A 54,615-nucleotide genomic window follows, 5' to 3' on the forward strand; every position below is an offset into this window, starting at 1 on the left:
GACCGTGAAACGACTCTACGCCGATGATAGTGCGGATTCCCGTGTGAAAGTAGGTAATCGTCAGGCTCCCTAAGCCAGAAACCCCCGCCCGAAAGGCGGGGGTTTTTGCATTTGAGCGACGGAAATGTGCGATGCCGGCCACGCGAAATGCGCCCGGTGCTGCGGCGCCGACGGGAGTCGATTCGGACCGAGGCGCATCCACTCAATCGGCGCAAATTTACTCCGACGACCTGGGTTGGCCGAGCTCCAGCAATTGGTGTTGTCGAGGCTGACATCCTCCCGCCGACTGTTCGAAGTGGTGCCGCTCTCGGTCGGCAGCCGGTCTGGTGGAGCGCTCGACCGCCTATCCGCTGCAATTTCCCGCCAGGGATTTACGCAATGCCGTGCGCGGCCCGGCGTTGTGCGTTTTACCGCCGGAAATTAACTATCTCTTCTCATCTGCACGCGTACTGAACGTTTCTTCTGTGAAAATTGCCGCTTCCATCCCGTCGCAGCTAGGCGTGCTTCGCGTATCTCGCAACGAGGTTCGCTGCCCGCGTGACGCGCATGCTGCGTTTGGTTTGTCTGAGCTTCGACGTCTGCCGTCGAAGGCGCCGAATGACCGCGGCGCAATGAAACCGCGCGTCAGAATTGCGTCGGATCGAGCGAAGTGGTGCTATTAAGCGCCGTTCGTCTCGTAATCTACGAGATATCACCCCCAACCGATTCATCCGAGGCGTAGGGCGCCAGGCCAGGTTCGCCGCAAAGGCAAAGGATACGACCGCGGTGCAAGTTGCAACGTGTGTGCGCGTCGCTGGGCGGGCGCCTTCAGAAGTCCGCGCTGTTCTTTTTGACGAGCATGGGTTGGCCGGCTCGTAGCGCATAGATTTCCTCGATGAGCGAATAGGCCGTGCCGCCGAAGCAATCCCTTCCTTCGCCGATCAGAGCAAAGCGCGCGCCGCTTGCGTCGATGCGGATCGATCGCACCGCGCACGCCGTGCTTGAATCGCTCAGTGCGGAATCCTTGGTTGGCGGAAACCGCCGCGTCGTGTTTCGGCCTCGATCCCGGGTCAGCACGAGCATCGCAGGGCAGCGCATGTCGGACGTCGACGCCGCGGCGTCACAGGCCAGCTTTCCAGCGTCTTCGGAGGGGTGCGGCGCAGCGAAAGCGCCCGCATCGAACCCCACGCAGATATTCGCGTTCAACTGAACGAGGCGGGCATCGTACGGGCATGCAGGATGCCGCGTGTACGCAGCGGATTCGCTGCGATAAGCCGACCAGATGCTGACATTGGCCGGTTTGCACGAAGGGGCGAGGCAATGGGCGCTGCACTGCAGGACGTTCGCCGAGATCGCGGCGCCGAGCTTGTGAGGCAAGCCTGCGCGTGGACGCATATCGTCGCCGAGCAAGGGCTGTAACACGTCCAGGCAGGCCGCGCTGCCGGATATGGTTGGCGGGGCGCCGTCGCCGGCGGCGATGAGGTAGGCGGACGCGTCGTTGAGCAGCCACGCGTAGGCGATCGCGTCCTGATTCATCGGCCGTGCTGCAGGCGAGCTGCTATGTGCCGAGCTCAGGCAGCCGGCATCGAGCGCCGGCTTCAACCTGTCATAAGCAGCGAGCGCTGCAGCTGTCCTTGGACGTCCCGCGGTGCGGCTGTCCTCCAGGGCCTGCTGACGCACTTTCGTAATCGTGCTCGAGCGACACGGGGTGTCTGTCGGTTCGGCCGCATGTGCGGTCAGCGCCGTCAAGGTCGTGAAGGTGATCGCAAGAGCAAGCAGGCGCATGAGGGTTCGTGCGGGAAGATGATGGAAGGCTAGGGATGGTATCGCGACGCCTGCGGAAGTCAGCAGGGGGACACGCTATCGGCACTTCTTCGTGCCTGAGCGGCGGCTCCATTGTCGGGTCCAGCCGCCGGGAGGATCGGAAAAGCCCGCTGCGTACGGCCGGTAGCTCGCGTCAGGCCGGCGCGTCATGGGTAGCGAGAAGCCCCGCTTTCCCGCGAGCAGCGCGAGCCTGAAGCCGCCAAGAACACCGCGGCCGGGGCCGACGAAGTCGTCCGGCACGAAATTTGCGGAATTTTTGCATCTCCCGCTTGGCATAGTGCGAAAGAGGTCGTATGATGGCGGTCTTTCGTTTTTAGCGCAGATGCAGATCGGCGCTAAGGGCGGAGTCTGACGAAGATGTGGCGCCGGTCGGCAACATCTCGCGCTTGCCTTAGCCGGGCAGGGGCGGGGGATCGGTGGTAAAGCAGGAGTCGGGAAGAAAGTGAAAATAATCTTCCGGATGTGCTTGACACGAGTGCGATGCACCCCCATAATCGTCAGTTCTCTACGGAGGGGTGCCCGAGTGGCTAAAGGGGGCAGACTGTAAATCTGTTGGCTTACGCCTACGTTGGTTCGAATCCAACCTCCTCCACCAAGATATCAGCGCAGTGAGCGGTAAGGAATCGTTAGTGGCCCGTGCGGGTGTAGCTCAATGGTAGAGCAGAAGCCTTCCAAGCTTACGACGAGGGTTCGATTCCCTTCACCCGCTCCAGACCGCTAAGTTGAAGCTTAAAGCGCCCATGTGGCTCAGTGGTAGAGCACTCCCTTGGTAAGGGAGAGGTCGGCAGTTCGATCCTGCCCATGGGCACCAGCAGTAAAAAGTCAGTGTCTTGTTTGCGCGCGGCGCAACCTGTGAAATTCCTTTTGGGAGTCGAAAATGGCCAAGGGTAAATTCGAGCGGACCAAGCCGCACGTGAACGTTGGTACGATTGGTCACGTTGACCACGGCAAGACGACGCTGACGGCAGCGATCACGACGGTTCTGACGAAGAAGTTCGGCGGCGAAGCGAAGGCGTACGACCAGATCGACGCGGCACCGGAAGAAAAGGCGCGCGGCATCACGATCAACACGGCACACGTCGAGTACGAAACGGCTAACCGCCACTACGCACACGTCGACTGCCCGGGCCACGCTGACTATGTGAAGAACATGATCACGGGCGCAGCGCAGATGGACGGCGCGATCCTGGTTTGCTCGGCAGCTGACGGCCCGATGCCGCAGACGCGTGAGCACATCCTGCTGGCCCGTCAGGTTGGCGTTCCGTACATCATCGTGTTCCTGAACAAGTGCGACATGGTGGACGACGCTGAACTGCTCGAGCTGGTCGAGATGGAAGTTCGCGAACTCCTGTCGAAGTACGACTTCCCGGGCGACGACACGCCGATCGTGAAGGGTTCGGCGAAGCTGGCGCTGGAAGGCGACACGGGCGAGCTGGGCGAAGTGGCGATCATGAGCCTGGCCGACGCGCTGGACACGTACATCCCGACGCCGGAGCGTGCAGTTGACGGCGCGTTCCTGATGCCGGTGGAAGACGTGTTCTCGATCTCGGGCCGTGGTACGGTTGTGACGGGTCGTGTCGAGCGCGGCATCGTGAAGGTCGGCGAAGAAATCGAAATCGTCGGTATCAAGCCGACGGTGAAGACGACCTGCACGGGCGTTGAAATGTTCCGCAAGCTGCTGGACCAAGGTCAGGCAGGCGACAACGTGGGTATCCTGCTGCGCGGCACGAAGCGTGAAGACGTGGAGCGTGGCCAGGTTCTGGCGAAGCCGGGTTCGATCACGCCGCACACGCACTTCACGGCTGAAGTGTACGTGCTGAGCAAGGACGAAGGCGGCCGTCACACGCCGTTCTTCAACAACTACCGTCCGCAGTTCTACTTCCGTACGACGGACGTGACGGGCTCGATCGAGCTGCCGAAGGACAAGGAAATGGTGATGCCGGGCGACAACGTGTCGATCACGGTGAAGCTGATCGCTCCGATCGCGATGGAAGAAGGTCTGCGCTTCGCAATCCGCGAAGGCGGCCGTACGGTCGGCGCCGGCGTCGTCGCCAAGATCATCGAGTAAGCCAGTTATTCGTTGATCGACAGTTTTGGGGCTGGCAACAGCCGGCCCCAACATGGTTTAGGGGTATAGCTCAACTGGCAGAGCGTCGGTCTCCAAAACCGAAGGTTGGGGGTTCGATTCCCTCTGCCCCTGCCAAAAAATAGCCACGTGTCCTACGTGGCATTTGTTTTAAGGTGTTATGGCGAATCCATCCGTCGAAACTGTAAATACCTCCGGCGATAAGCTGATGCTGGCCCTGGGCGTATTGTTGGTCTTGGCCGGATTCGTGGGCTTCTTCTGGCTGGCCAATCAGCAGTGGTATGTCCGCGGTGCCGCGTTGGCGGTAGGTATCATCGCCGGCGTGGCCGTCGGGCTGATGTCCGCCCCTGGCAAGAGCCTCATCGCCTTTGCCAAGGATTCGTACAAGGAAGTCCGTAAGGTCGTTTGGCCCACCCGCAAGGAAGCAACGCAAACCACACTCGTCGTGTTCGGTTTCGTGCTCGTGATGGCGATTTTCCTCTGGTTGAGTGACAAATCGATCGAATGGGTGATTTTCTCGGCGATTCTGGGTTGGAAATGATATGAGCGATACTCCGGCATCCCCGAGCGGAAAACGTTGGTACGTCGTGCACGCCTACTCCGGTATGGAGAAGAGCGTGCAACGTGCGCTTCAGGAGCGCATCGAACGTGCTGGCATGCAGGACAAATTCGGTCAGATCCTGGTCCCGACCGAAGAAGTGGTCGAAGTCAAAGGCGGCCACAAGGCTGTGACCGAGCGTCGTTTCTTCCCCGGCTACGTGCTGGTGGAAATGGAAATGACGGACGAAACGTGGCACCTCGTGAAGAACACTGCGAAGGTCACCGGTTTCGTCGGCGGTGCGCGTAACCGCCCGACCCCGATTTCCCCGAAGGAAGTCGAAAAGATCATGTCGCAGATGCAGGAAGGCGTCGAAAAGCCGCGCCCGAAGACCCTGTTCGAAGTCGGCGAGATGGTGCGTGTCAAGGAAGGCCCGTTCACGGACTTCAACGGCACCGTCGAGGAAGTCAACTACGAAAAATCGCGCGTGCGTGTGTCGGTCACCATCTTTGGCCGATCCACCCCGGTCGAACTCGAATTCGGCCAGGTCGAAAAAGTTTGATCCCGATTCGGTGGGCAGCCTCGGCTGCCCACCTTCGCGCTTACGGCCCGCGTCATGGCCGTTGAGGAGCGTCAGTAGCCAGCGGCGAACGCGCGTTATTACTCACCGAACGCCTTCTCTGGCGTTCCAATGAGGTTCACAAATGGCAAAGAAGATTATCGGCTTTATCAAGCTGCAGATCCCTGCAGGTAAAGCCAACCCGTCGCCGCCGGTCGGTCCGGCACTGGGCCAGCGCGGCCTGAACATCATGGAGTTCTGCAAGGCGTTCAACGCGCAGACTCAAGGCATGGAGCCGGGTCTGCCGGTGCCGGTGGTCATCACGGCATTCGCTGACAAGAGCTTCACGTTCGTGATGAAGACGCCGCCGGCAACCGTCCTGATCAAGAAGGCGGCGAAGGTGGACAAGGGCTCGAGCAAGCCGCACACCGACAAGGTCGGTTCGATCACGCGCGCTCAAGCCGAAGAAATCGCAAAGACCAAGATGCCGGACCTTACGGCAGCTGATCTGGACGCAGCCGTTCGCACCATCGCTGGTAGCGCACGCTCGATGGGCATCACTGTGGAGGGCGTGTAAATGGCTAAGATCTCCAAGCGCCGTCAGGCATTTGCCGCCAAGGTTGATCGTCAGAAGCTGTACGCGATCGAAGACGCACTGAGCCTCGTGAAGGAATGCGCGAGCGCGAAGTTCGACGAATCGATCGACGTCGCAGTCCAGCTCGGCATCGATGCAAAGAAGTCGGACCAGGTCGTTCGTGGTTCGGTCGTTCTGCCGGCCGGTACGGGCAAGTCGGTTCGCGTTGCTGTGTTCGCGCAAGGCGAGAAGGCTGAGCAAGCACGTGCGGCAGGTGCGGAAATCGTCGGTATGGAAGACCTGGCTGAGCAGATCAAGGCTGGCCAGATGGACTTCGACATCGTGATCGCTTCGCCGGACACGATGCGTATCGTCGGTACGCTCGGCCAGATCCTCGGCCCGCGCGGCCTGATGCCGAACCCGAAGGTCGGTACGGTCACGCCGGACGTCGCAACCGCCGTCAAGAACGCGAAGGCCGGTCAGGTGCAATTCCGTGTCGACAAGGCCGGTATCATCCACGCGACCATCGGCCGTGCATCGTTCGAGCCGACCGCGCTGCGTTCGAACCTGTCGGCGCTGATCGAAGCGCTGCAGAAGGCGAAGCCGGCAACGAGCAAGGGCGTCTACCTGCGCAAGATCGCACTGTCGAGCACGATGGGCGTCGGCGTGCGTGTCGACCAGGCTACGCTGGCAGCACAGTAAGCAAGTATTCGGGCCGCTTCGTTCGCGAAGCGGCCTACATGGGCTTTGGGCGGTTGTTCGTGCAGCAAGGCGAACAACCGGTTATCAAAGACCGTTGGTGGGGCGCAGCAGTCAGGTGATCCCTTAATTCAAGCCAACGCAGATGGCGAACCCGAAAAAGTTTTGCAGTGGTGAAGCCGCAGGCCGTGAAGCGATTCGCGGCGTGAGGTGGAAATACTCCTAACGAGGTCGGACGCCGTTGTTGAACGAGGTACGCGAGGTTTCGTGCCGAACGTATCGTTTCTGGAGGCTAACCGTGCCGCTTAATAGAGAAGACAAGCAAGCCGTCGTCGCTGAGGTTTCCGCGCAAGTCGCGAAGGCCCAGACCGTTGTGCTGGCTGAGTATCGTGGAATTGCGGTTGGCGATCTGACCAAGCTGCGCGCGCAAGCGCGTGAGCAAAAGGTTTACCTGCGCGTGTTGAAGAACACGCTGGCGCGTCGCGCTGTTGAAGGTACGCCGTTTGCTCCGCTGGCAGAGCAGATGACTGGTCCGCTGATCTACGGCATCTCGGAAGATGCAATTGCTGCTGCTAAGGTCGTCAACGACTTCGGCAAGAGCAATGACAAGTTGATCATCAAGGCTGGTTCGTTCGATGGCAAGGTGATGGACAAGGCTGGCGTGCAAGCGCTGGCAAGCATCCCGAGCCGCGAAGAACTGCTCTCGAAGCTGCTGTTCGTTATGCAATCGCCTGTTTCTGGCTTCGCGCGTGCTCTCGCCGCGCTGGCCGAGAAGAAGCAAGCGGAAGCTGCGTAAGCGAACGTGCATCAGCGTTACTGATCGCTGGCTGTATCCGAATTCAATTTAGGAGTATTTCAAATGGCAATCGCAAAAGAAGACATCCTGGCAGCAGTCGAAGGGATGACCGTTCTGGAACTGAACGAACTGGTCAAGGCGTTCGAAGAGAAGTTTGGCGTGTCGGCAGCTGCAGTGGCAGTCGCTGGCCCGGCAGGCGGCGGCGCTGCTGCTGCTGCAGAAGAGAAGACCGAATTCACGGTCGTCCTGGCTGAAGCCGGCGCCAACAAGGTTTCGGTCATCAAGGCCGTTCGCGAACTGACGGGCCTGGGCCTGAAGGAAGCGAAGGACCTGGTTGACGGTGCACCGAAGCCGGTCAAGGAAGGCGTCGACAAGGCTGCTGCTGAAGAAGCCAAGAAGAAGCTGGAAGAAGCAGGCGCGAAGGTCGAAGTCAAGTAAGTTTCGACGCGCTGTGCGAGGGCTGGCGGTATTTTCACCGCCAGCCTTTTTGTGCTTTGTGGGGACGTTATTCTGGCACTCATTCGGGAGCCCGAATAATCGGCCCCAGAAGCCAAAGAAAACCGCCTGATCGTTGCGAACGGTCACTCGCGATTGGCGGTTCTCTTTGTCTTCTGAAGCGACTGCAGAAGGCAAGTTTGGTCGGGTAGCGGGCAACACAGGCATCCGCTGCCGTCAGCCAGCGGTTGGTAGCGGCCAACCACCAAGCTTCTCGGCTCGTTCAAGCCGTCGAACGGCCATCGGGTCTCAGTCGGTGAACACTCGGGTTTGAAACGTCCAGGTATTCCGCCTCGATAGCACCCGCCGTGATTCGGAGATCGTATGCAATATTCCTTCACCGAGAAGAAGCGCATTCGCAAGAGTTTCGCGAAGCGCCCCATCGTTCACCAAGTTCCCTTCTTGCTGGCTACCCAGCTTGAATCATTCAGCACGTTTCTGCAAGCCGATGTGCCGGCGACACAACGCAAGCCTGAAGGTTTGCAGGCCGCGTTCACATCGGTATTTCCCATTGTTTCGCACAACGGTTTCGCGCGCCTCGAGTTCGTGAGCTATGCGCTGTCCTCGCCGGCATTCAACATCAAGGAATGCCAGCAGCGAGGCCTGACGTACTGCTCCGCGCTGCGCGCGAAGGTCCGCCTTGTCATCCTCGACAAGGAATCGCCGAACAAGCCGGTCGTCAAGGAAGTGAAAGAGCAGGAAGTGTACATGGGCGAAATGCCGCTCATGACGCCGACGGGCTCGTTCGTCATCAACGGCACCGAGCGTGTCATCGTCTCGCAGCTGCATCGTTCGCCGGGCGTGTTCTTCGAACACGACAAGGGCAAGACGCACAGCTCGGGCAAGCTGCTGTTCTCGGCACGGATCATTCCGTACCGCGGCTCGTGGCTCGACTTCGAATTCGATCCGAAGGACATCCTGTACTTCCGCGTCGACCGTCGCCGCAAGATGCCGGTCACGATCCTGCTGAAGGCCATCGGCCTGACGCCGGAACAGATCCTCGCGAACTTCTTCGTGTTCGACAACTTCACGCTGATGGACGAAGGCGCGCAACTCGAGTTCGTGCCCGAGCGCCTGCGTGGTGAAGTCGCGCGTTTCGACATCACGGATCGTGATGGCAAGGTCATTGTCCAGAAGGACAAGCGGATCAACGCGAAGCACATTCGCGACCTCGAAGCCGCGAAGACCAAGTTCATCTCGGTGCCGGAAGACTATCTGCTCGGCCGCGTGCTGGCGAAGAACGTCGTCGACGGCGACACCGGCGAAGTGATCGCGAGCGCGAACGACGAAGTCACGGAAAGCGTGCTCGAGAAGCTGCGCGAAGCGGGCATCAAGGACATCCAGACGCTCTACACGAACGACCTGGACCAGGGCCCGTACATCTCGTCGACGCTGCGTGTCGACGAAACGACCGATCGCACGGCCGCGCGCATCGCGATCTACCGCATGATGCGTCCGGGCGAGCCGCCGACCGAGGAAGCGGTCGAGGCACTGTTCAACCGTCTGTTCTACAGCGAAGAAGCGTACGACCTGTCGAAGGTCGGCCGTATGAAGTTCAACCGCCGCGTCAGCCGCGATGAAATCACCGGCCCGATGACGCTGCAGGACGACGACATCCTCGCGACGATCAAGATCCTCGTCGAGCTGCGCAACGGCAAGGGCGAAGTGGACGACATCGACCACCTCGGCAACCGTCGTGTGCGTTGCGTCGGCGAACTGGCGGAAAACCAGTTCCGCGCGGGTCTCGTGCGTGTCGAGCGCGCGGTCAAGGAACGCCTCGGCCAGGCCGAAAGCGAAAACCTGATGCCGCACGACCTGATCAACTCGAAGCCGATTTCGTCGGCAATCCGCGAGTTCTTCGGTTCGTCGCAGTTGTCGCAGTTCATGGACCAGACCAACCCGCTGTCGGAAATCACGCACAAGCGCCGTGTTTCCGCCCTGGGCCCGGGCGGTCTGACGCGCGAACGCGCAGGCTTCGAAGTTCGCGACGTGCACCCGACCCACTATGGCCGCGTGTGCCCGATCGAAACGCCGGAAGGTCCGAACATCGGCCTGATCAACTCGCTCGCACTGTACGCGCACCTGAACGAGTACGGCTTCCTCGAGACGCCGTACCGCAAGGTTGTGGACAGCAAGGTGACCGACCAGATCGACTACCTGTCGGCGATCGAAGAAGGCCGCTACATGATCGCGCAGGCAAACGCCGCGATCGACGAGAACGGCCAGCTGATCGACGAACTCGTGTCGTCGCGTGAAGCCGGCGAAACGATGATGGTCACGCCGGACCGTATCCAGTACATGGACGTGGCGCCGTCGCAGATCGTGTCGGTTGCAGCCTCGCTGATTCCGTTCCTCGAGCACGATGACGCGAACCGTGCACTGATGGGTTCGAACATGCAGCGTCAGGCCGTGCCGTGTCTGCGTCCGGAAAAGCCGGTCGTCGGTACGGGTATCGAGCGCACCTGCGCGGTCGACTCGGGTACGACGGTTCAGGCGTTCCGTGGCGGCGTCGTCGACTATGTCGACGCAGGCCGTATCGTGATTCGCGTGAACGACGAAGAAGCGGTCGCAGGTGAAGTCGGTGTCGACATCTACAACCTGATCAAGTACACGCGTTCGAACCAGAACACGAACATCAACCAGCGTCCGATCGTGAAGATGGGCGACAAGGTCTCGCGCGGCGACGTGCTGGCCGACGGCGCCTCGACGGACCTGGGCGAGCTCGCGCTCGGCCAGAACATGCTGATCGCGTTCATGCCGTGGAACGGCTACAACTTCGAGGATTCGATCCTGATCTCGGAGAAGGTGGTCGCGGACGATCGCTACACGTCGATCCACATCGAAGAGCTGAACGTCGTTGCACGTGACACGAAGCTCGGGCCGGAAGAAATCACGCGCGACATCTCGAACCTGGCGGAAATCCAGCTCGGCCGTCTCGACGAATCGGGCATCGTGTACATCGGTGCGGAAGTCGAAGCGGGCGACGTGATGGTCGGCAAGGTCACGCCGAAGGGCGAGACCCAGCTGACGCCGGAAGAGAAGCTGCTGCGCGCGATCTTCGGCGAGAAGGCTTCGGACGTGAAGGACACGTCGCTGCGCGTGCCGTCGGGCATGAGCGGCACCGTGATCGACGTCCAGGTGTTCACGCGTGAAGGCATCCAGCGCGACAAGCGTGCGCAACAGATCATCGACGACGAACTGAAGCGCTATCGTCTCGACCTGAACGACCAGCTGCGCATCGTGGAAGGCGACGCGTTCCAGCGTCTCGCACGCATGCTCGTGGGCAAGGTCGCGAACGGCGGTCCGAAGAAGCTCGCGAAGGGTACGAAGATCGACCAGGCTTACCTGGAAGACCTCGACCACTACCACTGGTTCGACATCCGCCTCGCGGACGACGAAGCAGCGGCGCAGCTCGAAGCGATCAAGAACTCGATCGAGGAAAAGCGTCACCAGTTCGACCTCGCGTTCGAAGAGAAGCGCAAGAAGCTCACGCAAGGCGACGAACTGCCGCCGGGCGTGCTGAAGATGGTCAAGGTGTACCTCGCGGTGAAGCGCCGTCTGCAGCCTGGCGACAAGATGGCAGGCCGTCACGGTAACAAGGGTGTCGTGTCGAAGATCGTCCCGATCGAAGACATGCCGTACATGGCCGATGGCCGTCCGGCAGACGTCGTGCTGAACCCGCTCGGCGTGCCGTCGCGGATGAACGTGGGTCAGGTTCTGGAAGTGCACCTCGGCTGGGCCGCGAAGGGTCTCGGCTGGCGTATCGGCGAAATGCTGCAGCGTCAGGCGAAGATCGAGGAAATGCGCGCGTTCCTGACGAAGATCTACAACGATTCGGGCCGCCAGGAAGATCTGGAAAGCTTCACCGACGACGAGATCCTCGAGCTCGCGAAGAACCTGCGCGAAGGCGTGCCGTTCGCAACGCCGGTGTTCGACGGTGCGACCGAGGAAGAAATGGGCAAGATGCTCGACCTCGCGTTCCCGGACGACATCGCTGAACAGCTCGGCATGAACCCGTCGAAGAACCAGGTCCGTCTGTACGACGGCCGCACGGGTGAAATGTTCGAACGTCGCGTGACGCTCGGCTACATGCACTACCTGAAGCTGCACCACTTGGTCGACGACAAGATGCACGCGCGTTCGACCGGCCCGTACTCGCTCGTCACGCAGCAGCCGCTGGGTGGTAAGGCGCAGTTCGGTGGCCAGCGTTTCGGTGAAATGGAAGTGTGGGCACTCGAAGCGTACGGCGCGTCCTACGTGCTGCAGGAAATGCTGACGGTGAAGTCGGACGACGTGAACGGCCGGACCAAGGTCTATGAGAACCTGGTCAAGGGCGATCATGTTATCGATGCAGGCATGCCGGAATCCTTCAACGTGCTCGTGAAGGAAATCCGCTCGCTCGGTATCGACATCGATCTCGACCGCAATTAATCGGACTACGGAGAGAAAGCAATGAAAGCTCTGCTCGATCTATTCAAGCAAGTCCAACAGGAAGAAGTTTTCGACGCGATCAAGATCGGTCTGGCCTCGCCGGACAAGATCCGTTCGTGGTCGTTCGGCGAAGTGAAGAAGCCGGAGACCATCAACTACCGTACGTTCAAGCCGGAACGCGATGGTCTCTTCTGCGCGAAGATCTTCGGGCCGATCAAGGACTACGAGTGCCTGTGCGGCAAGTACAAGCGTCTGAAGCACCGCGGCGTGATCTGCGAGAAGTGCGGCGTCGAAGTGACGCTGGCGAAGGTGCGTCGCGAACGGATGGGCCACATTGAGCTGGCCTCGCCGGTCGCGCACATCTGGTTCCTGAAGTCGCTGCCGTCGCGTCTGGGCATGGTGCTCGACATGACGCTGCGCGACATCGAACGCGTGCTGTACTTCGAAGCGTATGTGGTGATCGAACCGGGCATGACGCCGCTGAAGGCGCGGCAGATCATGACCGAAGAGGATTACTACAACAAGGTCGAGGAATACGGCGACGAATTCCGTGCCGAGATGGGCGCGGAAGGCGTGCGTGAACTGCTGCGCGCGATCAACATCGACGAGCAGGTCGAGACGCTGCGCACCGAGCTGAAGAACACCGGCTCGGAAGCGAAGATCAAGAAGTACGCGAAGCGCCTGAAGGTCCTCGAGGCATTCCAGCGTTCGGGCATCAAGCCCGAGTGGATGATCCTCGAAGTGCTGCCGGTGCTGCCGCCGGAACTGCGTCCGCTGGTGCCGCTGGACGGCGGCCGTTTCGCGACGTCGGACCTGAACGACCTGTATCGCCGCGTGATCAACCGTAACAACCGGTTGAAGCGTCTGCTCGAGCTGAAGGCGCCTGAAATCATCGTCCGCAACGAAAAGCGGATGCTGCAGGAAGCCGTCGACTCGCTGCTCGACAACGGTCGTCGCGGCAAGGCGATGACGGGCGCGAACAAGCGTCCGCTGAAGTCGCTCGCCGACATGATCAAGGGTAAGGGCGGTCGTTTCCGTCAGAACCTGCTGGGCAAGCGCGTCGACTACTCGGGCCGTTCGGTCATCGTGGTCGGCCCGACGCTGAAGCTGCACCAGTGCGGTCTGCCGAAGCTGATGGCGCTCGAGCTGTTCAAGCCGTTCATCTTCAACAAGCTGGAAGTGATGGGCGTCGCGACGACCATCAAGGCTGCGAAGAAGGAAGTCGAGAACCAGACGCCGGTGGTGTGGGACATCCTCGAAGAGGTGATCCGCGAGCACCCGGTGATGCTGAACCGTGCGCCGACGCTGCACCGTCTCGGTATCCAGGCGTTCGAGCCGGTCCTGATCGAAGGCAAGGCAATTCAGCTGCACCCGCTCGTTTGCGCGGCGTTCAACGCCGACTTCGACGGTGACCAGATGGCCGTTCACGTGCCGCTGTCGCTCGAAGCGCAGATGGAAGCGCGTACGCTGATGCTGGCGTCGAACAACGTGCTGTTCCCGGCCAACGGCGATCCGTCGATCGTGCCGTCGCAGGATATCGTGCTGGGTCTGTACTATGCGACCCGCGAAGCCGTCAACGGCAAGGGCGAAGGCCTGTCGTTCACGGGCGTGTCGGAAGCGATCCGCGCGTACGAGAACAAGGAAGTCGAGCTGGCCTCGCGCGTCAACGTGCGGATCACCGAAATGGTCCGCAACGAGGACACGTCGGAAGGCGCGCCGGAATTCGTGCCGAAGATCTCGCTGTACGCGACGACCGTCGGCCGCGCGATCCTGTCGGAGATCCTGCCGCACGGCCTGCCGTTCTCGGTGCTGAACAAGCCGCTGAAGAAGAAGGAAATCTCGCGCCTGATCAACACGGCGTTCCGCAAGTGCGGTCTGCGCGCGACGGTGGTGTTCGCCGATCAGCTGATGCAGTCGGGTTTCCGTCTCGCGACGCGTGCCGGCATTTCGATCTGCGTGGACGACATGCTCGTGCCGCCGCAGAAGGAAACGATCGTCGGCGACGCCGCGAAGAAGGTGAAGGAGTACGACCGCCAGTACATGTCGGGTCTCGTCACCGCGCAGGAACGCTACAACAACGTGGTCGACATCTGGTCGGCAACGTCGGAAGCGGTCGGCAAGGCGATGATGGAGCAGCTGTCGACGGAGCCGGTGACGGACCGCGACGGCAAGGAAACGCGCCAGGAATCGTTCAACTCGATCTACATGATGGCCGACTCGGGCGCCCGGGGTTCGGCGGTTCAGATTCGTCAGCTGGCCGGTATGCGAGGCCTGATGGCGAAGCCGGACGGCTCGATTATCGAGACGCCGATTACCGCGAACTTCCGCGAAGGTCTGAACGTGTTGCAGTACTTCATCTCGACCCACGGTGCACGTAAGGGTCTGGCTGATACGGCACTGAAGACCGCGAACTCGGGTTACCTGACGCGTCGTCTCGTCGACGTCACGCAGGATCTGGTCGTGGTGGAAGACGATTGCGGCACGTCGAACGGCGTCGCGATGAAGGCGTTGGTCGAAGGCGGTGAAGTCGTCGAAGCGCTGCGCGACCGTATCCTCGGCCGCGTCGCGGTCGCGGACGTCGTGAACCCGGAAACGCAGGAAACGGTGTACGAATCGGGCATGCTGCTCGACGAAACGGCGGTCGAGGAAATCGAACGCCTCGGCATCGACGAAGTGCGCGTGCGCACGCCGCTGACCTGCGAAACGCGTTACGGCCTGTGCGCGGCCTGCTACGGCCGTGACCTCGGCCGCGGCTCGCTGGTGAACGTCGGCGAAGCAGTCGGCGTGATCGCGGCACAGTCGATCGGTGAACCGGGCACGCAGCTGACGATGCGTACGTTCCACATCGGTGGTGCGGCATCGCGTGCGGCGGTGGCTTCGTCGGTCGAAGCGAAGAGCAACGGTATCGTGCGCTTCACGGCGACGATGCGCTACGTCACGAACGCGAAGGGCGAGCAGATCGTCATTTCCCGTTCGGGCGAAGCGATGATCACCGACGACTTCGGTCGCGAGCGCGAGCGTCACAAAGTGCCGTACGGCGCGACGCTGCTGCAGCTCGACGGCGTGACGATCAAGGCAGGCACGCAGCTCGCCACGTGGGATCCGCTGACGCGTCCGATCATCACCGAGTACGGTGGTACGGTGAAGTTCGAGAACGTCGAGGAAGGCGTGACCGTCGCGAAGCAGATCGACGACGTGACCGGCCTGTCGACGCTGGTCGTGATCGACGTGAAGCGTCGCGGTTCGCAGGCTTCGAAGAGCGTGCGCCCGCAGGTGAAGCTGCTCGACGCGAACGGCGAAGAAGTGAAGATTCCGGGCACGGAGCACGCAGTGCAGATCGGCTTCCAGGTCGGCGCACTGATCACCGTGAAGGATGGCCAGCAGGTGCAGGTCGGTGAAGTGCTCGCACGTATCCCGACCGAAGCGCAGAAGACGCGTGACATTACCGGCGGTCTGCCGCGGGTGGCGGAACTGTTCGAAGCGCGTTCGCCGAAGGATGCCGGCATTCTCGCGGAAGTCACCGGTACGACGTCGTTCGGTAAGGACACGAAGGGCAAGCAGCGTCTCGTCATCACGGACCTCGAGGGCAACCAGCACGAGTTCCTGATCGCGAAGGAAAAGCAGGTTCTGGTTCACGATGCACAGGTCGTCAACAAGGGCGAAATGATCGTGGACGGTCCGGCCGATCCGCACGACATCCTGCGTCTGCAGGGTATCGAGGCGCTGTCGCGCTACATCGTCGACGAAGTGCAGGACGTGTATCGTCTGCAGGGCGTGAAGATCAACGACAAGCACATCGAGGTGATCGTTCGCCAGATGCTGCGTCGTGTGCAGATCACCGACAACGGTGATACGCGCTTCATCCCGGGCGAACAGGTCGAGCGTTCCGACATGCTGGACGAGAACGATCGCATGATCGCCGAGGGCAAGCGTCCGGCTTCGTACGACAACGTGCTGCTCGGTATCACGAAGGCATCGCTGTCGACCGACTCGTTCATCTCCGCGGCATCGTTCCAGGAAACGACCCGCGTGCTGACCGAAGCGGCGATCATGGGCAAGCGCGACGATCTGCGTGGCCTGAAGGAAAACGTGATCGTCGGCCGTCTGATTCCGGCCGGTACGGGTCTCGCGTTCCACAAGGCACGCAAGGCGAAGGAATCGTCGGATCGCGAGCGTTTCGACCAGATCGCAGCGGAAGAGGCATTCGACTTCGGCACGCCGAGCGCGCCGGCAGAAGAGCCGCAACAACACCCGGCAGCCGAGTAACGGCAGGCGGCGCAAGCCGCCTGGCGTTGCCGACATCGCTGTCACCGAAACCGCCCGGTCCTGCCGGGCGGTTTTTTTTATCCGTCGTTCACGTGCATGACGTGCCTGCACCGCACCGGCGCATGCCCCGCGATCGCTTGCGGAGCGGCCGCGGCAGGCCCGTGATGCACGCGAACGAACCCTGGCCGAACGGCCAACAATGCACGATTGGCCACGCGCCGCGCGAGCGGGTTGTTAAAATCGCGGTCATCGTTTAGCCGTCCCTGTCCTCATTCATGTCCCGCGCCCTCGAAATTCTCGACGAAGTCTTTGGTTATTCCGCTTTTCGCGGCCAGCAGGGCGAGATTGTCGAACACGTCGCCGGCGGCGGCGATTGCCTCGTGCTGATGCCGACGGGCGGCGGCAAGTCGCTGTGTTACCAGATCCCCGCGCTGCTGCGCCGCGAGGCCGGGCAGGGCGCCGGCATCGTCGTGTCGCCGCTGATTGCGCTGATGCAGGACCAGGTCGCCGCGCTGCGTGAAGTCGGCGTGCGTGCGGCCTACCTGAATTCGACGCTGTCGGGCGCCGAGGCCGCGGCAACCGAGCGCGCGCTGCGCGAAGGCGAAATCGACCTGCTGTACGTCGCGCCGGAGCGCCTGATGACGGGGCGTTTCCTCGACCTGCTCGAGCGCGCGAAGATCGGCCTGTTCGCGATCGACGAAGCGCACTGCGTGTCGCAATGGGGGCACGATTTCCGTCCGGAATACATTCAGCTGTCGGTGCTGCACGAGCGCTTCCCGGCGGTGCCGCGCATCGCGCTGACGGCCACGGCCGATGCGATCACGCGCGACGAGATCATCCACCGTCTCGCGCTCGACGACGCACGCGTGTTCGTGTCGAGCTTCGACCGCCCGAACATCCGCTACCGGATCGTCGAGAAGGACAACGCGCGCTCGCAGCTGCTCGACTTCATCCGCGCCGAACATACGAATGCCGACGGCACGACCGACGCAGGCGTCGTCTACTGCCTGTCGCGCCGCAAGGTCGAGGAAACCGCCGAGTGGCTGAAGGCGCAGGGCGTGCGCGCGCTGCCGTATCACGCGGGGATGGAGTTCGAGGTGCGGCAGAAGCACCAGGAGATGTTCCAGCGCGAAGAGGGCATCGTGATGTGCGCGACGATCGCGTTCGGCATGGGCATCGACAAGCCCGACGTGCGCTTCGTCGCGCACCTCGATTTGCCGAAGAGCGTCGAAGGCTACTACCAGGAAACCGGCCGTGCGGGCCGCGACGGGATGCCCGCGAATGCGTGGATGGCGTACGGCCTCGGCGACGTCGTCCAGCAGCGCAAGATGATCGACGAGTCCGATGCGGACGACGCGCACAAGCGCGTGCAGACCTCGAAGCTCGACGCGCTGCTCGGGCTGTGCGAGACGATCTCGTGCCGCCGCGTGCGGCTGCTGAACTACTTCGGCGAAGAGAGCCGCCCGTGCGGCAACTGCGATACGTGCCTCGAGCCGCCTGATTCGTGGGACGCGACGCGCGAGGCGCAGATGGCGCTGTCGTGCGTGTTCCGCGCGCAGCGCGCGAGCGGCTTCAATTTCGGCTCGAGCCACCTGATCGAGATCCTGCGCGGCGGGCGCACCGAGAAGGTGTTGCAGCGCGGCCACGACCAGCTCACGACGTTCGGGATCGGCGCGTCGCTGTCCGAGCCCGAATGGCGCGCGATTTTCCGGCAGCTCGTCGCGTACGGCTACCTGGCCGTCGATCATGGCGGCTTCGGCGCGCTCGTGCTGACCGAGGCCGCGAAGCCCGTGCTGAAGAACGAGGAGAAGGTCACGCTGCGCCGCTACGTGAAGCCGCAGCGCACGCGTCAGTCGTCGAGCCGCAGCGGCACGCGCGTCGACCCGACGGCCGGCATGGGCACGCGCGAGCGCGCGCGCTGGGATGCGCTGCGCGCATGGCGCGCGGAAACCGCCAAGACCGACGGCGTGCCGGCCTACGTGATCTTCCACGACGCGACGCTCGCGGAAATCGCGCGCAACGCGCCGGAGTCGATCGACGACCTGCGCCACATCCCCGGCATGGGCGTACGCAAGCTCGAACGCTTCGGCGACGAAATCATCGACGTCGTCGAATCGGCCTGACACAGACGTTCCGACCCTTCCTGTAAACCGCGCAGTCGACTGGGAAATCACGCAAGCCGTTGACTTAGTTGGCATTTCCGGAATATGATGCTGGGTTCCGGTATTCGGCGGGCCGTGTCGCGTTCGAAAGCTCGCACCCGATTCGCCGGTTCGGAAGTCAACTGTGCGCCGATTCTCGCTTTGCCCGAAATCGATGCGCAGATTTTGTTCAATTTCAGGAATAAACAATGCCAACCATCAACCAACTGGTTCGCAAAGGCCGTCAGTCGGAAACGACGAAGAGCAAGAGCCCGGCCCTGCAGGACTGCCCCCAGCGTCGCGGCGTGTGCACCCGTGTGTACACGACGACGCCGAAGAAGCCGAACTCGGCACTCCGTAAGGTCGCCAAGGTTCGTCTGACGAACGGCTTCGAAGTGATTTCGTACATCGGCGGTGAAGGCCACAACCTGCAGGAACACTCGGTTGTGCTGATCCGCGGCGGCCGTGTGAAGGACTTGCCGGGTGTGCGTTACCACATGGTTCGCGGCTCGCTGGATACCCAGGGCGTCAAGGACCGTAAGCAAGCGCGCTCGAAGTACGGCGCGAAGCGTGCAAAGGCTGCCAAGTAAGCAGTTTTTGATCAGGGATCGCCGCAGGGCGGTCAAGGCGGGAGTGCCGGATTGCCGGTGCTGTCGAGTAAGTGGTCACCCGGCCAAGCTGGTTAGTCGTGAAGATGTGATCGGGTTTGTTGGTGGCCGCGGAGCTGGAACCAGCTCCAACTGAACAAGTAAAGGAAGAATCATGCCGCGTCGTCGCGAAGTCCCCAAGCGGGAAGTGTTGCCGGATCCGAAGTTCGGTAACGTTGATGTTGCCAAGTTCATGAACATGCTGATGCTGTCCGGCAAGAAGTCGGTCGCAGAGCGCATCGTTTATGGCGCATTCGAACAAATCCAGACCAAGGGTGGCAAGGACCCGCTGGAAGTGTTCACGGTTGCGCTCAACAACGTGAAGCCGGTGGTCGAAGTGAAGAGCCGTCGCGTTGGTGGTGCCAACTATCAAGTTCCGGTCGAAGTGCGCCCGTCGCGTCGTATGGCATTGGCGATGCGCTGGCTGCGTGAGGCTGCGAAGAAGCGTAGCGAGAAGTCGATGGCCCTGCGCCTGGCAGGTGAACTCTCCGAAGCGGCCGAAGGCCGTGGCGGCGCGATGAAGAAGCGCGACGAAGTTCACCGCATGGCAGAAGCCAACCGCGCGTTCTCGCATTTCCGTTTCTAAGCGCCTGGCTGGGCTGTTAGCGGAAATAAATTCCGGGCGGGTGCGCTTTTCAGGCGCCTCGCCCGTTTGTGTTGAAGCGTGATGCAGCTGGGCTGCATCACGTCATCCCAGTAGAGGATCAAAGTGGCTCGCAAGACTCCTATCGAGCGCTACCGCAATATCGGTATTAGCGCTCACATCGACGCCGGCAAAACGACGACGACCGAGCGCATTCTGTTTTACACCGGTGTGAACCACAAGATCGGTGAAGTCCACGACGGCGCAGCCACGATGGACTGGATGGAGCAGGAACAGGAGCGTGGCATCACGATCACGTCCGCTGCTACCACGGCCTTCTGGAAGGGCATGGGCGGCAACTATCCGGAACACCGCATCAACATCATCGACACCCCGGGCCACGTCGACTTCACGATTGAAGTCGAGCGCTCGATGCGCGTGCTCGACGGCGCGTGCATGGTGTACTGCGCAGTGGGCGGCGTGCAGCCGCAGTCGGAAACGGTGTGGCGCCAGGCGAACAAGTACAAGGTGCCGCGTCTCGCGTTCGTCAACAAGATGGACCGTACCGGCGCGAACTTCTTCAAGGTCTACGACCAGCTCCGTCTGCGCCTGAAGGCGAACCCGGTTCCGGTCGTGGTGCCGATCGGTGCGGAAGAAGGCTTCAAGGGCGTCGTCGATCTGATCAAGATGAAGGCGATCATTTGGGACGAAGCGTCGCAAGGTACCAAGTTCGACTACGTCGACATCCCGGCGGAACTCGTCGACACGTGCAACGAATGGCGTGAAAAGATGGTCGAGGCGGCTGCAGAGTCGAACGAAGACCTGATGAACAAGTACCTGGAAGCAGGCGAGCTGTCGGAAGCCGAGATCGTGAAGGGTCTGCGCGACCGTACGATCGCGTGCGAAATCCAGCCGATGCTGTGCGGCACTGCGTTCAAGAACAAGGGCGTGCAGCGCATGCTCGACGCCGTGATCGATTTCCTGCCGTCGCCGGTCGATATTCCGCCGGTTACGGGTGAACTCGAAAATGGCGAGAAGACGGAGCGCCGCGCTGCCGACGACGAGAAGTTTGCGGCACTGGCATTCAAGATCATGACCGACCCGTTCGTCGGCCAGCTGATCTTCTTCCGCGTCTACTCGGGCGTCGTCAATTCGGGCGACACGCTGCTCAATGCGACCAAGGACAAGAAGGAACGTCTCGGCCGTATTCTGCAGATGCACGCGAACCAGCGTGAAGAAATCAAGGAAGTTCGCGCTGGCGACATCGCGGCTGCGGTCGGCCTGAAGGAAGCGACCACGGGCGACACGCTGTGCGATCCGGCTCACCCGATCGTGCTCGAACGCATGATTTTCCCGGAGCCGGTGATTTCGCAGGCCGTCGAGCCGAAGACGAAGGCTGACCAGGAAAAGATGGGCCTGGCGCTCAACCGTCTGGCTCAGGAAGATCCGTCGTTCCGCGTGCAGACCGACGAAGAATCGGGTCAAACGATCATTTCGGGTATGGGCGAGCTCCACCTCGAAATTCTGGTTGACCGGATGAAGCGTGAATTCGGCGTGGAAGCGACCGTCGGCAAGCCGCAGGTTGCGTACCGCGAAACCATTCGCAAGTCGGCCGCGGACGTCGAAGGCAAGTTCGTCAAGCAGTCGGGTGGCCGTGGTCAGTATGGCCATGCGGTCATTACGCTCGAGCGCAGCGAACTGGGCAAGGGCTACGAGTTCATCGACGCGATCAAGGGCGGCGTGATTCCGCGCGAATACATCCCGTCGGTTGACAAGGGTATCCAGGAAACGCTGAAGAGCGGCGTGCTGGCAGGCTTCCCGGTCGTCGACGTGAAGGTCACGCTGACGTTCGGTTCGTACCACGACGTTGACTCGAACGAAAATGCGTTCCGCATGGCTGGTTCGATGGCGTTCAAGGAAGCGATGCGCCGTGCCGATCCGGTTCTGCTCGAGCCGATGATGGCCGTGGAAGTGGAAACGCCGGAAGACTTCATGGGTAACGTCATGGGCGACCTGTCGGGTCGTCGCGGCATTATCCAGGGCATGGACGACATGGTGGGCGGCGGCAAGATCGTGCGCGCCGAAGTGCCGCTGTCGGAAATGTTCGGCTACTCGACGTCGCTGCGTTCGCTGACGCAGGGTCGCGCAACGTACACGATGGAGTTCAAGCACTACGCTGAAGCTCCGAAGAACGTTGCAGAAGCGATCATCAGCGCGAAGACGAAGTAATTCGTTATCACAATCGACTATTTTTGAAAGAAGAGAATCATGGCAAAAGGTAAATTCGAGCGGACCAAGCCGCACGTGAACGTTGGTACGATTGGTCACGTTGACCACGGCAAGACGACGCTGACGGCAGCGATCACGACGGTTCTGACGAAGAAGTTCGGCGGCGAAGCGAAGGCGTACGACCAGATCGACGCGGCACCGGAAGAAAAGGCGCGCGGCATCACGATCAACACGGCACACGTCGAGTACGAAACGGCTAACCGCCACTACGCACACGTCGACTGCCCGGGCCACGCTGACTATGTGAAGAACATGATCACGGGCGCAGCGCAGATGGACGGCGCGATCCTGGTTTGCTCGGCAGCTGACGGCCCGATGCCGCAGACGCGTGAGCACATCCTGCTGGCCCGTCAGGTTGGCGTTCCGTACATCATCGTGTTCCTGAACAAGTGCGACATGGTGGACGACGCTGAACTGCTCGAGCTGGTCGAGATGGAAGTTCGCGAACTCCTGTCGAAGTACGACTTCCCGGGCGACGACACGCCGATCGTGAAGGGTTCGGCGAAGCTGGCGCTGGAAGGCGACACGGGCGAGCTGGGCGAAGTGGCGATCATGAGCCTGGCCGACGCGCTGGACACGTACATCCCGACGCCGGAGCGTGCAGTTGACGGCGCGTTCCTGATGCCGGTGGAAGACGTGTTCTCGATCTCGGGCCGTGGTACGGTTGTGACGGGTCGTGTCGAGCGCGGCATCGTGAAGGTCGGCGAAGAAATCGAAATCGTCGGTATCAAGCCGACGGTGAAGACGACCTGCACGGGCGTTGAAATGTTCCGCAAGCTGCTGGACCAAGGTCAGGCAGGCGACAACGTGGGTATCCTGCTGCGCGGCACGAAGCGTGAAGACGTGGAGCGTGGCCAGGTTCTGGCGAAGCCGGGTTCGATCACGCCGCACACGCACTTCACGGCTGAAGTGTACGTGCTGAGCAAGGACGAAGGCGGCCGTCACACGCCGTTCTTCAACAACTACCGTCCGCAGTTCTACTTCCGTACGACGGACGTGACGGGCTCGATCGAGCTGCCGAAGGACAAGGAAATGGTGATGCCGGGCGACAACGTGTCGATCACGGTGAAGCTGATCGCTCCGATCGCGATGGAAGAAGGTCTGCGCTTCGCAATCCGCGAAGGCGGCCGTACGGTCGGCGCCGGCGTCGTCGCCAAGATCATCGAGTAACATCGACGATCCGCGGATCCCGACGCGGTCCGCGATTCCGCGGTACGCAGTTGTACCGTCTGAACCGGGTGTCCACCTTGCGCTGGCACCCGGTTTTGTTTTTCGGCGGCGCGTTGTGTGGCCCGAGAAACTCGCACCACCATGTCAGAATTTCGTGTAGAATCGCGGGCTTAGCAGTGGAAGTACCGTCAGGAACGTGATGTCTCGCTCCCCGCAGGCGTCATGTTTCACGTTCTTTTAGTGTCCGGCGATGCAAGATCGCCTCGCTCTTTTCAAGGAATTGTCATGCAGCAACAGAAAATCCGCATTCGCCTGAAGGCTTTCGACTATCGTCTGATCGATCAATCGGCTGCCGAAATCGTCGATACCGCGAAGCGGACTGGCGCAATCGTCCGTGGCCCGGTGCCGCTGCCGACGCGCATTCAGCGTTTTGACATCCTGCGTTCGCCGCACGTCAACAAGACGTCGCGCGATCAGCTCGAAATCCGCACCCACCAGCGCCTGATGGACATCGTCGACCCGACGGACAAGACCGTTGACGCGCTGATGAAGCTCGACCTGCCGGCTGGCGTCGACGTGGAAATCAAGCTGCAGTAAGGCTTCCAGCGCCGATCGGCTTGCCGGGCGGCGCTAAGTCTTTGATTGCTTGCAGAAAACGTGAGGTCGGGCTATAATGCTTGGCTTTTCGCGTATTCGCGTAAAAAAGTTGGGCCTTGCGTGCCCGGCATTTTGTAAATCAGCCCCGACCAATCGCAGTCGGGAATGGAGAAAATGATGAGCCTTGGACTCGTAGGTCGCAAGGTTGGCATGACCCGTATCTTCACGGCTGAAGGGGATTCGATTCCCGTCACCGTGCTGGACGTGTCGGACAACCGCGTGACGCAGATCAAGACTGTTGAAACCGACGGCTACACGGCCGTGCAGGTTGCATTCGGCTCCCGTCGTGCATCGCGCGTGACGAAGCCGCTGGCAGGTCATCTCGCCAAAGCCGGTGTCGAAGCCGGTGAAATCCTCAAGGAATTCCGCATTGACGCGGCCAAGGCAGCTGAGCTGTCGAATGGCGCCGTGGTCGGTGCTGATCTTTTCGAAGTGGGCCAGAAGGTCGACGTGCAAGGCGTGTCGATCGGTAAGGGCTACGCCGGTACGATCAAGCGTTACAACTTCTCCTCCGGCCGTGCCACGCACGGTAACTCGCGCTCGCACAACGTGCCGGGCTCGATCGGTATGGCGCAGGATCCGGGTCGTGTTTTCCCGGGTAAACGCATGACGGGTCACATGGGTGACGTGACGGTGACGGTGCAGAACCTCGAAATCGCTCGTATCGACGCAGAGCGCAAGCTGCTGCTCGTGAAGGGTGCGATTCCGGGCGCGAAGGGCGGCAAAGTCTTCGTGACGCCGGCCGTCAAGACCAAGGGGGCGAAATAATGGAACTCAAGCTCCTGAACGAAAATGGTCAGGAAGGTGCAGTGGTCAACGCATCGGACGTCGTGTTCGGTCGTGACTACAACGAAGCGCTGATCCACCAGGTCGTCGTCGCTTACCAGGCGAATGCTCGCCAGGGTAACCGCGCACAGAAGGACCGCGAGCAAGTCAAGCACACGACGAAGAAGCCGTGGCGCCAGAAGGGTACGGGCCGCGCTCGTGCCGGTATGTCGTCGAGCCCGTTGTGGCGTGGCGGTGGTCGTATCTTCCCGAATTCGCCGGAAGAAAACTTCTCGCACAAGGTCAACAAGAAGATGCATCGCGCAGGTCTCTGCTCGATCTTCTCGCAGCTGGCCCGTGAAGGCCGTCTGTCGGTCGTCGAGGACATCATCCTCGAAGCGCCGAAGACCAAGCTGCTGGCCGAAAAATTCAAGACCATGGGTCTCGACTCCGTGCTGATCATCACCGACACGGTTGACGAAAACCTGTACCTGGCATCGCGCAACCTGCCGCACGTGGCAATTGTCGAGCCGCGCTACGCTGACCCGCTGTCGCTGATCTACTTCAAGAAAGTGCTGGTCACGAAGGCTGCGGTCGCCCAGATCGAGGAGTTGCTGTCATGAGCGAGATTCGCAAGAACGATCATCGTTTGATGCAGGTCCTGCTCGCACCGGTGATCTCGGAAAAGGCGACGCTGGTTGCCGACAAGAACGAGCAAGTCGTGTTCGAAGTCGCACCGGATGCCACGAAGCAGGAAGTGAAGGCGGCCGTTGAGCTGCTGTTCAAGGTTGAAGTTGATTCCGTCAACGTGCTGGTTCAGAAGGGCAAGCAAAAGCGCTTTGGCCGTTCGATGGGCCGCCGCAAGGACGTGAAGAAGGCGTACGTTTGCCTGAAGCCCGGCCAGGAAATCAACTTTGAAGCGGAGGCCAAGTAATCATGGCAATCGTTAAAGTTAAGCCGACATCGCCGGGTCGCCGCGCGATGGTCAAGGTGGTCAACAAGAACCTGCACCAGGGCAAGCCGTTCGCGGCACTGCTCGACTCGCAGAGCTCGACCGCCGGCCGTAACAACAACGGTCGTATCACCACGCGTCACAAGGGTGGTGGTCACAAGCAGCACTACCGTATCGTCGATTTCCGTCGCACGAAGGACGGCATCCCGGCAAAGGTCGAACGTCTCGAGTACGACCCGAACCGTAGCGCGAACATCGCGCTGGTGCTCTACGCAGACGGCGAGCGTCGCTACATCATCGCCCCGAAGGGCCTGACCGTCGGCCAACAGCTGATGTCGGGTTCGGAAGCGCCGATCCGTGCAGGCAACACGCTGCCGATCCGCAACATTCCGGTCGGTACGACGATCCACTGCATCGAGATGCTGCCGGGCAAGGGCGCGCAAATGGCGCGTTCGGCTGGCACGTCGGCCATGCTGCTGGCACGTGAAGGCGTCTACGCGCAGGTTCGTCTGCGTTCGGGCGAAATCCGCCGCGTGCACATCGAGTGCCGTGCAACGATCGGTGAAGTCGGTAACGAAGAGCATAGCCTGCGCCAGATCGGCAAGGCTGGCGCGAACCGCTGGCGCGGTATCCGCCCGACGGTGCGTGGCGTTGCGATGAACCCGGTTGATCACCCGCACGGTGGTGGTGAGGGCAAGACGGCTGCAGGTCGCGATCCGGTGAGCCCGTGGGGTACGCCGGCTAAGGGTTATCGCACCCGTAGCAACAAGCGCACGACGACGATGATCGTCCAGCGCCGTCACAAGCGTTAAGGAGTAGGCAATGGCACGTTCTGTTAAAAAAGGTCCGTTCTGCGACGCCCATTTGCTGAAGAAAGTTGAGGCGGCTGCAGCTTCGCGCGACAAAAAGCCGATCAAGACCTGGTCGCGTCGCTCGACGATTCTGCCGGATTTCATCGGCCTGACGATCGCTGTTCACAACGGCCGTCAACACGTTCCGGTGTACATCTCGGAAAACATGGTCGGCCACAAGCTTGGCGAGTTCGCACTGACCCGTACGTTCAAGGGTCACGCAGCCGACAAGAAGGCCAAGAAATAAGGGGCAATCAAGATGGAAGTGAAAGCAATTCATCGCGGTGCCCGCATCTCGGCGCAAAAAACGCGCCTTGTGGCTGACCAGATCCGCGGTTTGCCGGTCGACAAGGCGCTGAACGTTCTGACGTTCTCGCCGAAGAAAGCGGCTGGCATCGTGAAGAAGGTTGTGCTGTCGGCAATCGCGAATGCGGAGCACAACGAAGGCGCCGATATCGACGAGCTCAAGATCAAGAGCATCTACGTCGACAAGGCTGCATCGCTCAAGCGTTTCACCGCGCGCGCCAAGGGCCGCGGTAACCGCATCGAGAAGCAATCCTGTCACATCACTGTGACGGTCGGGAATTAAGGAGCCATACGATGGGACAGAAAATTCATCCGACTGGCTTCCGCCTGGCTGTCAGCCGCAATTGGGCTTCGCGTTGGTACGCGAACAACAACAATTTCGCGGCGATGCTGCAGGAAGACATCGGTGTTCGTGAATACCTGAAGAAGAAGCTGAAGAACGCTTCGGTCGGTCGGGTCGTCATCGAGCGTCCGGCGAAGAACGCGCGCATCACGATTTACAGCTCGCGTCCGGGTGTGGTCATCGGCAAGAAGGGCGAGGATATCGAACAGCTGAAGACGGAACTGCAACGCCGCATGGGCGTGCCGGTTCACGTCAACATCGAAGAAATCCGCAAGCCGGAAACCGATGCTCAGCTGATCGCTGACTCGATCACGCAACAGCTCGAGCGCCGGATCATGTTCCGTCGCGCGATGAAGCGTGCGATGCAGAACGCGATGCGTCTGGGTGCTCAAGGCATCAAGATCATGAGCGCGGGCCGTCTGAACGGTATCGAAATCGCTCGTACGGAGTGGTATCGCGAAGGTCGCGTGCCGCTTCATACGCTGCGTGCCGATATCGACTACGCGACCTCGGAAGCGAAGACGACTTACGGGATCATCGGCGTCAAGGTGTGGGTCTACAAGGGCGATACGCTCGGCCGCAACGACGCACCGGTGGTGGAAGAAGTAGCCGAAGACAAGCGTCCGCGTCGCAATGCGCGTCCGGGCGACCGTCGTCCGCGCCGTGACGGCGAAGGCGGCGCTCCGGGTGCTCGTCGTGGCGCACCGCGCCGTGGCGCCGGCAAGCCCGAAGACGGCAAGACTGGAGAATAACGATGCTGCAACCGAAACGCAGGAAGTATCGTAAAGAGCAGAAGGGTCGTAACACCGGCAAGGCGACGCGCGGCAACGCAGTGTCGTTCGGTGATTTCGGCCTGAAGGCGATCGGTCGCGGTCGTTTGACCGCACGCCAGATTGAAGCGGCGCGTCGTGCAATGACGCGTCACATCAAGCGTGGCGGCCGCATCTGGATCCGGATCTTCCCGGACAAGCCGATTTCGCAGAAGCCGGCGGAAGTGCGTATGGGTAACGGTAAGGGTAACCCGGAGTACTACGTCGCCGAGATTCAGCCGGGCAAGATGCTCTATGAAATGGACGGCGTAACCGAAGAACTGGCACGCGAAGCGTTCCGTCTGGCTGCAGCCAAGCTGCCGCTGAAGACGGCGTTCATCGTGCGCCAGCTCGGCGCCTAAGGAGAAAATATGAAGGCTTCCGAACTTCTCCAGAAAGACCAGGCCGCGCTCAACAAGGAGCTGGCGGACCTGCTGAAGGCGCAATTCGGCCTGCGCATGCAACTCGCGACCCAGCAGCTCACGAACACGAGCCAGCTGAAGAAGGTTCGTCGCGACATCGCACGTGTGCGGACCGTCATGACTCAGAAGGCGAACCAGAAATGAACGATAGCGTGAAAACCTCGCTGAAGCGGACGCTGGTCGGTCGGGTCGTCAGCAACAAGATGGACAAGACCGTCACCGTGCTGATCGAGCACCGCGTCAAGCATCCGATCTACGGCAAGTATGTCGTGCGTTCGAAGAAGTACCACGCGCACGATGAAGCGAACACCTACAACGAAGGCGATCTCGTCGAAATCCAGGAAACGCGTCCTGTTTCGAAGACGAAGGCCTGGACGGTGTCGCGCCTCGTCGAAGCCGCTCGCGTCATCTAAGCGGGCAGCGTAGTAGGCAGTAACAGGCACTTCTCCACGAAGTGCTTGAAATCGCAAAGTTTTTGCTTGCGGGACCAGGATTATTTGTTATAATCCTGGTCTTCCCTCTTTATGGGAGCCCCGTCGCGGGCGAAGTTGGTGGGGGAAGCGGACTGGCGCCAGCCTGTCCGAAAGATTCACCGAATTGCGATGGCGGGTTTCGTTTGCCGTCGCTGCTGTTCCAACCCAAGCAGCCGATTGGCTGACGGGACCAAGACTGACCGAGTGCATCATGGTGGTGCATCCGGATTAAGTTGGGAAAGACAAACCATGATCCAGACCGAATCTCGGCTCGAAGTAGCCGACAACACGGGTGCACGTGAAGTCCTGTGCATCAAGGTGCTCGGCGGCTCGAAGCGTCGTTATGCCGGCATTGGCGACATCATCAAGGTGAGCGTCAAAGAGGCAACGCCGCGCGGGCGCGTGAAGAAAGGCGAAATTTACAACGCCGTGGTGGTCCGCACCGCCAAGGGCGTGCGCCGTCAAGACGGCTCGCTGATCAAGTTCGACGGCAACGCCGCTGTGCTTTTGAATAACAAGCTCGAGCCGATCGGCACCCGTATCTTCGGGCCGGTGACGCGTGAGCTGCGTAGCGAACGATTCATGAAGATCGTTTCGCTGGCGCCGGAAGTGCTGTAAGGAGTCGCGATGAACAAGATTCGCAAAGGTGACGAAGTCATCGTCGTCACTGGCAAGGACAAGGGCAAGCGCGGCGTCGTGCTGGCTGTCGGTGCTGAACATGTGACGGTTGAAGGTATCAACCTCGTCAAGAAGCATGTGAAGCCGAACCCGATGAAGGGTACGACGGGCGGCGTGGAAGCGAAGACGATGCCCCTGCATATTTCGAACGTCGCACTGGTCGACGCGAATGGCAAGGCGTCGCGTGTTGGCATCAAGGTCGAGGAAGGCAAGAAGGTTCGCTTCCTGAAGACGACCGGTGCCGTACTGAGCGCCTGACGCAGCGGAGTAAAAAATGGCTCGTTTTCAAGAGTTTTACAAAGAAAAGGTTGTGCCCGGCCTGATCGAGAAGTTCGGTTACAAGTCGGTCATGGAAGTGCCGCGCATCACCAAGATCACGCTGAACATGGGTCTTGGCGAAGCGATCGCTGACAAGAAGATCATCGAGAACGCCGTTGGCGACCTCACGAAGATCGCCGGCCAGAAGCCGGTCGTCACGAAGGCTCGCAAGGCAATCGCAGGCTTCAAGATCCGCCAGGGTTACCCGATCGGCGCGATGGTGACGCTGCGTGGCCAAGCAATGTACGAATTCCTCGACCGTTTCGTGACGGTTGCCCTGCCCCGCGTGCGAGATTTCCGCGGCGTGTCGGGTCGTGCTTTCGATGGCCGTGGCAACTACAACATCGGTGTGAAAGAGCAGATCATTTTCCCCGAAATCGACTACGACAAGATCGACGCACTGCGTGGGCTGAACATCAGCATCACGACGACTGCGAAGACCGACGACGAAGCAAAGGCTCTGCTCGCCAGCTTCAAGTTCCCGTTCAGAAACTGAGGTTACCGTGGCTAAACTGGCACTGATCGAACGTGAAAAGAAGCGCGCCCGCCTGGTCGCGAAGTTCGCAGCAAAGCGTGAAACGCTGAAGGCGATCGTCGAAGACCAAAGCAAGTCGGAAGAAGAGCGCTACGAAGCACGCCTGGAGCTGCAGCAACTGCCCCGCAACGCAAACCCGACCCGCCAGCGTAACCGCTGCGCGATCACGGGCCGTCCGCGTGGCACGTTCCGTAAATTCGGCCTCGCGCGTAACAAGATTCGTGAAATCGCATTCCGTGGCGAGATTCCTGGCCTGACCAAGGCGAGCTGGTAATAGGAGAAACGTAAATGAGCATGAGTGATCCTATCGCCGATATGCTGACTCGCATCCGCAACGCGCAGATGGTCGAGAAGGTATCGGTAGCGATGCCCTCGTCGAAGGTCAAGGTTGCAATCGCGCAAGTCCTCAAGGACGAAGGTTATATCGACGATTTCGCCGTCAAGGCGGAAGGTGCGAAGTCCGAACTGAATATCGCGCTGAAGTACTACGCAGGTCGCCCGGTCATCGAACGCCTCGAGCGCGTGTCGAAGCCTGGTCTGCGCGTGTACCGCGGCCGTAACGACATTCCGCAGGTCATGAACGGCCTCGGCGTGGCTATTGTGTCGACGCCGAAGGGCGTGATGACTGATCGCAAGGCGCGCGCTACCGGCGTCGGCGGCGAAGTCATCTGCTACGTCGCTTAAAGCCGAGGAGAGAGAAACATGTCTCGAGTAGGTAAGAGCCCGATCGCGCTGCAAGGCGCGGAAGTCAAGCTGGCCGACGGTGCAATCACCGTCAAGGGCCCGCTGGGCACCATCACGCAAGCGATCAATCCGCTCGTGAACGTGGCGAACAACGACGGCACGCTGAATCTGTCGCCGGTCGACGAAAGCCGCGAAGCAAATGCACTGTCGGGCACGATGCGCGCGATCATCGCGAATGCCGTGCACGGCGTGACCAAGGGTTTCGAGCGCAAGCTGACGCTGGTTGGCGTCGGTTACCGTGCGCAAGCGCAAGGCGACAAGCTGAACCTGTCGCTGGGTTTCTCGCACCCGGTGGTGCACCAGATGCCGGAAGGCGTCAAGGCTGAAACCCCGACGCAAACCGAAATCGTGATCAAGGGGATCAACAAGCAACAAGTCGGTCAAGTGGCTGCGGAAGTCCGCGGTTACCGTCCGCCGGAGCCCTACAAGGGCAAGGGCGTGCGTTATGCCGACGAGGTTGTGATCCTCAAAGAAACGAAGAAGAAGTAAGGGTGCGCAATCATGGATAAGACTCAATCTCGCCTGCGCCGCGCTCGCCAGACGCGTATCAAGATCGCTGAGCTGCAGGTCGCGCGTCTCGCCGTGCATCGCACGAACACGCACATCTACGCTCAAGTGTTCTCGCCCTGCGGCACCAAGGTGCTCGCCAGCGCGTCGACGCTCGAAGCTGAAGTGCGCGCCGAGCTCGCCGACAAGTCGGGCAAGGGCGGCAACGTTAATGCTGCGACGCTGATCGGCAAGCGTATTGCCGAGAAGGCAAAGGCCGCCGGCATCGAATCCGTCGCCTTCGACCGCTCGGGCTTCCGCTACCATGGCCGCGTCAAGGCGCTGGCTGAGGCAGCTCGCGAAGCTGGGCTCAAGTTCTAAGGAAGGAATTCGTCATGGCAAAGATGCAAGCGAAAGTTCAGGCTGACGAGCGCGACGACGGCCTTCGTGAAAAGATGATTTCGGTCAATCGCGTGACCAAGGTCGTGAAGGGTGGCCGTATTCTCGGCTTCGCCGCACTGACCGTGGTTGGCGACGGTGATGGCCGCATCGGTATGGGCAAGGGCAAGGCGAAGGAAGTGCCGGTCGCTGTCCAGAAGGCAATGGAACAAGCTCGCCGCAACATGTTCAAGGTGCCGCTCAAGAACGGCACGCTGCAGCACGAAGTGCACGGCAAGCACGGCGCTTCGGCCGTCCTCCTCGCTCCGGCGAAGGCAGGTACGGGCGTGATCGCCGGCGGCCCGATGCGCGCAGTGTTCGACGTGATGGGCGTTCAGAACGTTGTGGCGAAGAGCCACGGTTCGACGAACCCGTACAACCTCGTTCGCGCCACGCTGGACGGCCTGCGCAAGCAGTCCACCCCGGCAGACATCGCGGCGAAGCGCGGCAAGTCCGTCGAAGATATTTTGGGCTAAGCCCGGGTGGTCACCATGTCTGAAAAAACTGTCAAGGTTCAGCTCGTCAAGAGCCTGATCGGGACCCGCGAAACGCACCGCGCAACCGTGCGTGGCCTGGGCCTGCGCCGACTCAATTCGGTCAGCGAGCTGCAGGACACGCCGGCGGTCCGCGGCATGATCAACAAGGTTTCGTACCTCGTTAAGGTCATCGCGTAAGCGGCCCTACGGATCAAGGAGTTGATATGGAATTGAATAACCTGAAGCCGGCCGCTGGCGCCAAGCACGCCAAGCGTCGCGTCGGTCGTGGCATCGGTTCGGGCCTCGGCAAGACGGCTGGCCGTGGTCACAAGGGTCAGAAATCGCGTTCGGGCGGCTTCCACAAAGTCGGTTTCGAAGGCGGTCAGATGCCGCTGCAACGTCGTCTGCCGAAGCGCGGCTTCACGTCGCTGACGAAGGAATTCGTCGGTGAAGTGCGCCTGGGCGACCTCGAGAAGCTGCCGGTCGACGAGATCGATCTGCTCGCACTGAAGCAAGCCGGCCTGGTCGGCGAGCTGACGAAGAGCGCAAAGATCATCGCGACGGGTGAACTGAAGCGCAAGATCGTCGTGAAGGGTCTCGGTGCCACCAAGGGTGCGCGCGCTGCGATCGAAGCGGCTGGCGGTTCGTTCGCCGAGTGACACGCGTAGCGCGTCGTCACTTGCATTCATCGGAGAAGGTACTTGGCTAACAGCCCGAGTCTTGCAAAACCCGGTCGAAGCACGGCGAAATTCGGCGATCTGCGCCGGCGAGCGATGTTCCTGCTCCTGGCGCTGATCGTCTATCGCATCGGCGCGCACATTCCCGTGCCGGGCATCGATCCGGATCAACTGGCTAAGCTGTTCCAGAGCCAGGCGGGCGGCATCCTGGGCATGTTCAACATGTTCTCGGGTGGCGCGCTTTCCCGCTTCACGATCTTTGCGCTGGGGATCATGCCGTACATCTCGGCGTCGATCATCATGCAGTTGCTGGCGATCGTTTCGCCGCAGCTCGAGGCGCTGAAGAAGGAAGGGCAGGCAGGGCAACGGAAGATCACGCAGTACACGCGGTATTTCACCGTGGTGCTCGCGACCTTCCAGGCGTTCGGTATCGCGGCTGCGCTGGAAAACCAGCCGGGCCTCGTCACCGATCCCGGCATGCTGTTCCGTCTGACGACGGTCGTGACGCTGGTTACCGGTACGATGTTCCTGATGTGGCTCGGCGAGCAGATTACCGAGCGTGGTCTGGGCAACGGTATCTCGATCATCATCTTCGGCGGGATCGCAGCAGGGTTCCCGAATGCCGTGGGTGGGTTGTTCGAGCTGGTGCGTACGGGTTCGATGAGCATCATTTCGGCGATCATCATCGTCGTTCTGATTGCTGCGGTGACTTACCTGGTCGTGTTCATCGAACGCGGTCAGCGCAAGATCCTCGTGAACTACGCGAAGCGCCAGGTCGGCAACAAGATCTACGGCGGGCAGTCGTCCCATCTGCCGCTGAAGTTGAACATGTCGGGCGTGATTCCGCCGATCTTTGCATCGTCGATCATTCTGTTCCCGGCAACGATTCTCGGCTGGTTCAGTACCGGTCAGCCGACGGGAAGCTGGATTTCCAATACGTTGCATAACGTAGCGGAAGCGCTTAAGCCGGGCCAGCCGGTCTATGTGCTGCTGTACACGCTGGCAATCGTGTTTTTCTGCTTCTTCTACACCGCACTGGTGTTCAACAGCAGGGAAACCGCGGACAACCTGAAGAAGAGCGGCGCGTTTGTTCCGGGCATCCGTCCGGGCGATCAGACCGCACGATATATCGACCGCATCCTCACGCGTCTGACGCTGGCCGGTGCGATCTACATCGTCTTCGTGTGTCTACTGCCAGAGTTTCTGGTGCTGCGCTGGAACGTGCCGTTTTATTTTGGTGGAACGTCGCTGCTGATCATTGTCGTCGTCACGATGGACTTTATGGCGCAGGTGCAGTCGTACGTTATGTCGCAACAGTATGAGTCACTGCTCAAGAAGGCGAACTTCAAGGGCGGCAACATCCCGATGCGTTAAGGACTATGGCCAAAGACGATGTAATCCAGATGCAGGGTGAGGTGATTGAAAACCTCCCGAATGCGACCTTCCGTGTGAAGCTGGAAAACGGCCATGTCGTGTTGGGACATATTTCCGGAAAGATGCGGATGCACTACATCCGCATCCTGCCGGGCGACAAGGTGACGGTTGAGTTGACGCCTTACGATCTGTCTCGTGCGCGGATCGTGTTCCGGGCGAAGTGATTTGAAAAAAGGGTATTATCATGAAAGTGATGGCATCGGTTAAGCGCATTTGCCGCAATTGCAAGATCATCAAGCGCAAAGGCGTCGTTCGCGTGATCTGCAGCTCGGATCCGCGCCACAAGCAGCGCCAAGGCTGACCGCGCGTTTGTTTGCGCTTTTTGTTTGAGGAAAAACAATGGCTCGTATCGCAGGGGTTAACATCCCGAATCACCAGCACACCGAGATTGGCCTGACGGCTATCTTTGGTGTCGGCCGCACCCGTTCGCGCAGCATCTGCGTGGCAGCTGGCGTCGATTTTTCGAAGAAGGTCAAGGATCTGACCGACGCAGACCTGGAAAAGCTGCGTGAAGAAGTGGGCAAGTTTGTCGTCGAAGGCGATCTGCGCCGTGAAGTGACGATGAACATCAAGCGCCTGATGGACCTCGGTTGCTACCGTGGCGTCCGTCATCGCAAGGGCCTGCCGATGCGCGGTCAGCGTACGCGTACGAACGCACGTACCCGTAAGGGTCCGCGTCGTGCAGCGCAAGCGCTGAAGAAGTAAGCGGAACTGACAGTTACAGGAAAACGTAATGGCTAAGGCTTCGAATACCGCGGCGCAACGCGTTCGCAAAAAGGTTAAGAAGAACGTCGCTGAAGGCGTGGTTCACGTTCACGCGTCGTTCAACAACACGATCATCACGATCACCGATCGCCAAGGCAACGCTCTGGCATGGGCGACGTCGGGCGGTCAGGGCTTCAAGGGCTCGCGCAAATCGACGCCGTTCGCTGCTCAGGTCGCAGCCGAGTCGGCTGGCCGCGTCGCGATGGAATACGGCGTGAAGAATCTGGAAGTGCGGATCAAGGGCCCGGGCCCGGGTCGTGAGTCGGCAGTGCGTGCGCTGCATGGCCTCGGCATCAAGATCACCGCGATTTCGGACGTCACCCCGATTCCGCACAACGGCTGCCGCCCGCCGAAGCGTCGTCGTATCTAAGGATGTGCTGGCACGTTCGTGCTAGCGCATTGCCTGTCGCCGCTCAGCGTCGACGGGCGTTGCTTTTTTGATTGACTAAGCCCACCGTTCGCCCCAAAGGGAGCGGACTAGCGCGGATTTCGATCCGCGTGACTGATTGATAAAGGAATGCAAAGTGGCACGTTATATCGGCCCCAAAGCCAAGCTGTCCCGCCGTGAAGGCACCGACCTGTTCCTGAAGAGCGCACGCCGCTCGCTCGCCGACAAGTGCAAGCTCGACAGCAAGCCGGGTCAGCACGGCCGTACCTCGGGCGCACGTACGTCCGACTACGGTACGCAGCTGCGTGAAAAGCAGAAGGTCAAGCGCATCTACGGCGTGCTGGAGCGTCAGTTCCGCCGCTACTTCGCTGAAGCCGACCGCCGCAAGGGCAACACGGGTGAAAACCTGCTGCAACTGCTCGAGTCGCGCCTCGACAACGTCGTGTATCGCATGGGCTTCGGCTCGACCCGCGCTGAAGCGCGTCAGCTGGTGAGCCACAAGTCGATCACCGTGAACGGCGTCGTCGCAAACGTCCCGTCGCAGCAAGTGAAGGCAGGTGACGTCGTCGCGATCCGCGAAAAGGCGAAGAAGCAGGCGCGTATCGTCGAAGCGCTGTCGCTGGCCGAGCAAGGCGGCATGCCGAGCTGGGTTGCAGTCGATGCGAAGAAGTTCGAAGGCACGTTCAAGCAAATGCCGGAACGCGTTGAGATCGCAGGCGACATCAACGAAAGCCTGATCGTCGAATTGTATTCGCGTTAATCCGATTGACGGCCGAGGTACCCCGATTGCGATACGCAAGGAGGGGCCTCGGCTGTTTATTTTCTGGTTGTTACCGGTCAGCCTTATCGGTGTAACGAGCCGAGGGTATTGAAAAGGAAAGCCCATGCAAACCAGTTTGCTGAAACCCAAGATCATCGCCGTGGAATCGCTTGGCGAGAACCACGCGAGGGTGGTCATGGAACCGTTCGAACGCGGTTACGGCCATACCTTGGGCAATGCGCTGCGTCGCGTGCTGCTGTCGTCGATGGTTGGCTACGCGCCGACCGAAGTCACGATCGCAGGCGTGGTGCACGAGTACTCGACGCTGGATGGCGTGCAGGAAGACGTCGTCAACCTGCTGCTGAACCTGAAGGGCGTGGTGTTCAAGCTGCATAACCGTGACGAAGTGACGGTTACGCTGCGCAAGGAAGGTGAAGGCGTTGTCACGGCCGGCGATATCGAGCTGGCCCACGATTGCGAAGTCATCAACCCGAATCACGTGATTGCGCACCTGTCGAAGGGCGGCAAGCTCGACGTTCAGATCAAGATCGAAAAGGGTCGCGGCTATGTGCCCGGCAACGTCCGTCGCTACGGCGAAGACACGGCCAAGATCATCGGCCGCATCGTCCTCGACGCATCGTTCTCGCCGGTTCGCCGCGTGAGCTACGCTGTCGAAAGCGCACGTGTCGAGCAGCGTACCGACCTCGACAAGCTCGTGATGAACATCGAGACGAGCGGCGTGATCACGCCGGAAGAAGCGATCCGCCAATCGGCCCGCATCCTGGTTGACCAGCTGTCCGTGTTCGCGGCGCTGGAAGGCACGGAAACGGCAGCCGAAGCGCCGTCGCGTGCACCGCAGATCGATCCGATCCTGCTGCGTCCGGTGGACGATCTCGAGCTGACGGTTCGTTCGGCGAACTGCCTGAAGGCCGAGAACATCTACTACATCGGCGACCTGATCCAGCGCACGGAAAACGAGCTGCTGAAGACGCCGAACCTCGGTCGCAAGTCGCTCAACGAGATCAAGGAAGTGCTCGCTTCGCGCGGTCTCACGCTGGGCATGAAGCTCGAGAACTGGCCGCCGGCTGGTCTCGACAAGTAAGCCCGGTTGTAGCTGTAGTTGGCAAAGATGCGGATTTTCCTTTAAAATCCGCATCTTGCTTTTTTCACTACCGGCCCGTGCACCCGTCGAGGTGCGATAGAAGAGCTGGATCAAAACTTTGAATCAAGGAAACTGAAATGCGCCATCGTCATGGTCTGCGGAAACTGAACCGCACGAGCAGCCACCGTCTGGCTATGCTCCGTAACATGTCCAACTCGCTGATCGAGCACGAAGTCATCAAGACGACGCTGCCGAAGGCGAAGGAACTCCGTAAAGTCGTCGAGCCGCTGATCACGCTCGGCAAGAAGCCGTCGCTGGCAAACCGTCGCCTGGCGTTCAACCGCCTGCGCGATCGTGACTCGGTGGCGAAGCTGTTCGACGTGCTCGGTCCGCGTTTCGCGAACCGTCCGGGCGGCTACCTGCGCGTGCTGAAGTTCGGCTTCCGCGTGGGCGACAACGCACCGATGGCACTGGTCGAACTGCTCGACCGTCCGGAAGTCGACGAAACGGAAAACGTGCAAGAAGCTGAGTAAGCTTCCGGTACGCTGCAGTATCTGAAAGGGGCCGAGCAATTGCTTGGCCCTTTTTGTTTTTGACGCGCCGGCTGCGATCGATTGTCGCAGGCCGGCGCCGGCAGTGTTGCGCGGGCTGCGCTACGATACGGGCAACCGGCGTGATCGGAGGATAGGCAATTCGCGCCGGCAGGAGCCGTTAGACCAGCCAGGAGGGCTCGGATGATAGTGGTGCTGATGCTGACGACGGTGCCGGATGCGGCGACGGCCACGGCCCTCACCGACGGCGCGCTCGATGCGCGGCTGGCCGCGTGCGTGTCGGAGCTCGGTGCGATCAAGTCGCGCTATCACTGGCAGGGCAAGGTCGAAACGGCCGACGAGATCCAGTTGCTGTTCAAGACGAGCCCCGTGCGGGCGCTCGAACTGGAGCGATTTATTCTCGCGCATCATCCTTACGAGACGCCCGAAATCGTCTCGTGGCAGACGACGGCATCGGCCGCGTATGGCCAGTGGGTGACCAGCGAAACTCAACGTCTATTTCATGTTTAACGGTATGGCGCTTTTCGTGCGCGTGCGTGCGCTGCGGTTCCTTGCAGTCCTGTTGTCGTTCGTGTTCGTGCTGGGCGGCCTGTCCGTTGCGCGCGCGGCTGACGATTTCCTCGATCCGTCGGTTGCGTTCAAGTTCAGCGCGAGCGAATCGCCGGGACAGGTGGACATCCGCTTCAAGATCGCCAACGGCTATTACATGTACCGCGAGCGGTTCGCGTTCGCGGTGAAGAGCGGGCAGGCGACCCTCGGCGAGCCGCAATTCCCGGCCGGTCACGTGAAGTTCGACCAGACGTTCCAGAAGAACGTCGAGACCTATCGCGACGAAGTCGTCGTTCACGTGCCCGTGAAGCAGGCGGCAGGGCCGTTCGAGCTCGCGGTGACGTCGCAGGGGTGTGCGGACGAAGGGATCTGCTATCCGCCGGCCGAGCACGTCATGAAGGTCGATGGCGCCGCGCTCGGTGCAGCATCGTCGTCCGGCGGCGACACGGCCGCCGCGGGCAGCTGGTTCGACAAGGTCACAAGCGCCGATTTCGCGCAGTCGCTGCTCGAAGGGCACGGCTTCTTCACGATCGTCGCGCTGTACTTCGTCGCGGGTGTCGTGCTGAGCCTCCTGCCGTGTTCGTACCCGATGATTCCGATCGTGTCCGCGATCATCATCGGTCAGGGCACGCGTGCAACGCACGCACGCGGCTTTGCGCTGTCGCTGACCTATGTGGTCGGCATGGCGCTGGTCTACACGGTGCTCGGCATCGCCGCCGCGCTGGTCGGCCAGAGTCTCGGCGCGTGGCTGCAGAACCCGTGGGTGCTCGGCGCGTTCGGCGTGCTGCTGACCGCGTTCGCGGTGTCGCTGATCTCGGGCAAGGACTTCGCGCTGCCGGCGCGCTGGCAGAACGGCGCGGCGGAGGCTTCGAGCGCACGTCAGGGCGGCCACTTCGCTGCGGTCGCGGCGATGGGCGCGTTGTCGGCGCTGGTTGTCGGCGCGTGCATGACGGCGCCGCTATTCGCGGTGCTCGCCTTCATCGCGCACACCGGCAATGCGTTGCTCGGTGGGGCGGCGCTGTTCGCCATGGGCCTGGGGCTCGGCGTGCCGCTGCTGGTCGTCGGCGTCGGTGCAGGGACGGTGCTGCCGCGCGCAGGTGCGTGGATGGACGGAGTGAAGGTGTTCTTCGGCATCGTGCTGCTCGCGGCCGCGCTGTGGATCGTGTGGCCGGTGCTGGCGGGCGGCCTGAAGATGGTGCTCGCCGCGTTGTGGCTGCTGATCGCGGCCGCGGCGCTCGGCCTGTTCACGCCGAATGCCGGCGCCGCATCGATCTGGCGCCGCCTGGGCCGTGGCGTGGGCGCCGCGCTCGCGATCTGGGCTGCGACACTGCTCGTCGGCCTCGCCGCGGGCTCCACCGATCCCGTGAAGCCGCTGGCCGTGCTGGCGGCGCGCACGGTGGCATCCGGCGGGGCCGCGACGGCCGGCGCGGCCGCCGCGCAGGACGGTCCCGCGTTCGCATCGGTGCGTTCCAGCGGCGAGCTCGACGCGCTGCTGAAGACGTCGGGCCAGCCCGTGATGCTCGACTTCTACGCCGACTGGTGCGTGAGCTGCAAGGAGATGGAGCATCTGACGTTCACCGACGCGCGCGTGCAGGCGCGGCTCGCACAGCTCCACCTCGTGCGCGCGGACGTCACCGCGAACAACCCGGACGATCAGGCGCTGCTCAAGCGCTTCAACCTGTTCGGGCCGCCGGGCATCATCTTCTTCGATCGCAGCGGTAACGAGATCGGGCGCGTGGTCGGTTATCAGGCGGCCGAGACGTTCCTGCGCAGCCTCGATCGGGCCGCTGTCCCGACGGTATGACGAACCGGGACGCTCGATACGGCTGCCGCCTCGATCGGCGGTAAGCAAAAAAACGGCGGAACACCGAAGTGTCCCGCCGTTTTGCATCGTGCCAGCCGGCGCAGCGCTCAGCGCTGCGCTTTCAGCAGGCGCGCCGCATCGAGCGCGAAGTACGTGAGCACGCCGTCGGCGCCCGCCCGCTTGAACGCGAGCAGCGATTCGAGCACGACCTTGTCGTGGTCGAGCCAGCCGTTCATTGCGGCCGCCTTCAGCATCGCGTATTCGCCGCTTACCTGGTACACGTAGGTCGGGAAGCGGAACTCGTCCTTCACGCGGCGCACGATGTCGAGATACGGCATGCCGGGCTTGACCATCACCATGTCGGCGCCTTCGTCGATGTCGAGGCGCACTTCGCGCAGCGCCTCGTCGCTGTTCGCCGGATCCATCTGGTAGGTCATCTTGTTGCCCTTGCCCAGGTTGGATGCCGAGCCGACCGCGTCGCGGAACGGGCCGTAGAACGCCGATGCGAACTTCGCCGAATAGGCCATGATCCGCGTGTGGATGTGACCGTCGCTTTCCAGCATTTCACGGATCGCGCCGATGCGGCCGTCCATCATGTCCGACGGCGCGACGATGTCGACGCCGGCTTCAGCTTGCGCGCGTGCCTGATCGATCAGGATCTCGATCGTGTCGTCGTTGATCACGTAGCCGTTTTCGTCGAGCACGCCGTCCTGGCCGTGGCTCGTGTACGGGTCGAGCGCGACGTCGGTCAGCACGCCGAGCTCGGGGAAGCGCTTCTTCAGCTCGCGCACCGCGCGCGGAATCAGGCCGTCCGGGTTGGCTGCCTCGCGGCCGTCGGGCGTCTTCACCGACGGGTCGATGGCCGGGAACAGCGACAGCACGGGCACGCCGAGTTCGACGCATTGTTCGGCGACGTGCATCAGCAGATCGACGGATACGCGCTCGACGCCGGGCATCGACGGCACCGGCTGCCGTTCGTTGGTGCCTTCGACGACGAACACCGGGTAGATCAGGTCGTCGGTGGTCAGGCGGTTTTCGCGCATCAGGCGGCGGGAGAAGTCGTCGCGGCGCATCCGGCGCGGACGATGAAGCGGATGGAAGCTCATGGGCGATTGGGCAGAAATCAGGGCGGTAAGGACCTTACGGAACCCTTAGGTGATTTTTGGGAGCGTTGGTATATGATAGCGATCGAGCGGCACGCGTAGCGTGCAGCTCCCCGCTTCTCCTCCCTGAGCGGGTGCCTGTCGTTTTTCGATTAGGCTGTTTGACCCGCCGTTTAACGGCGGGTTTTTTTATGAGCCGGCCGAATCCGCAGGCGCCGTCAGGAGCGCGCCGCCGATCCCGGCCGCGCGTTGCCCGATCATTGTGCTACAGGCTCGCTTTTTTCGTCGGCGACCGACGGCCGCAGCCAGCTCTCGATCAGCGCGTGCGCTTCGTCGAGCCCCGTGCGCTTCAGCGCGGAGAACAGCTGGACCGTCAGCTTGCCCTGGACGCCCTGGTCGCGATACGCATCGAGCCCCTTTTGCGTGGTCCGCAGCGCATTGATGCTTTCCTGGCGCGTCAATTTGTCGCACTTGGTCAGCAGCGTGTGGATCGGCTTGCCGGTCGGCGCGAACCACTCGATCATGCGGCGATCGAGGTCGGTCAGCGGACGGCGCGAATCCATCATCAGGATCAGGCCGCAGAGCTGCGAACGCGTCGCGAGGTAGGACGACAGCAGCATCTCCCAGTGCGCCTTGGCGGCACCGGGCACTTCCGCGTAGCCGTAGCCGGGCAGGTCGACGAGGTTCGCGACGGGCTCGGCGGCCGGGCCGACGGAGAAGTAGTTGATATGCTGCGTGCGGCCGGGCGTCTTCGACGCGAAGGCCAGCCGCTTCTGGTTGCACAGCACGTTGATCGCCGTCGACTTGCCGGCATTCGAGCGGCCCGCGAACGCGATTTCCGGCTGGACCGTCGGCGGCAGGTCGCGCAGATGGTTGACGGTCGTGTAGAAGCGGGCTTGATGGAGCAAAAAGGCCATGGGAACCGGAAGGACGGGCGGCGCGAGCCGCTTGGTGGAGGCGGGGTAGCCCCGATAGGCGCGGGAGCTTTCAACACGATATTGTACAATACGGCGGTTTTACCAAAGGCCACCTGGCGCCTGCCTCGCGCTTTTATGTGGCTTCTGCGGTAGACTGGTCGCCGTCGTTTTTTGCAGAACCTCAAATTCCCACAAGACGAAACAGGGTGTGCGAATGAATCGACTGTGCAAGTCTCTGATGGTGCTTCAGGTTGCAGCAGGGTTCGTAGGTTTCGTAGCGGAGGCAAACGCGGCAGATGCGGCCAAGCCGGATCTCGACCGCGGCAAGGCGATTGCCGGGCAGGTCTGCGCGTCGTGTCACGGCGCCGACGGCAATAGCGCGTCGGGCAGTTTCCCGAAGCTTGCCGGCCAGCATCCCGAATATCTGGTCAAGCAGTTGAACGACTTCAAGGCGCAGCCGGGCGCGAAGGGGCCGGTGCGTAACAACGCGGTGATGGTCGGCTTCGCGAGCGCGTTGAGCGCGGACGACATGCGCAACGTCGCCGCGTACTACGGGTCGCAGACGACGAAGCTCGGTACCGCACGCGATGCGGCGACCGTGCCGGTCGGCCAGAAGATCTATCGCGGCGGCATCGCGGAGAAGGGCGTACCTGCCTGCGCGAGCTGCCACGGGCCGACGGGCCAGGGGATGCCGATCCAGTATCCGCGCCTGTCGGGGCAGTGGGCCGATTACACGGTCGCGCAGTTGACCGCGTTCCAGCAGGGTGCCGGCGCGCGTAACAACAACGAGGCGATGCATCAGATCGCCACGCGCCTGTCGGACAACGAGATCAAGGCCGTCGCGGATTACATCGCGGGCCTGCGTTGACCGGTCGGTCGCGAATGGAATGACCGGTCGCCCGAAGGGCGGCCGGAGTCAGAACAAGAAAAGGGTGGGGCGCCGCACCGTTGCGGCCGCCTTGCCCTTTTTTGTTGGCACTCGCCGGGCCGTCCCGAGCGTGCCGATCGCCCCCTTGGGGGCAGCGAACATAGTGAACGTGGGGGCTGTTTCCCCTGAGTCGGAGTTTGAATGAGCGTTACCACGTCGGGGTTGCAGTCGAAGTCGGGTCAGGGTGCGTCGAAACGCGCGGTCGAGCTGTTGAGCTCGATGCGCTTCGCGATTGCGCTGCTGGTGGTGTTGTCGATCGCGAGCATCATCGGCACGGTCCTGACCCAGGACGATCCGTATCCGAACTACGTGAACCAGTTCGGGCCGTTCTGGGCGGACATCTTCCGCTCGCTCGGCCTGTACAACGTGTACAGCGCGTGGTGGTTCATGCTGATCCTGATCTTCCTCGTCACGTCGATCTCGCTGTGCGTGATCCGCAACGCGCCGAAGATGCTCGCCGACGCGAAGAGCTGGAAGGACAAGGTCCGCGAAGGCAGCCTGCGCGCGTTCCATCACAAGGCCGAGTACACGGCATCCGGTACGCGCCCGACCGTCGCGGCCACGCTCGCCACGTTCGTCACCAAGGCCGGCTACAAGCACGTCGTGCGTGAAACCGACGGCGCGACGCTGATCTCCGCGAAACGCGGCGCGATGACCAAGTGGGGCTATATCTCTGCGCACCTCGCGATCGTCGTGATCTGTATCGGCGGCCTGCTCGACAGCAACCTGCCGATCAAATTCCAGATGTGGATGTTCGGCAAGAGCCCGGTCAACACGAGCGCGACGATCAGCGAGATCTCGCCCGACCATCGCCTGTCCGCGTCGAACCCGACGTTCCGCGGCTACGCGTGGGTGCCCGAGGGCCAGTTCGTATCGACCGCGATCCTGAACCAGCCGAGCGGCTCGCTGATTCAGGACCTGCCGTTCTCGATCCAGCTCAACAAGTTCATCGTCGACTACTACACGACGGGCATGCCGAAGCTGTTCGCGAGCGACATCGTCGTGATCGATCGCGAGACCGGCCAGAAGATTCCGGCGCGCGTCGAGGTCAACAAGCCGTTCACGTACAAGGGCGTGTCGATCTACCAGTCGAGCTTCCAGGACGGCGGCTCGCAGATGCAGATGACGGCCTACCCGATGACGGGCGGCAATGCGACGACCGTCCCCGTGAAGGGCACGATCGGCAGTTCGGCGCCGCTGCAGGTGCCGGGCGCCGACGGCGACACGATCGAGTTCTCCGATTTCCGCGCGATCAACGTCGAGAACATGGCCGACGCGAGCGGCAAGCTGGACGTGCGCGGTGTCGCGACGACGAGCTCGCTGAAGGAAGTGTTCGACGAGCGGCTCGGCTCGGGCGCGAAGACGTCGAAGCCGACGCAGCTCCACAACATCGGCCCGTCGGTGCAGTACAAGATCCGCGGCAAGGACGGCCAGGCGCGCGAGTTCAACAACTACATGCTGCCCGTCGACATGAACGGCGAGCGCGTGTTCCTCGCCGGTGTGCGCGCGAGCCCGAACGATCCGTTCCGTTACATGCGGATCCCGGCCGACAGCCAGGATTCGATCGGCGAATGGATGCGCCTGCGCGCCGCGCTGGAGGATCCGGCCGTGCGTGCCGAGGCCGCCGCGCGCTTCGCACAGCGTTCGCTGCCGGGCACCGACGCATCGCTGCGCGGCCGCCTGCAGGACAGCGCATCGAAGGTGCTGACCCTTTTTGCCGCGAGCGACGACAGCGTCGGCCGCGGCGCCGACGGCCAGCCGGTCGGCGGCTTCCAGGCGGTGGCGACGTTCATCGACCGCTCGGTGCCGAAGGCCGAGCAGGAGAAGGCGGCAAGCCTGCTGCTGCGCATGCTCGAAGGCTCGATGTGGGAGGTCTGGCAGATCGCGCGCGAGCGCGCCGGCGAGCCGGCCGCCCAGCAGGGCACCGAGACGATCCGCTTCGTGCAGAACGCGATCAACGCGCTATCCGACAGCTTTTTGTATGGATCGCCGGTCTATTTGCAGCTTGATTCATTCAAGCAGGTGCAAGCTTCGGTATTTCAGTTGACGCGCGCACCCGGCAAGAATCTGGTGTATCTTGGCAGCCTGCTGCTGGTCGCCGGCATCTTCTCGATGTTCTACGTGCGCGAGCGGCGCCTCTGGTTCTGGCTGAAGGATGCCGGTTCGGGCGTCGATGTGGTGATGGCAATGTCCACGGCCCGCAAGACCTTCGATTTCGAGAAAGAATTCGTGCAGACGCGCGACGCGGCCGGTGTCGCCTTGCGCGCCGCACCTCGCGACGCCGCGCCCACCGGTGCGGCTTCGACGGCCCGCCCGCCTGCCGGCAGCGGTTCCGATTCCGAGAATTCCACCCGGTAACATCATGGATCTCACGCAAGTTTCCTCTTCCCGTGCGGCGTCGGCCCAGGCGCCGGTTTCGTCGCCGCTGTTCGACGAACGTCCGTTTTTCGCGCGCCTGTCGCTGTTCGACTGGCTGTTCGCACTGGCGCTCGTGGTAGGCGCGGGCTATGCGCTCGTGCACTACAACGCGCACATGGATTATTACGACAAGGCGGTGATGGTCGGCACCGTGCCGGCGCTGATCGCGCTCGGCTGGCGCTGGAAACCCGCGCGGCTGATGATGGCGTCGATCGCCGTGCTGTCGCTGCTGTCGATCCAGATCTACCAGGGCGATCTCGCGCGCGCCGATTCGGCGTTCTTCCTCAAGTACTTCCTGTCGAGCCAGTCGGCGATCCTGTGGATGAGCGCGCTGTTCGTGCTCGCGACGATCTTCTACTGGATCGGCCTGCTCGCGCGCTCGGAAACGGGCGCCGCGATCGGCCAGAAGCTCACGTGGGTCGCCGTGCTGATGGGCTTCACGGGGCTGATGGTGCGCTGGTACGAGTCCTACCTGATCGGGGCGGACGTCGGCCATATTCCCGTGTCGAACCTCTATGAAGTGTTCGTCCTGTTCAGCCTGATCACCGCCCTGCTGTATCTGTATTACGAAGGCCACTACGGCACGCGTTCGCTCGGCGCGTTCGTGCTGCTGGTCATCAGCGCGGCAGTCGGCTTCCTGATGTGGTACTCGGTCGCGCGCGACGCGCAGCAGATCCAGCCGCTCGTGCCGGCGCTGCAAAGCTGGTGGATGAAGATCCACGTGCCGGCGAACTTCATCGGCTACGGCAGCTTCGCGCTGTCGGCGATGGTGTCGGTCGCGTACCTGATGAAGGAGCGCGGCGTGCTCGCCGATCGCCTGCCGACGCTCGAAGTGCTCGACGACGTGATGTACAAGTCGATCGCGGTCGGTTTCGCGTTCTTCACGATCGCGACGATCCTCGGCGCGCTGTGGGCGGCCGAAGCGTGGGGCGGCTACTGGAGCTGGGACCCGAAGGAAACCTGGGCGCTGATCGTGTGGCTGAACTACGCGGCGTGGCTGCACATGCGGCTGATGAAGGGCCTGCGCGGCACGGTCGCGGCATGGTGGGCACTCACGGGCCTGCTGGTCACGACGTTCGCGTTCCTGGGCGTCAACATGTTCCTGTCCGGGCTGCACAGCTACGGCAAGCTGTAAGATTTCCGCCGCTCGTCCGACTATCGAACCGCCGGTGCACTGCGTGCCCGGCGGTTTTGTTTTGTAACGGGCGGGCGAACCGGGCGTCGAACGGCGCATGACGGGCCGGGTCGAACGCTCATGAAGCATGCGCGCCGCGCATGCAGGAGGAGCTGCACGATGTGGATCAAACGCCCTTTGCGGAACGTACTGACGGGCGGTGACATTGCGCCCAGCGAGATCACGCCGCGCGCGGTATTCGAGAACCGGCGGCGCGTATTGCAGGCGGCCGGCCTCGCGGCGGCGGGCGGGCTGCTCGGCGGCAGCGGCGCGGCATTCGCCGCCTATGCGTCGCCCGACGCGCGGGCGGCGAAGCTCGCGGCCAGGACGAACCCGAAGTTCGTTGCCGCCGACAAGGTGACGCCGTTCAAGGACATCACGTCCTACAACAACTTTTACGAATTCGGCACCGACAAGAGCGACCCGGCGCAGAACGCCGGCACGCTGCGGCCGCGCCCGTGGCGCGTGAGCGTCGAGGGCGAGGTGCAGCACCCGAAGGTCTTCGATCTCGACGAACTGCTGAAGCTCGCGCCGCTCGAGGAGCGCGTATACCGGCTGCGCTGCGTCGAGGGATGGTCGATGGTGATCCCGTGGGTCGGCGTGCCGCTGTCCGAGCTGATCAAGCGCGTGCAGCCGACCGGCAACGCGAAATACGTGCAGTTCGTCACGCTGGCCGATCCGTCGCAGATGCCGGGCCTGTCGACGCCCGTGCTCGACTGGCCGTATTCGGAAGGGCTGCGGATGGACGAGGCGATGAACCCGCTGACGCTGCTGACGATGGGCGTCTACGGGCAGGTGTTGCCGAACCAGAACGGCGCGCCGGTGCGGATCATCGTGCCGTGGAAGTACGGCTTCAAGAGCGCGAAATCGCTCGTGAAGATCCGCTTCGTCGACAAGCAGCCGAAGACGAGCTGGAACACGTATGCGTCGAACGAGTACGGCTTCTACTCGAACGTGAACCCGAACGTCGATCATCCGCGCTGGAGCCAGGCGACCGAGCGGCGCATCGGCGAGGACGGCTTCTTCACGCCGAAGCGCAAGACGCTGATGTTCAACGGCTACGGAGATCTCGTCGCGTCGATGTATCAGGGCATGGACCTGAAAAAGAACTTCTGAGCGCGACAGTGAGAAACGACATGCCTCCTTCGACGCTCACGCCCGCGCGTGCAGCGGGCGCCGGACCGGCAGCACGCACGACGCGGGCCGGTGCGGTCCGCTCCGCTGCGCCGCGCTGGCTCGCGCCGGCCAAGGTGCTGGTGTTCGCGGCCGGCCTCTATCCGCTCGCGCGTCTCGTGCTGTTCGGGCTGACCGACCGGCTCGGCGCGAATCCGATCGAATTCATCACGCGTTCGACCGGCCTCTGGACGCTCGTCTTGTTGTGCGTCACGCTTGCCGTCACGCCGCTGCGGCGCATGACGGGCTTCGCCGCGCTGCTGCGTTTTCGCCGAATGATCGGGCTGTTCGCGTTTTTTTACGCGACGCTGCACTTCACGACCTACCTGTGGTTCGACAAATGGTTCGACGCGGTCGCGATCCTGAAGGACGTTGGCAAGCGCCCGTTCATCACGGTCGGCTTCGCGGCGTTCGTGCTGCTGATCCCGCTCGCGGCGACTTCGCCGCGCGCAATGGTGCGCCGGCTTGGCCGTCACTGGGCGACGCTGCACAGCGCGATCTACGCGATCGCACTGTTCGGTGTGCTGCACTTTTGGTGGATGCGGGCCGGCAAGCACAATCTTGCGCAGCCGAAGCTGTACGCGGCGATCGTCGCAATGCTGCTCGGCTGGCGGTTGCTCGCGTGGGGATGGCGGCGCGTGCGCGCGTGACGGCGTGGCCCGGAAAAACGAAAGGCGATGACCGGGAAGTCATCGCCTTGTTTCACCAGCCGCGCGGGCAGCGTGGCGTCGTTACTTCGCGGCCGGGCCCGATGCCGGTGCGGGCATGGTCGACGGGCTGCTCGACAACTCGGGGGACAGCGTGAGCGGCGAACCCGACGTATCGGGTGTATCGTCGGACGACGCGTTTTCATCGGTCGGTTTCACGTCCGACGGCGGCGTATTCTGCTGCTGGAGTGGCTTGGGCATCGGAGGCACGGTGGGCAGATAGAGCGCGCCGCTTTGACCGCAGCCGGCAAGAATCGCCAAAGCCGCTACAATCGCGCTCATCCGGAAAACGACTCGCATGATCGTCCCTGAACAATTGAACCGATAGAGTTTAGCATGTCCGATACCGATTACCTGACCCGTGCCGAGGCCGTGCTGATGGCCGTCGAGCGTACCGTCGACACCGCCAACGACGGCGACCACGACATCGATCTCGAGCGTAACGGCAGCGTCCTGACGCTGACGTTCGAGAACGGCTCGAAGATCATCGTCAACCTGCAGCCGCCGATGAAGGAAGTGTGGATCGCCGCGAAGGCGGGTGGATTCCACTACCGTTTCATCGACGGCGAATGGCGCGATACGCGCACGGGCACCGAGTTCTTCTCGGCGCTCACCGAATACGCGACCCAGCAGGCCGGCCTGCCGATCACGTTCGGCGCGTGACGCGCCGGGGCCCGGATCCCGAGCATCGCAGCCAAAGAAAAAGCGCCCCGCGGGGCGCTTTTTTCATGCCCGGGGCCGGGTGTCAGTGGCCGCGGAACAGGTTCATGATGTCCTGCTTTTCCTGCTCGTCGACGTGCGGCACGGCCTCGTCGACGTTCTGGGCAGCCGGCGCCTGCGGCACGCCGACCGTCGACACGAAGCCGTGGCCTGGCGTGAACTCGGAGAAGTACAGCTCGCCGCCGAGCGATTCGACGCCGTCCGGCACCGTCGGCTTGAACTCGGGCACGCCCTTCAGCGCCGCGCCCATGTACTCGATCCAGACGGGCAGCGACAGGCCGCCGCCGGTTTCGCGATCGCCGAGGCTGCGCGGATTGTCGTAGCCGATCCACGCGATCGCGGCGAGCGTGTGCTGGTAGCCGGCGAACCACGCGTCGTGCGAGTCGTTCGTCGTGCCGGTCTTGCCCGCGAGGTCGGTGCGCTTCAGGATGTTGGTCCGCGCGCCCGTGCCGCGCTGCGCAACGCTTTGCAGCAGGCTGTTCATCACGTATGCGTTGCGTGCGTCGATCGCACGCGGCGCATTCTGCTCGGCGACGAGCGGCTGCGCGCGCGCGACGATCGCGCCGTTCGGATCGGTGACTTCGGCGATCAGGTACGGATTGACGCGGTAGCCGCCGTTCGCGAACACCGAGTACGCGCCGGCCATCTGCAGCGGCGTGACCTGGCCGGCGCCGAGCGCCATCGGCAGGTAGGCCGGATGGCGCTCGGCGTCGAAGCCGAAGCGCGTGATGTACTGCTGCGCGTACTTCGTGCCGATGTGGTTCAGGATCCGGATCGACACGAGGTTGCGCGAGCGCTGCAGCGCGGTGCGCATCGACATCGGGCCTTCGAAGCCGCCGCCGTAGTTCTTCGGTTCCCACGGCTGGCCGCCCGTTTCCGCGGCGCTGAAATACAGCGGGCCGTCGTTTATCACGGTAGCCGGCCCGAGGCCCTTGTCGAGCGACGCCGAGTAGATGAACGGCTTGAACGACGAACCCGGTTGCCGCCACGCCTGCGTGACGTGGTTGAACTTGTTCTTGTTGTAGTCGAAGCCGCCGACGAGCGAACGGATCGCGCCGTCCTGCGGGATGATCGACAGGAACGCGCCTTCAACCTGCGGCAACTGCGTGATCGACCATTTGCCGGTGTCGTTCTTCACGACGCGCACGATCGCACCGGGGCGGATGCGGCGGTTCGGCTGCGCGTTGGCCGACAGCGCGCCCGACGCGAAGCGCAGGTTGTCGCCCTCGATCGTCGCGTTGCTGCCGTCGATGAACGAGACCGTGATCTGGCGCGGGCTCGCGGCCGTGACGACCGCGGCGATCAGCTCGCCGTTGTCGGGGTGCTCGAGCAGCGCGTCGTCGATCGCCTGTTCGCGGTCGTCGGCACCGGCCGGCAGCTCGATGAAGCCTTCCGGCCCGCGATAGCCGTGGCGGCGCTCGTAATCCATGATGCCCTTGCGCAGCGCGGTGTACGCGACCTGCTGGTCGGCGGAATCGATCGTCGTGACGACGTTGAAGCCGCGCGTGTAGGTCTCCTCGCGGTACTGCGCGTACATCATCTGTCTGACCATTTCCGCGACGTACTCGGCGTGCACGCTGAAATCGCGGCCCGGGCCCTTGACGACGAGCGGCTGCGCGACGGCTTCGTCGTACTGTTCGCGCGTGATGAAGTTCAGCTCCAGCATGCGCTGCAGGATGTATTCCTGGCGCACCTTCGCGCGCTTCGGATTGACGACCGGGTTATACGCGGACGGCGCCTTCGGCAGCCCCGCGAGCATCGCCGCTTCCGCGAGCGTGATGTCCTTCAGGTCCTTGCCGAAATAGACCCGCGCGGCGCTCGCGAAACCATACGCGCGCTGGCCGAGATAGATCTGATTCATGTAGACCTCGAGAATCTGATCCTTCGTCAGCGCACGCTCGATCCGGTACGCGAGCAGCATCTCGTAGATCTTGCGCGTGTAGGTCTTTTCGCTCGACAGGAAGAAGTTGCGTGCGACCTGCATCGTGATCGTGCTCGCGCCTTGCGACGCGTGGCCGTTCGTCAGCGCGACGAAGCCGGCGCGGATGATGCCGGTGAGGTCGACGCCGCCGTGATCGTAGAAGCGCGCGTCCTCGATCGCGAGGATCGCCTTCTTCAGCGAGTCGGGCACGTCCTTGAAATGGACGACGTCGCGGCGCTCCTCGCCGAATTCGCCGATCAGCACGTGATCGGACGTATAGATGCGCAGCGGCACCTTCGGGCGGTAGTCGGTCAGCGCGTCGAGCGACGGCATGTTCGGCCAGGCGACGACGAGCGCGTAGCCGAGCACGAGGCCGCCGGCCACGACGAGGGCCACGCACATCGCGGCGAAGCCGAGCAGGACTTTTTGCCACCAGGGCCGCTTCTTCGGCTCCGGGGCGGGAGGCGGGGACGTAGGAGTCGTGGATTGCATAGGCATACCGGAAAACAGTCCCGCGATTATAGCTGCCCGGTAAGACCGGTCCTGACGCGGTGGCCGCCCGCGGGAAAGCCGCGGGTTGGCGTGCTGCCAGCATAACCCTTGCGCGGCCGCCGCAAGCCGATGCTGGCCGTTCGGCCGACTGTCGGCCGCGCGCGCCGCTTTGCAGAATCAGGTCTCGGAAACGCGGCATGGGCCGCGACGATTTCGGGAGGCGGGCATGACGGGACGATGGGTGGCGCGGTTCGCGCAGGGCAGGCACCGGTCGACGGGAATCGACGTCGGGGCGAACGAGGTGAGGGTGGCCGTGCTGAGCCGGCGCGGCAGGGACGCGGAGGTGCGCGTCGAGGGGCTCGAGCGGGAGCCGGTCGGGCTGGCGGGCGGGCCGGAAGACGCGCGCTGGGCAGCGGTCGCGCGGTCGCTGGCGGCAGCGGTGTCGCGGTTGTCGGCGGCGGACGTGCGGTGCGACACGCGCGGCGTGATGGCGTTGCACGATGACGAGATGCGTACCGCGACGCTCGACCTGGCCGGGCGGGACGATATCCCGGACGCCGCGCGGCAGGCGGCCGAACGCATCTCGGGGCTGGCGCCGGACAGTCTCGCGTTTGACTGGCGGCACTACGGCGGCGCGCGGTCCGGCGAGATCGCGGTGGCCGTGGCTCCGCTCGTGCTGCTCGGGCGGCGGATCGACGCGGCCGCGCAGGCCGGTATCGACCTGACGGTGATCGATGGCGAGTCGGCCGCCGTGCTGCGCGCGTTGCGCTATGCCGCGCAGTTCGAACTCGATGCGCAGGGCGCCTACTCCGTGCTCTGGTTCTGCGACTCGGGCGTGCGCGCCTGGCGCGTCGAAGGCTCGCTGGCCGTCCCGGTGCTCACGCTGTCCGGCACGCTGCAGGAGGCGCTTCCCGATGCGTTGCGCCAGCGCCCGTTCGGGGCTGTGCGTTGCGTATTCGTCGCCGGGGATGAGCGGTGTATCGCCCGCTTCGAGACGTCCTTCGCCGAGATTGGCGACGTGCTCGGCGCGGCAGTGGTGCCATTCGACTGCACGGGCTGGGACGGGCAGCCGCGCGTGCCTGCCGGCATGCCGGGCGGCCCGGCGTTCGCCGTCGCGTTCGGGCTGGCATTGCGCGGGGTGTGGAAATGATGGCCGGTTGTGCGGCGTCGGCAAGCGTGAGCGACGCGGCTGCGGCCGATCCGGCGGCGCTCGGCGGCTTCAACCTGCTGCCGTACCGCGAGCGGTTGGCGCAGGCGTTGCGGCGTCGCCGGGCCGTGCAGTGCGGCGCGGCGATCCTGCTCGGCGTGCTCGGCACCGGCCTGTGGACGGGCGCTGCCGTGTTGTCGCGGTGGCGGGTGGATGCCGAGCGGTCAAGCGTGGAGGCTCGGCTGCGGCAGTGGCAGCCATTGGTGGCGGCGGCGACGCGTGCCGCCAATGCAGCCGACGCCATCGCGCAGCGCGATGCGCAGGCAACGGCGCTTGCCGCGCCTTACCACCGCGTTGCCGGGCTGTTGGCAACCCTGACGCAGGTGCACACCGATCGTGTCCGGCTTGACGCGCTACGCGTGACATCGACCGGTGCCGTGCTCGATGCGCGCGCCGGGAGTTACCGGGCGGCCGCCCGGTGGCTCGCCGCGGTGGCGCGCGAACAGCGTGGCTGGCGGGTCGATATGGAGGCATTGAAACCTGCTTCGGATACGCCGGCTTCCACGGCCGGGATGCCATTCCGGTTCTCGGTTCAACTGCGCTGGCACGACGCGATGCCGTCGCGGAAGGCGGCGGGAGGTGGCGCATGACGTCGCTGACGCATCTGCCGGCGCTGCGCGGCGACACCCGGCCGGGCGGCAGGCTGCGCGTGTCGCCGGCGGTTGCACATGCCGCCGGTTGCGCACTGGCATTCGCGGCCGTGCTGGCAGGCGGCATTCATCTGGCGAATGCGGCCGACTGGAGCGGGCTGGCGCAGGGTCGCGTGTTGCTGGCCGCCGCGCAGGCGCGTGCGGCCGACGCGCAGCGCGTGCTTGCGTCCGCTGGGCAACGGCGCGACGGACATCGCGCGTCAGCGCGCGACGATCGCTTGCCGCACACGCCGGAGTGGGCCGCGCTGATGCTGGAACTGGCCGATCTCGCTGCGTCGAGCGGGCTGCACGGCGTATCGATCGAGCCGCAGCACACCGATGGCGCGGCGCCGGACGACCGGCGCACCGTGCGCATCGTCGCGGATGGCGGCTTTCGCGCGTTGCTGCATCTGGTTGGCGCGCTGCCGCGCTTCCCGGTACTGGCGGTACCGTCGGCGTTGCGTGTCGAGCGTGGCATGCCGGCGGCGCGGGTGGAAATGTCCGTCGACGTGTTTCCGGCGCTGCCGGCGATACCGGCCGCCGATGGCAACGTGCCGGTTCGCGCCGCTGCGCTCGACGCCGATCCGTTCGGCGAGGCCGGCCAGGTCGAGGCGGCGGGGCGGGCGGCCCGCCTCGCCGGCACGATTCGCGACGCGCATGCCGGTCTTGCGTTGTTCGACGACGGCGACGGCGCGTTCACGGCGATGGTGCCGGGCGAGGTGCTCGGGGCCGCACGCCTGGTGCGTGTCGACCCGGCGGCCGTGACGCTCGCGACGGCGGACGGATCGCGCCGGCTCGTCCTGGACGACGGAGGTCAGCCATGACGAAGCACGGTTGTTGGGTGCTGGCGATCTGGGCCGGCGTGG

General features: G+C 62.6%; 61 protein-coding genes and 4 tRNA genes (1 of these 65 only partly in view). 60 read left to right on the forward strand and 5 right to left on the reverse strand.

Translation table 11 applies throughout. The annotated features are described in order from the left end of the window. Window positions 1-326 precede the first annotated feature (326 nt). Entirely contained in the window at window positions 327-662 is a 336-nt protein-coding gene (locus BLA15945_RS31790; protein WP_174994246.1) for a hypothetical protein, read from the forward strand. A gap of 145 nt (window positions 663-807) precedes the next feature. Here the strand turns inward: BLA15945_RS31790 and BLA15945_RS31795 are convergent, their stop codons facing one another. Further along, the gene (locus BLA15945_RS31795; protein ID WP_174994247.1) at window positions 808-1,764 is read right to left on the reverse strand and encodes a hypothetical protein; all 957 of its coding nucleotides are present in this window, start codon (window positions 1,762-1,764) and stop codon (window positions 808-810) included. 548 nt (window positions 1,765-2,312) lie between these two features. Between BLA15945_RS31795 and BLA15945_RS31800 the strand changes: the two genes are divergently transcribed. The 49 genes from BLA15945_RS31800 to dsbD all read left to right on the forward strand — a co-directional run bounded on the left by BLA15945_RS31800 (window position 2,313) and on the right by dsbD (window position 40,360). Continuing rightward, window positions 2,313-2,398: transfer RNA gene (locus BLA15945_RS31800), tRNA-Tyr, on the forward strand. A gap of 43 nt (window positions 2,399-2,441) precedes the next feature. Further along, window positions 2,442-2,515 (forward strand) — tRNA-Gly (locus BLA15945_RS31805). A 24-nt stretch (window positions 2,516-2,539) separates the two neighbouring features. Then, window positions 2,540-2,614 (forward strand) — tRNA-Thr (locus BLA15945_RS31810). A gap of 66 nt (window positions 2,615-2,680) precedes the next feature. Continuing rightward, on the forward strand, window positions 2,681-3,871 hold the full coding sequence (gene tuf, locus BLA15945_RS31815; protein ID WP_011350666.1) for an elongation factor Tu: 1,191 nt from the start codon (window positions 2,681-2,683) through the stop codon (window positions 3,869-3,871). A gap of 59 nt (window positions 3,872-3,930) precedes the next feature. Next, window positions 3,931-4,006: transfer RNA gene (locus BLA15945_RS31820), tRNA-Trp, on the forward strand. A gap of 43 nt (window positions 4,007-4,049) precedes the next feature. Beyond that, the gene (secE, locus tag BLA15945_RS31825; protein ID WP_006482892.1) at window positions 4,050-4,430 is read left to right on the forward strand and encodes a preprotein translocase subunit SecE; all 381 of its coding nucleotides are present in this window, start codon (window positions 4,050-4,052) and stop codon (window positions 4,428-4,430) included. A 1-nt stretch (window position 4,431) separates the two neighbouring features. Continuing rightward, window positions 4,432-4,989 (forward strand): transcription termination/antitermination protein NusG, encoded by a 558-nt coding sequence (gene nusG / locus BLA15945_RS31830; RefSeq protein WP_006400672.1) that lies wholly within the window; start codon window positions 4,432-4,434, stop codon window positions 4,987-4,989. Window positions 4,990-5,131: 142 nt separating this feature from the next. Continuing rightward, a complete protein-coding gene (rplK, locus tag BLA15945_RS31835; RefSeq protein ID WP_006477201.1) occupies window positions 5,132-5,563 on the forward strand; it encodes a 50S ribosomal protein L11 in 432 nt (143 codons plus the stop codon). Further along, on the forward strand, window positions 5,564-6,262 hold the full coding sequence (gene rplA / locus BLA15945_RS31840) for a 50S ribosomal protein L1 (RefSeq protein ID WP_006482906.1): 699 nt from the start codon (window positions 5,564-5,566) through the stop codon (window positions 6,260-6,262). Window positions 6,263-6,557: 295 nt separating this feature from the next. Beyond that, window positions 6,558-7,055 (forward strand): 50S ribosomal protein L10, encoded by a 498-nt coding sequence (gene rplJ / locus BLA15945_RS31845; protein WP_059232621.1) that lies wholly within the window; start codon window positions 6,558-6,560, stop codon window positions 7,053-7,055. A 63-nt stretch (window positions 7,056-7,118) separates the two neighbouring features. Next, the gene (gene rplL / locus BLA15945_RS31850; RefSeq protein ID WP_006477198.1) at window positions 7,119-7,493 is read left to right on the forward strand and encodes a 50S ribosomal protein L7/L12; all 375 of its coding nucleotides are present in this window, start codon (window positions 7,119-7,121) and stop codon (window positions 7,491-7,493) included. Window positions 7,494-7,874: 381 nt separating this feature from the next. Then, the gene (gene rpoB, locus BLA15945_RS31855; RefSeq protein WP_174994248.1) at window positions 7,875-11,981 is read left to right on the forward strand and encodes a DNA-directed RNA polymerase subunit beta; all 4,107 of its coding nucleotides are present in this window, start codon (window positions 7,875-7,877) and stop codon (window positions 11,979-11,981) included. A 21-nt stretch (window positions 11,982-12,002) separates the two neighbouring features. Beyond that, window positions 12,003-16,247: a DNA-directed RNA polymerase subunit beta' gene (rpoC, locus tag BLA15945_RS31860; protein ID WP_059232618.1), complete on the forward strand. Its 4,245-nt coding sequence runs from the start codon at window positions 12,003-12,005 to the stop codon at window positions 16,245-16,247. A 275-nt stretch (window positions 16,248-16,522) separates the two neighbouring features. Further along, on the forward strand, window positions 16,523-18,370 hold the full coding sequence (gene recQ, locus BLA15945_RS31865; protein ID WP_059232617.1) for a DNA helicase RecQ: 1,848 nt from the start codon (window positions 16,523-16,525) through the stop codon (window positions 18,368-18,370). Window positions 18,371-18,597: 227 nt separating this feature from the next. Next, complete coding sequence (rpsL, locus tag BLA15945_RS31870) at window positions 18,598-18,978, forward strand: 30S ribosomal protein S12 (RefSeq protein WP_006400662.1); 381 nt, start codon at window positions 18,598-18,600, stop codon at window positions 18,976-18,978. A 172-nt stretch (window positions 18,979-19,150) separates the two neighbouring features. After that, the gene (rpsG, locus tag BLA15945_RS31875; protein WP_006477195.1) at window positions 19,151-19,621 is read left to right on the forward strand and encodes a 30S ribosomal protein S7; all 471 of its coding nucleotides are present in this window, start codon (window positions 19,151-19,153) and stop codon (window positions 19,619-19,621) included. Window positions 19,622-19,744: 123 nt separating this feature from the next. Beyond that, window positions 19,745-21,847: an elongation factor G gene (gene fusA / locus BLA15945_RS31880; protein WP_059232616.1), complete on the forward strand. Its 2,103-nt coding sequence runs from the start codon at window positions 19,745-19,747 to the stop codon at window positions 21,845-21,847. Between the two features lie 39 nt (window positions 21,848-21,886). After that, complete coding sequence (tuf, locus tag BLA15945_RS31885; RefSeq protein WP_011350666.1) at window positions 21,887-23,077, forward strand: elongation factor Tu; 1,191 nt, start codon at window positions 21,887-21,889, stop codon at window positions 23,075-23,077. 285 nt (window positions 23,078-23,362) lie between these two features. Further along, window positions 23,363-23,674 carry a 30S ribosomal protein S10 gene (gene rpsJ, locus BLA15945_RS31890; protein ID WP_004199280.1) on the forward strand — a complete coding sequence of 104 codons (312 nt, stop codon included), beginning with the start codon at window positions 23,363-23,365 and terminating at the stop codon, window positions 23,672-23,674. A 177-nt stretch (window positions 23,675-23,851) separates the two neighbouring features. Next, window positions 23,852-24,502: a 50S ribosomal protein L3 gene (gene rplC, locus BLA15945_RS31895; RefSeq protein ID WP_006482922.1), complete on the forward strand. Its 651-nt coding sequence runs from the start codon at window positions 23,852-23,854 to the stop codon at window positions 24,500-24,502. After that, complete coding sequence (gene rplD / locus BLA15945_RS31900) at window positions 24,502-25,122, forward strand: 50S ribosomal protein L4 (RefSeq protein ID WP_011350675.1); 621 nt, start codon at window positions 24,502-24,504, stop codon at window positions 25,120-25,122. Before rplC ends, rplD begins: the two co-directional genes overlap by 1 nt. Continuing rightward, window positions 25,119-25,433 carry a 50S ribosomal protein L23 gene (gene rplW, locus BLA15945_RS31905; protein ID WP_004199275.1) on the forward strand — a complete coding sequence of 105 codons (315 nt, stop codon included), beginning with the start codon at window positions 25,119-25,121 and terminating at the stop codon, window positions 25,431-25,433. The genes rplD and rplW overlap by 4 nt, the downstream gene beginning before the upstream one ends. Window positions 25,434-25,435: 2 nt before the next feature. Next, complete coding sequence (gene rplB, locus BLA15945_RS31910) at window positions 25,436-26,263, forward strand: 50S ribosomal protein L2 (RefSeq protein ID WP_006482900.1); 828 nt, start codon at window positions 25,436-25,438, stop codon at window positions 26,261-26,263. A 10-nt stretch (window positions 26,264-26,273) separates the two neighbouring features. Continuing rightward, window positions 26,274-26,549 carry a 30S ribosomal protein S19 gene (gene rpsS, locus BLA15945_RS31915; RefSeq protein ID WP_004199273.1) on the forward strand — a complete coding sequence of 92 codons (276 nt, stop codon included), beginning with the start codon at window positions 26,274-26,276 and terminating at the stop codon, window positions 26,547-26,549. Window positions 26,550-26,561: 12 nt separating this feature from the next. Beyond that, window positions 26,562-26,891, forward strand: coding sequence for a 50S ribosomal protein L22 (rplV, locus tag BLA15945_RS31920; protein WP_004199272.1), 330 nt, complete (start codon window positions 26,562-26,564; stop codon window positions 26,889-26,891). A gap of 11 nt (window positions 26,892-26,902) precedes the next feature. Beyond that, on the forward strand, window positions 26,903-27,703 hold the full coding sequence (gene rpsC / locus BLA15945_RS31925; protein ID WP_006482899.1) for a 30S ribosomal protein S3: 801 nt from the start codon (window positions 26,903-26,905) through the stop codon (window positions 27,701-27,703). 2 nt (window positions 27,704-27,705) lie between these two features. Then, window positions 27,706-28,122: a 50S ribosomal protein L16 gene (gene rplP / locus BLA15945_RS31930; RefSeq protein WP_006752927.1), complete on the forward strand. Its 417-nt coding sequence runs from the start codon at window positions 27,706-27,708 to the stop codon at window positions 28,120-28,122. Window positions 28,123-28,131: 9 nt separating this feature from the next. After that, window positions 28,132-28,326: a 50S ribosomal protein L29 gene (gene rpmC / locus BLA15945_RS31935; RefSeq protein WP_006400652.1), complete on the forward strand. Its 195-nt coding sequence runs from the start codon at window positions 28,132-28,134 to the stop codon at window positions 28,324-28,326. Further along, entirely contained in the window at window positions 28,323-28,595 is a 273-nt protein-coding gene (gene rpsQ, locus BLA15945_RS31940; protein WP_006477189.1) for a 30S ribosomal protein S17, read from the forward strand. Before rpmC ends, rpsQ begins: the two co-directional genes overlap by 4 nt. 309 nt (window positions 28,596-28,904) lie before the next feature. Continuing rightward, on the forward strand, window positions 28,905-29,273 hold the full coding sequence (gene rplN / locus BLA15945_RS31945) for a 50S ribosomal protein L14 (protein ID WP_006482918.1): 369 nt from the start codon (window positions 28,905-28,907) through the stop codon (window positions 29,271-29,273). A 9-nt stretch (window positions 29,274-29,282) separates the two neighbouring features. Further along, window positions 29,283-29,591: a 50S ribosomal protein L24 gene (rplX, locus tag BLA15945_RS31950; RefSeq protein WP_006477187.1), complete on the forward strand. Its 309-nt coding sequence runs from the start codon at window positions 29,283-29,285 to the stop codon at window positions 29,589-29,591. 16 nt (window positions 29,592-29,607) lie between these two features. After that, entirely contained in the window at window positions 29,608-30,147 is a 540-nt protein-coding gene (rplE, locus tag BLA15945_RS31955; protein WP_006477186.1) for a 50S ribosomal protein L5, read from the forward strand. A 7-nt stretch (window positions 30,148-30,154) separates the two neighbouring features. After that, a complete protein-coding gene (gene rpsN, locus BLA15945_RS31960; RefSeq protein ID WP_059232615.1) occupies window positions 30,155-30,460 on the forward strand; it encodes a 30S ribosomal protein S14 in 306 nt (101 codons plus the stop codon). A gap of 14 nt (window positions 30,461-30,474) precedes the next feature. Next, window positions 30,475-30,870: a 30S ribosomal protein S8 gene (gene rpsH / locus BLA15945_RS31965; protein WP_006477185.1), complete on the forward strand. Its 396-nt coding sequence runs from the start codon at window positions 30,475-30,477 to the stop codon at window positions 30,868-30,870. 18 nt (window positions 30,871-30,888) lie between these two features. Next, window positions 30,889-31,419 carry a 50S ribosomal protein L6 gene (gene rplF, locus BLA15945_RS31970; RefSeq protein ID WP_006477184.1) on the forward strand — a complete coding sequence of 177 codons (531 nt, stop codon included), beginning with the start codon at window positions 30,889-30,891 and terminating at the stop codon, window positions 31,417-31,419. Between the two features lie 12 nt (window positions 31,420-31,431). Then, complete coding sequence (gene rplR, locus BLA15945_RS31975) at window positions 31,432-31,797, forward strand: 50S ribosomal protein L18 (RefSeq protein ID WP_006477183.1); 366 nt, start codon at window positions 31,432-31,434, stop codon at window positions 31,795-31,797. Window positions 31,798-31,811: 14 nt separating this feature from the next. Next, window positions 31,812-32,330 (forward strand): 30S ribosomal protein S5, encoded by a 519-nt coding sequence (rpsE, locus tag BLA15945_RS31980; RefSeq protein ID WP_006752931.1) that lies wholly within the window; start codon window positions 31,812-31,814, stop codon window positions 32,328-32,330. 15 nt (window positions 32,331-32,345) lie between these two features. Beyond that, a complete protein-coding gene (gene rpmD / locus BLA15945_RS31985) occupies window positions 32,346-32,528 on the forward strand; it encodes a 50S ribosomal protein L30 (protein ID WP_050454145.1) in 183 nt (60 codons plus the stop codon). A gap of 26 nt (window positions 32,529-32,554) precedes the next feature. Further along, a complete protein-coding gene (gene rplO / locus BLA15945_RS31990; RefSeq protein WP_006482880.1) occupies window positions 32,555-32,989 on the forward strand; it encodes a 50S ribosomal protein L15 in 435 nt (144 codons plus the stop codon). Window positions 32,990-33,031: 42 nt separating this feature from the next. Then, entirely contained in the window at window positions 33,032-34,381 is a 1,350-nt protein-coding gene (secY, locus tag BLA15945_RS31995) for a preprotein translocase subunit SecY (protein WP_006482915.1), read from the forward strand. Between the two features lie 5 nt (window positions 34,382-34,386). Then, complete coding sequence (gene infA, locus BLA15945_RS32000; RefSeq protein WP_004521905.1) at window positions 34,387-34,605, forward strand: translation initiation factor IF-1; 219 nt, start codon at window positions 34,387-34,389, stop codon at window positions 34,603-34,605. A 20-nt stretch (window positions 34,606-34,625) separates the two neighbouring features. Beyond that, window positions 34,626-34,742, forward strand: coding sequence for a 50S ribosomal protein L36 (gene rpmJ / locus BLA15945_RS32005; protein WP_004199844.1), 117 nt, complete (start codon window positions 34,626-34,628; stop codon window positions 34,740-34,742). 38 nt (window positions 34,743-34,780) lie between these two features. Further along, entirely contained in the window at window positions 34,781-35,146 is a 366-nt protein-coding gene (gene rpsM, locus BLA15945_RS32010) for a 30S ribosomal protein S13 (protein WP_006477178.1), read from the forward strand. A 28-nt stretch (window positions 35,147-35,174) separates the two neighbouring features. Then, window positions 35,175-35,576, forward strand: a complete 402-nt coding sequence (gene rpsK / locus BLA15945_RS32015; RefSeq protein ID WP_004197937.1) for a 30S ribosomal protein S11 — start codon at window positions 35,175-35,177, stop codon at window positions 35,574-35,576. A gap of 154 nt (window positions 35,577-35,730) precedes the next feature. Next, on the forward strand, window positions 35,731-36,354 hold the full coding sequence (gene rpsD, locus BLA15945_RS32020; protein ID WP_047899585.1) for a 30S ribosomal protein S4: 624 nt from the start codon (window positions 35,731-35,733) through the stop codon (window positions 36,352-36,354). 124 nt (window positions 36,355-36,478) lie between these two features. Then, window positions 36,479-37,456: a DNA-directed RNA polymerase subunit alpha gene (locus BLA15945_RS32025; RefSeq protein WP_006477176.1), complete on the forward strand. Its 978-nt coding sequence runs from the start codon at window positions 36,479-36,481 to the stop codon at window positions 37,454-37,456. Between the two features lie 137 nt (window positions 37,457-37,593). Continuing rightward, window positions 37,594-37,989, forward strand: coding sequence for a 50S ribosomal protein L17 (gene rplQ / locus BLA15945_RS32030; protein ID WP_006477175.1), 396 nt, complete (start codon window positions 37,594-37,596; stop codon window positions 37,987-37,989). 201 nt (window positions 37,990-38,190) lie between these two features. After that, complete coding sequence (cutA, locus tag BLA15945_RS32035) at window positions 38,191-38,517, forward strand: divalent-cation tolerance protein CutA (protein ID WP_059232614.1); 327 nt, start codon at window positions 38,191-38,193, stop codon at window positions 38,515-38,517. Beyond that, on the forward strand, window positions 38,510-40,360 hold the full coding sequence (gene dsbD / locus BLA15945_RS32040; RefSeq protein ID WP_174994249.1) for a protein-disulfide reductase DsbD: 1,851 nt from the start codon (window positions 38,510-38,512) through the stop codon (window positions 40,358-40,360). Before cutA ends, dsbD begins: the two co-directional genes overlap by 8 nt. Window positions 40,361-40,467: 107 nt before the next feature. Here dsbD and hemB read toward each other — a convergent pair whose 3' ends face one another. Together hemB and yihA are read right to left on the reverse strand one after the other, a co-directional pair. Then, complete coding sequence (gene hemB, locus BLA15945_RS32045) at window positions 40,468-41,466, reverse strand: porphobilinogen synthase (RefSeq protein ID WP_174994250.1); 999 nt, start codon at window positions 41,464-41,466, stop codon at window positions 40,468-40,470. Between the two features lie 254 nt (window positions 41,467-41,720). After that, window positions 41,721-42,380 carry a ribosome biogenesis GTP-binding protein YihA/YsxC gene (gene yihA, locus BLA15945_RS32050; RefSeq protein ID WP_059232611.1) on the reverse strand — a complete coding sequence of 220 codons (660 nt, stop codon included), beginning with the start codon at window positions 42,378-42,380 and terminating at the stop codon, window positions 41,721-41,723. A gap of 214 nt (window positions 42,381-42,594) precedes the next feature. On the opposite strand from yihA, the gene BLA15945_RS32055 reads away from it, so the two are divergent. The 5 genes from BLA15945_RS32055 to msrQ all read left to right on the forward strand — a co-directional run bounded on the left by BLA15945_RS32055 (window position 42,595) and on the right by msrQ (window position 48,723). After that, window positions 42,595-43,248 carry a c-type cytochrome gene (locus tag BLA15945_RS32055; RefSeq protein ID WP_059232610.1) on the forward strand — a complete coding sequence of 218 codons (654 nt, stop codon included), beginning with the start codon at window positions 42,595-42,597 and terminating at the stop codon, window positions 43,246-43,248. Window positions 43,249-43,449: 201 nt separating this feature from the next. After that, window positions 43,450-45,666 (forward strand): cytochrome c biogenesis protein ResB, encoded by a 2,217-nt coding sequence (locus tag BLA15945_RS32060; RefSeq protein WP_174994251.1) that lies wholly within the window; start codon window positions 43,450-43,452, stop codon window positions 45,664-45,666. Window positions 45,667-45,670: 4 nt separating this feature from the next. Beyond that, the gene (ccsB, locus tag BLA15945_RS32065; protein WP_059232608.1) at window positions 45,671-46,861 is read left to right on the forward strand and encodes a c-type cytochrome biogenesis protein CcsB; all 1,191 of its coding nucleotides are present in this window, start codon (window positions 45,671-45,673) and stop codon (window positions 46,859-46,861) included. A 159-nt stretch (window positions 46,862-47,020) separates the two neighbouring features. Then, entirely contained in the window at window positions 47,021-48,016 is a 996-nt protein-coding gene (gene msrP / locus BLA15945_RS32070) for a protein-methionine-sulfoxide reductase catalytic subunit MsrP (RefSeq protein ID WP_174994252.1), read from the forward strand. Window positions 48,017-48,036: 20 nt separating this feature from the next. After that, window positions 48,037-48,723, forward strand: coding sequence for a protein-methionine-sulfoxide reductase heme-binding subunit MsrQ (msrQ, locus tag BLA15945_RS32075; RefSeq protein ID WP_174994253.1), 687 nt, complete (start codon window positions 48,037-48,039; stop codon window positions 48,721-48,723). Window positions 48,724-48,804: 81 nt separating this feature from the next. Here msrQ and lptM read toward each other — a convergent pair whose 3' ends face one another. Further along, entirely contained in the window at window positions 48,805-49,080 is a 276-nt protein-coding gene (lptM, locus tag BLA15945_RS32080) for an LPS translocon maturation chaperone LptM (protein WP_059232605.1), read from the reverse strand. 36 nt (window positions 49,081-49,116) lie between these two features. Here lptM and cyaY point away from each other — a divergent pair, with 36 nt between their 5' ends. Further along, window positions 49,117-49,443, forward strand: a complete 327-nt coding sequence (gene cyaY, locus BLA15945_RS32085; protein ID WP_059232604.1) for an iron donor protein CyaY — start codon at window positions 49,117-49,119, stop codon at window positions 49,441-49,443. An 82-nt stretch (window positions 49,444-49,525) separates the two neighbouring features. Here cyaY and BLA15945_RS32090 read toward each other — a convergent pair whose 3' ends face one another. Continuing rightward, window positions 49,526-51,913: a penicillin-binding protein 1A gene (locus BLA15945_RS32090; RefSeq protein WP_155627089.1), complete on the reverse strand. Its 2,388-nt coding sequence runs from the start codon at window positions 51,911-51,913 to the stop codon at window positions 49,526-49,528. 226 nt (window positions 51,914-52,139) lie between these two features. On the opposite strand from BLA15945_RS32090, the gene BLA15945_RS32095 reads away from it, so the two are divergent. The 4 genes in view from BLA15945_RS32095 to BLA15945_RS32110 are tightly spaced (each overlapping or abutting the next) and all read left to right on the forward strand, a layout consistent with a single transcriptional unit that may run on beyond the window. Continuing rightward, the gene (locus tag BLA15945_RS32095) at window positions 52,140-53,063 is read left to right on the forward strand and encodes a type IV pilus biogenesis protein PilM (protein ID WP_174994266.1); all 924 of its coding nucleotides are present in this window, start codon (window positions 52,140-52,142) and stop codon (window positions 53,061-53,063) included. Beyond that, window positions 53,063-53,710, forward strand: a complete 648-nt coding sequence (locus tag BLA15945_RS32100) for a hypothetical protein (RefSeq protein ID WP_059232601.1) — start codon at window positions 53,063-53,065, stop codon at window positions 53,708-53,710. The genes BLA15945_RS32095 and BLA15945_RS32100 overlap by 1 nt, the downstream gene beginning before the upstream one ends. Then, window positions 53,707-54,573: a pilus assembly protein gene (locus BLA15945_RS32105; RefSeq protein ID WP_174994254.1), complete on the forward strand. Its 867-nt coding sequence runs from the start codon at window positions 53,707-53,709 to the stop codon at window positions 54,571-54,573. Before BLA15945_RS32100 ends, BLA15945_RS32105 begins: the two co-directional genes overlap by 4 nt. Then, window positions 54,570-54,615: the start of a type IV pilus secretin PilQ gene (locus tag BLA15945_RS32110; protein ID WP_059232599.1), read on the forward strand. The gene runs 1,583 nt beyond the window's last position; only the first 46 of its 1,629 coding nucleotides appear in the window; the start codon lies at window positions 54,570-54,572; its stop codon lies off the right edge, out of view. Before BLA15945_RS32105 ends, BLA15945_RS32110 begins: the two co-directional genes overlap by 4 nt.

The organism is Burkholderia arboris (assembly GCF_902499125.1).
Lineage (GTDB): Bacteria > Pseudomonadota > Gammaproteobacteria > Burkholderiales > Burkholderiaceae > Burkholderia > Burkholderia arboris.

What these genes read in the sequence shown, in the direction of transcription:
- BLA15945_RS31795 (WP_174994247.1), bottom strand. Translation starts at nt 1,764, where the DNA reads ATGCGCCTGCTTGCTCTTGCGATCACCTTCACGACCTTGACGGCGCTG.
- tuf (WP_011350666.1), top strand. Translation starts at nt 2,681, where the DNA reads ATGGCCAAGGGTAAATTCGAGCGGACCAAGCCGCACGTGAACGTTGGT.
- secE (WP_006482892.1), top strand. Translation starts at nt 4,050, where the DNA reads ATGGCGAATCCATCCGTCGAAACTGTAAATACCTCCGGCGATAAGCTG.
- nusG (WP_006400672.1), top strand. Translation starts at nt 4,432, where the DNA reads ATGAGCGATACTCCGGCATCCCCGAGCGGAAAACGTTGGTACGTCGTG.
- rplK (WP_006477201.1), top strand. Translation starts at nt 5,132, where the DNA reads ATGGCAAAGAAGATTATCGGCTTTATCAAGCTGCAGATCCCTGCAGGT.
- rplA (WP_006482906.1), top strand. Translation starts at nt 5,564, where the DNA reads ATGGCTAAGATCTCCAAGCGCCGTCAGGCATTTGCCGCCAAGGTTGAT.
- rplL (WP_006477198.1), top strand. Translation starts at nt 7,119, where the DNA reads ATGGCAATCGCAAAAGAAGACATCCTGGCAGCAGTCGAAGGGATGACC.
- rpoB (WP_174994248.1), top strand. Translation starts at nt 7,875, where the DNA reads ATGCAATATTCCTTCACCGAGAAGAAGCGCATTCGCAAGAGTTTCGCG.
- rpoC (WP_059232618.1), top strand. Translation starts at nt 12,003, where the DNA reads ATGAAAGCTCTGCTCGATCTATTCAAGCAAGTCCAACAGGAAGAAGTT.
- recQ (WP_059232617.1), top strand. Translation starts at nt 16,523, where the DNA reads ATGTCCCGCGCCCTCGAAATTCTCGACGAAGTCTTTGGTTATTCCGCT.
- rpsL (WP_006400662.1), top strand. Translation starts at nt 18,598, where the DNA reads ATGCCAACCATCAACCAACTGGTTCGCAAAGGCCGTCAGTCGGAAACG.
- rpsG (WP_006477195.1), top strand. Translation starts at nt 19,151, where the DNA reads ATGCCGCGTCGTCGCGAAGTCCCCAAGCGGGAAGTGTTGCCGGATCCG.
- tuf (WP_011350666.1), top strand. Translation starts at nt 21,887, where the DNA reads ATGGCAAAAGGTAAATTCGAGCGGACCAAGCCGCACGTGAACGTTGGT.
- rpsJ (WP_004199280.1), top strand. Translation starts at nt 23,363, where the DNA reads ATGCAGCAACAGAAAATCCGCATTCGCCTGAAGGCTTTCGACTATCGT.
- rplC (WP_006482922.1), top strand. Translation starts at nt 23,852, where the DNA reads ATGAGCCTTGGACTCGTAGGTCGCAAGGTTGGCATGACCCGTATCTTC.
- rplD (WP_011350675.1), top strand. Translation starts at nt 24,502, where the DNA reads ATGGAACTCAAGCTCCTGAACGAAAATGGTCAGGAAGGTGCAGTGGTC.
- rplW (WP_004199275.1), top strand. Translation starts at nt 25,119, where the DNA reads ATGAGCGAGATTCGCAAGAACGATCATCGTTTGATGCAGGTCCTGCTC.
- rplB (WP_006482900.1), top strand. Translation starts at nt 25,436, where the DNA reads ATGGCAATCGTTAAAGTTAAGCCGACATCGCCGGGTCGCCGCGCGATG.
- rpsS (WP_004199273.1), top strand. Translation starts at nt 26,274, where the DNA reads ATGGCACGTTCTGTTAAAAAAGGTCCGTTCTGCGACGCCCATTTGCTG.
- rplV (WP_004199272.1), top strand. Translation starts at nt 26,562, where the DNA reads ATGGAAGTGAAAGCAATTCATCGCGGTGCCCGCATCTCGGCGCAAAAA.
- rpsC (WP_006482899.1), top strand. Translation starts at nt 26,903, where the DNA reads ATGGGACAGAAAATTCATCCGACTGGCTTCCGCCTGGCTGTCAGCCGC.
- rplP (WP_006752927.1), top strand. Translation starts at nt 27,706, where the DNA reads ATGCTGCAACCGAAACGCAGGAAGTATCGTAAAGAGCAGAAGGGTCGT.
- rpmC (WP_006400652.1), top strand. Translation starts at nt 28,132, where the DNA reads ATGAAGGCTTCCGAACTTCTCCAGAAAGACCAGGCCGCGCTCAACAAG.
- rpsQ (WP_006477189.1), top strand. Translation starts at nt 28,323, where the DNA reads ATGAACGATAGCGTGAAAACCTCGCTGAAGCGGACGCTGGTCGGTCGG.
- rplN (WP_006482918.1), top strand. Translation starts at nt 28,905, where the DNA reads ATGATCCAGACCGAATCTCGGCTCGAAGTAGCCGACAACACGGGTGCA.
- rplX (WP_006477187.1), top strand. Translation starts at nt 29,283, where the DNA reads ATGAACAAGATTCGCAAAGGTGACGAAGTCATCGTCGTCACTGGCAAG.
- rplE (WP_006477186.1), top strand. Translation starts at nt 29,608, where the DNA reads ATGGCTCGTTTTCAAGAGTTTTACAAAGAAAAGGTTGTGCCCGGCCTG.
- rpsH (WP_006477185.1), top strand. Translation starts at nt 30,475, where the DNA reads ATGAGCATGAGTGATCCTATCGCCGATATGCTGACTCGCATCCGCAAC.
- rplF (WP_006477184.1), top strand. Translation starts at nt 30,889, where the DNA reads ATGTCTCGAGTAGGTAAGAGCCCGATCGCGCTGCAAGGCGCGGAAGTC.
- rplR (WP_006477183.1), top strand. Translation starts at nt 31,432, where the DNA reads ATGGATAAGACTCAATCTCGCCTGCGCCGCGCTCGCCAGACGCGTATC.
- rpsE (WP_006752931.1), top strand. Translation starts at nt 31,812, where the DNA reads ATGGCAAAGATGCAAGCGAAAGTTCAGGCTGACGAGCGCGACGACGGC.
- rpmD (WP_050454145.1), top strand. Translation starts at nt 32,346, where the DNA reads ATGTCTGAAAAAACTGTCAAGGTTCAGCTCGTCAAGAGCCTGATCGGG.
- rplO (WP_006482880.1), top strand. Translation starts at nt 32,555, where the DNA reads ATGGAATTGAATAACCTGAAGCCGGCCGCTGGCGCCAAGCACGCCAAG.
- infA (WP_004521905.1), top strand. Translation starts at nt 34,387, where the DNA reads ATGGCCAAAGACGATGTAATCCAGATGCAGGGTGAGGTGATTGAAAAC.
- rpmJ (WP_004199844.1), top strand. Translation starts at nt 34,626, where the DNA reads ATGAAAGTGATGGCATCGGTTAAGCGCATTTGCCGCAATTGCAAGATC.
- rpsM (WP_006477178.1), top strand. Translation starts at nt 34,781, where the DNA reads ATGGCTCGTATCGCAGGGGTTAACATCCCGAATCACCAGCACACCGAG.
- rpsK (WP_004197937.1), top strand. Translation starts at nt 35,175, where the DNA reads ATGGCTAAGGCTTCGAATACCGCGGCGCAACGCGTTCGCAAAAAGGTT.
- BLA15945_RS32025 (WP_006477176.1), top strand. Translation starts at nt 36,479, where the DNA reads ATGCAAACCAGTTTGCTGAAACCCAAGATCATCGCCGTGGAATCGCTT.
- rplQ (WP_006477175.1), top strand. Translation starts at nt 37,594, where the DNA reads ATGCGCCATCGTCATGGTCTGCGGAAACTGAACCGCACGAGCAGCCAC.
- cutA (WP_059232614.1), top strand. Translation starts at nt 38,191, where the DNA reads ATGATAGTGGTGCTGATGCTGACGACGGTGCCGGATGCGGCGACGGCC.
- dsbD (WP_174994249.1), top strand. Translation starts at nt 38,510, where the DNA reads ATGTTTAACGGTATGGCGCTTTTCGTGCGCGTGCGTGCGCTGCGGTTC.
- hemB (WP_174994250.1), bottom strand. Translation starts at nt 41,466, where the DNA reads ATGAGCTTCCATCCGCTTCATCGTCCGCGCCGGATGCGCCGCGACGAC.
- yihA (WP_059232611.1), bottom strand. Translation starts at nt 42,380, where the DNA reads ATGGCCTTTTTGCTCCATCAAGCCCGCTTCTACACGACCGTCAACCAT.
- BLA15945_RS32055 (WP_059232610.1), top strand. Translation starts at nt 42,595, where the DNA reads ATGAATCGACTGTGCAAGTCTCTGATGGTGCTTCAGGTTGCAGCAGGG.
- BLA15945_RS32060 (WP_174994251.1), top strand. Translation starts at nt 43,450, where the DNA reads ATGAGCGTTACCACGTCGGGGTTGCAGTCGAAGTCGGGTCAGGGTGCG.
- ccsB (WP_059232608.1), top strand. Translation starts at nt 45,671, where the DNA reads ATGGATCTCACGCAAGTTTCCTCTTCCCGTGCGGCGTCGGCCCAGGCG.
- msrP (WP_174994252.1), top strand. Translation starts at nt 47,021, where the DNA reads ATGTGGATCAAACGCCCTTTGCGGAACGTACTGACGGGCGGTGACATT.
- msrQ (WP_174994253.1), top strand. Translation starts at nt 48,037, where the DNA reads ATGCCTCCTTCGACGCTCACGCCCGCGCGTGCAGCGGGCGCCGGACCG.
- lptM (WP_059232605.1), bottom strand. Translation starts at nt 49,080, where the DNA reads ATGCGAGTCGTTTTCCGGATGAGCGCGATTGTAGCGGCTTTGGCGATT.
- cyaY (WP_059232604.1), top strand. Translation starts at nt 49,117, where the DNA reads ATGTCCGATACCGATTACCTGACCCGTGCCGAGGCCGTGCTGATGGCC.
- BLA15945_RS32090 (WP_155627089.1), bottom strand. Translation starts at nt 51,913, where the DNA reads ATGCAATCCACGACTCCTACGTCCCCGCCTCCCGCCCCGGAGCCGAAG.
- BLA15945_RS32095 (WP_174994266.1), top strand. Translation starts at nt 52,140, where the DNA reads ATGACGGGACGATGGGTGGCGCGGTTCGCGCAGGGCAGGCACCGGTCG.
- BLA15945_RS32100 (WP_059232601.1), top strand. Translation starts at nt 53,063, where the DNA reads ATGGCCGGTTGTGCGGCGTCGGCAAGCGTGAGCGACGCGGCTGCGGCC.
- BLA15945_RS32105 (WP_174994254.1), top strand. Translation starts at nt 53,707, where the DNA reads ATGACGTCGCTGACGCATCTGCCGGCGCTGCGCGGCGACACCCGGCCG.